At 38.0% G+C, this 57,671-nt stretch carries 48 protein-coding genes (2 of these 48 cut by a window edge); 22 read left to right on the top strand and 26 right to left on the bottom strand.

What is annotated here, in order from left to right; translation table 11 throughout:
* The 10 genes from FN756_RS07215 to FN756_RS07170 form a co-directional block, all read right to left on the bottom strand.
* On the bottom strand, positions 1-479 hold the 5' portion of the coding sequence (locus FN756_RS07215) for a TlpA family protein disulfide reductase (protein ID WP_142602812.1). Its footprint begins 904 nt before the window's first position; only the first 479 of its 1,383 coding nucleotides appear in the window; the start codon lies at positions 477-479; its stop codon lies beyond the left edge, outside the window.
* A 137-nt stretch (positions 480-616) separates the two neighbouring features.
* A complete protein-coding gene (locus tag FN756_RS07210) occupies positions 617-1,969 on the bottom strand; it encodes a TlpA family protein disulfide reductase (protein ID WP_142602811.1) in 1,353 nt (450 codons plus the stop codon).
* A complete protein-coding gene (locus FN756_RS07205) occupies positions 1,969-3,327 on the bottom strand; it encodes a TlpA family protein disulfide reductase (protein WP_142602809.1) in 1,359 nt (452 codons plus the stop codon). The genes FN756_RS07210 and FN756_RS07205 overlap by 1 nt, the downstream gene beginning before the upstream one ends.
* A gap of 67 nt (positions 3,328-3,394) precedes the next feature.
* Positions 3,395-4,915 carry a PKD-like family lipoprotein gene (locus FN756_RS07200; RefSeq protein ID WP_142602807.1) on the bottom strand — a complete coding sequence of 507 codons (1,521 nt, stop codon included), beginning with the start codon at positions 4,913-4,915 and terminating at the stop codon, positions 3,395-3,397.
* A gap of 29 nt (positions 4,916-4,944) precedes the next feature.
* Positions 4,945-5,694, bottom strand: coding sequence for a DUF4843 domain-containing protein (locus tag FN756_RS07195; RefSeq protein ID WP_142602806.1), 750 nt, complete (start codon positions 5,692-5,694; stop codon positions 4,945-4,947).
* 12 nt (positions 5,695-5,706) lie between these two features.
* Positions 5,707-7,161 carry a RagB/SusD family nutrient uptake outer membrane protein gene (locus tag FN756_RS07190; protein WP_142602804.1) on the bottom strand — a complete coding sequence of 485 codons (1,455 nt, stop codon included), beginning with the start codon at positions 7,159-7,161 and terminating at the stop codon, positions 5,707-5,709.
* Between the two features lie 12 nt (positions 7,162-7,173).
* Positions 7,174-10,512 carry a SusC/RagA family TonB-linked outer membrane protein gene (locus FN756_RS07185; protein ID WP_185955213.1) on the bottom strand — a complete coding sequence of 1,113 codons (3,339 nt, stop codon included), beginning with the start codon at positions 10,510-10,512 and terminating at the stop codon, positions 7,174-7,176.
* A 446-nt stretch (positions 10,513-10,958) separates the two neighbouring features.
* Positions 10,959-12,116 (bottom strand): FecR family protein, encoded by a 1,158-nt coding sequence (locus FN756_RS07180; RefSeq protein WP_142602801.1) that lies wholly within the window; start codon positions 12,114-12,116, stop codon positions 10,959-10,961.
* Positions 12,117-12,174: 58 nt separating this feature from the next.
* Positions 12,175-12,705, bottom strand: coding sequence for an RNA polymerase sigma-70 factor (locus FN756_RS07175; RefSeq protein ID WP_142602799.1), 531 nt, complete (start codon positions 12,703-12,705; stop codon positions 12,175-12,177).
* Positions 12,706-12,882: 177 nt separating this feature from the next.
* A complete protein-coding gene (locus FN756_RS07170; RefSeq protein WP_185955212.1) occupies positions 12,883-15,213 on the bottom strand; it encodes a carboxypeptidase-like regulatory domain-containing protein in 2,331 nt (776 codons plus the stop codon).
* Between the two features lie 594 nt (positions 15,214-15,807).
* Here FN756_RS07170 and FN756_RS07165 point away from each other — a divergent pair.
* Together FN756_RS07165 and FN756_RS07160 are read left to right on the top strand one after the other, a co-directional pair.
* Positions 15,808-18,942 carry a SusC/RagA family TonB-linked outer membrane protein gene (locus tag FN756_RS07165; protein WP_142602795.1) on the top strand — a complete coding sequence of 1,045 codons (3,135 nt, stop codon included), beginning with the start codon at positions 15,808-15,810 and terminating at the stop codon, positions 18,940-18,942.
* An 11-nt stretch (positions 18,943-18,953) separates the two neighbouring features.
* On the top strand, positions 18,954-20,330 hold the full coding sequence (locus tag FN756_RS07160) for a SusD/RagB family nutrient-binding outer membrane lipoprotein (RefSeq protein ID WP_142602793.1): 1,377 nt from the start codon (positions 18,954-18,956) through the stop codon (positions 20,328-20,330).
* 96 nt (positions 20,331-20,426) lie between these two features.
* Here the strand turns inward: FN756_RS07160 and FN756_RS07155 are convergent, their stop codons facing one another.
* The gene (locus tag FN756_RS07155; protein ID WP_142602791.1) at positions 20,427-21,335 is read right to left on the bottom strand and encodes a S66 peptidase family protein; all 909 of its coding nucleotides are present in this window, start codon (positions 21,333-21,335) and stop codon (positions 20,427-20,429) included.
* 106 nt (positions 21,336-21,441) lie between these two features.
* Here FN756_RS07155 and FN756_RS07150 point away from each other — a divergent pair, with 106 nt between their 5' ends.
* Complete coding sequence (locus tag FN756_RS07150; protein ID WP_142602790.1) at positions 21,442-22,452, top strand: c-type cytochrome; 1,011 nt, start codon at positions 21,442-21,444, stop codon at positions 22,450-22,452.
* A 100-nt stretch (positions 22,453-22,552) separates the two neighbouring features.
* Here FN756_RS07150 and FN756_RS07145 read toward each other — a convergent pair whose 3' ends face one another.
* On the bottom strand, positions 22,553-23,254 hold the full coding sequence (locus tag FN756_RS07145) for a hypothetical protein (RefSeq protein ID WP_142602788.1): 702 nt from the start codon (positions 23,252-23,254) through the stop codon (positions 22,553-22,555).
* Positions 23,255-23,484: 230 nt separating this feature from the next.
* Here FN756_RS07145 and metG point away from each other — a divergent pair, with 230 nt between their 5' ends.
* On the top strand, positions 23,485-25,602 hold the full coding sequence (gene metG, locus FN756_RS07140) for a methionine--tRNA ligase (protein WP_262709397.1): 2,118 nt from the start codon (positions 23,485-23,487) through the stop codon (positions 25,600-25,602).
* Positions 25,603-25,681: 79 nt separating this feature from the next.
* Here metG and FN756_RS07135 read toward each other — a convergent pair whose 3' ends face one another.
* Both FN756_RS07135 and FN756_RS07130 read right to left on the bottom strand, forming a co-directional pair.
* Complete coding sequence (locus FN756_RS07135; RefSeq protein ID WP_142602784.1) at positions 25,682-26,173, bottom strand: GNAT family N-acetyltransferase; 492 nt, start codon at positions 26,171-26,173, stop codon at positions 25,682-25,684.
* A 4-nt stretch (positions 26,174-26,177) separates the two neighbouring features.
* The gene (locus FN756_RS07130) at positions 26,178-26,759 is read right to left on the bottom strand and encodes a hypothetical protein (protein ID WP_142602782.1); all 582 of its coding nucleotides are present in this window, start codon (positions 26,757-26,759) and stop codon (positions 26,178-26,180) included.
* A gap of 145 nt (positions 26,760-26,904) precedes the next feature.
* Between FN756_RS07130 and FN756_RS07125 the strand changes: the two genes are divergently transcribed.
* Both FN756_RS07125 and FN756_RS07120 read left to right on the top strand, forming a co-directional pair.
* Positions 26,905-27,756, top strand: coding sequence for an alpha/beta hydrolase (locus FN756_RS07125; protein ID WP_185955211.1), 852 nt, complete (start codon positions 26,905-26,907; stop codon positions 27,754-27,756).
* A gap of 38 nt (positions 27,757-27,794) precedes the next feature.
* Entirely contained in the window at positions 27,795-28,643 is an 849-nt protein-coding gene (locus FN756_RS07120) for an alpha/beta hydrolase (RefSeq protein ID WP_142602778.1), read from the top strand.
* A gap of 37 nt (positions 28,644-28,680) precedes the next feature.
* Here FN756_RS07120 and thiE read toward each other — a convergent pair whose 3' ends face one another.
* The 8 genes from thiE to FN756_RS07080 all read right to left on the bottom strand — a co-directional run bounded on the left by thiE (position 28,681) and on the right by FN756_RS07080 (position 37,301).
* Positions 28,681-29,319: a thiamine phosphate synthase gene (gene thiE / locus FN756_RS07115; RefSeq protein WP_142602776.1), complete on the bottom strand. Its 639-nt coding sequence runs from the start codon at positions 29,317-29,319 to the stop codon at positions 28,681-28,683.
* Between the two features lie 64 nt (positions 29,320-29,383).
* On the bottom strand, positions 29,384-29,884 hold the full coding sequence (locus FN756_RS07110) for a DinB family protein (RefSeq protein ID WP_142602774.1): 501 nt from the start codon (positions 29,882-29,884) through the stop codon (positions 29,384-29,386).
* A gap of 157 nt (positions 29,885-30,041) precedes the next feature.
* Entirely contained in the window at positions 30,042-32,489 is a 2,448-nt protein-coding gene (locus FN756_RS07105) for a TonB-dependent receptor (RefSeq protein WP_142602772.1), read from the bottom strand.
* A 364-nt stretch (positions 32,490-32,853) separates the two neighbouring features.
* Complete coding sequence (locus FN756_RS07100) at positions 32,854-34,038, bottom strand: PorT family protein (RefSeq protein ID WP_142602770.1); 1,185 nt, start codon at positions 34,036-34,038, stop codon at positions 32,854-32,856.
* A 23-nt stretch (positions 34,039-34,061) separates the two neighbouring features.
* Entirely contained in the window at positions 34,062-34,655 is a 594-nt protein-coding gene (locus tag FN756_RS07095; protein ID WP_142602768.1) for an RNA polymerase sigma factor, read from the bottom strand.
* A 161-nt stretch (positions 34,656-34,816) separates the two neighbouring features.
* Positions 34,817-35,188 (bottom strand): hypothetical protein, encoded by a 372-nt coding sequence (locus FN756_RS07090; protein WP_142602766.1) that lies wholly within the window; start codon positions 35,186-35,188, stop codon positions 34,817-34,819.
* Between the two features lie 95 nt (positions 35,189-35,283).
* Positions 35,284-35,784, bottom strand: coding sequence for a CHRD domain-containing protein (locus tag FN756_RS07085; RefSeq protein WP_142602764.1), 501 nt, complete (start codon positions 35,782-35,784; stop codon positions 35,284-35,286).
* Positions 35,785-35,936: 152 nt separating this feature from the next.
* Entirely contained in the window at positions 35,937-37,301 is a 1,365-nt protein-coding gene (locus tag FN756_RS07080) for a M28 family peptidase (RefSeq protein ID WP_142602763.1), read from the bottom strand.
* Between the two features lie 783 nt (positions 37,302-38,084).
* On the opposite strand from FN756_RS07080, the gene FN756_RS07075 reads away from it, so the two are divergent.
* The 12 genes from FN756_RS07075 (at position 38,085) to FN756_RS14765 (ending at position 49,112) form a co-directional block, all read left to right on the top strand.
* A complete protein-coding gene (locus FN756_RS07075; RefSeq protein WP_142602867.1) occupies positions 38,085-38,756 on the top strand; it encodes a GNAT family N-acetyltransferase in 672 nt (223 codons plus the stop codon).
* Between the two features lie 127 nt (positions 38,757-38,883).
* Positions 38,884-40,071 carry an argininosuccinate synthase gene (locus tag FN756_RS07070; protein ID WP_221929036.1) on the top strand — a complete coding sequence of 396 codons (1,188 nt, stop codon included), beginning with the start codon at positions 38,884-38,886 and terminating at the stop codon, positions 40,069-40,071.
* Between the two features lie 86 nt (positions 40,072-40,157).
* Complete coding sequence (gene argC, locus FN756_RS07065) at positions 40,158-41,162, top strand: N-acetyl-gamma-glutamyl-phosphate reductase (protein WP_142602759.1); 1,005 nt, start codon at positions 40,158-40,160, stop codon at positions 41,160-41,162.
* A 10-nt stretch (positions 41,163-41,172) separates the two neighbouring features.
* Positions 41,173-42,315, top strand: a complete 1,143-nt coding sequence (locus tag FN756_RS07060; RefSeq protein ID WP_142602757.1) for an aspartate aminotransferase family protein — start codon at positions 41,173-41,175, stop codon at positions 42,313-42,315.
* Positions 42,316-42,400: 85 nt separating this feature from the next.
* Entirely contained in the window at positions 42,401-43,369 is a 969-nt protein-coding gene (locus FN756_RS07055) for a Rossmann-fold NAD(P)-binding domain-containing protein (RefSeq protein WP_142602755.1), read from the top strand.
* 56 nt (positions 43,370-43,425) lie between these two features.
* Complete coding sequence (gene argB / locus FN756_RS07050) at positions 43,426-44,247, top strand: acetylglutamate kinase (protein ID WP_142602753.1); 822 nt, start codon at positions 43,426-43,428, stop codon at positions 44,245-44,247.
* Positions 44,248-44,312: 65 nt separating this feature from the next.
* Complete coding sequence (gene proC, locus FN756_RS07045; RefSeq protein WP_142602751.1) at positions 44,313-45,134, top strand: pyrroline-5-carboxylate reductase; 822 nt, start codon at positions 44,313-44,315, stop codon at positions 45,132-45,134.
* Positions 45,135-45,220: 86 nt separating this feature from the next.
* Positions 45,221-46,282, top strand: a complete 1,062-nt coding sequence (locus tag FN756_RS07040) for a M20 family metallo-hydrolase (protein WP_142602749.1) — start codon at positions 45,221-45,223, stop codon at positions 46,280-46,282.
* Positions 46,283-46,410: 128 nt separating this feature from the next.
* Positions 46,411-47,229, top strand: a complete 819-nt coding sequence (locus tag FN756_RS07035; protein WP_142602747.1) for a class I SAM-dependent methyltransferase — start codon at positions 46,411-46,413, stop codon at positions 47,227-47,229.
* A gap of 102 nt (positions 47,230-47,331) precedes the next feature.
* Positions 47,332-48,663, top strand: coding sequence for an argininosuccinate lyase (argH, locus tag FN756_RS07030; RefSeq protein ID WP_142602745.1), 1,332 nt, complete (start codon positions 47,332-47,334; stop codon positions 48,661-48,663).
* Between the two features lie 163 nt (positions 48,664-48,826).
* A complete protein-coding gene (locus FN756_RS14455) occupies positions 48,827-48,979 on the top strand; it encodes a hypothetical protein (RefSeq protein ID WP_185955210.1) in 153 nt (50 codons plus the stop codon).
* Positions 48,945-49,112 carry a type II toxin-antitoxin system RelE family toxin gene (locus FN756_RS14765; protein WP_142602743.1) on the top strand — a complete coding sequence of 56 codons (168 nt, stop codon included), beginning with the start codon at positions 48,945-48,947 and terminating at the stop codon, positions 49,110-49,112. The genes FN756_RS14455 and FN756_RS14765 overlap by 35 nt, the downstream gene beginning before the upstream one ends.
* Positions 49,113-49,158: 46 nt before the next feature.
* Here FN756_RS14765 and FN756_RS07020 read toward each other — a convergent pair whose 3' ends face one another.
* The 4 genes from FN756_RS07020 to FN756_RS07005 form a co-directional block, all read right to left on the bottom strand.
* Positions 49,159-49,830 carry a phosphatase PAP2 family protein gene (locus tag FN756_RS07020; RefSeq protein WP_142602741.1) on the bottom strand — a complete coding sequence of 224 codons (672 nt, stop codon included), beginning with the start codon at positions 49,828-49,830 and terminating at the stop codon, positions 49,159-49,161.
* Positions 49,827-51,416 carry an ArnT family glycosyltransferase gene (locus tag FN756_RS07015; RefSeq protein ID WP_142602739.1) on the bottom strand — a complete coding sequence of 530 codons (1,590 nt, stop codon included), beginning with the start codon at positions 51,414-51,416 and terminating at the stop codon, positions 49,827-49,829. The genes FN756_RS07020 and FN756_RS07015 overlap by 4 nt, the downstream gene beginning before the upstream one ends.
* 295 nt (positions 51,417-51,711) lie before the next feature.
* A complete protein-coding gene (locus FN756_RS07010) occupies positions 51,712-52,593 on the bottom strand; it encodes a lysylphosphatidylglycerol synthase transmembrane domain-containing protein (RefSeq protein ID WP_142602737.1) in 882 nt (293 codons plus the stop codon).
* Complete coding sequence (locus FN756_RS07005) at positions 52,562-53,521, bottom strand: glycosyltransferase family 2 protein (RefSeq protein WP_142602735.1); 960 nt, start codon at positions 53,519-53,521, stop codon at positions 52,562-52,564. Before FN756_RS07005 ends, FN756_RS07010 begins: the two co-directional genes overlap by 32 nt.
* 288 nt (positions 53,522-53,809) lie before the next feature.
* Between FN756_RS07005 and FN756_RS07000 the strand changes: the two genes are divergently transcribed.
* The 4 genes from FN756_RS07000 to FN756_RS06990 form a co-directional block, all read left to right on the top strand.
* Positions 53,810-56,362 carry a DUF5686 and carboxypeptidase-like regulatory domain-containing protein gene (locus FN756_RS07000; protein WP_142602733.1) on the top strand — a complete coding sequence of 851 codons (2,553 nt, stop codon included), beginning with the start codon at positions 53,810-53,812 and terminating at the stop codon, positions 56,360-56,362.
* A gap of 153 nt (positions 56,363-56,515) precedes the next feature.
* Entirely contained in the window at positions 56,516-56,833 is a 318-nt protein-coding gene (locus tag FN756_RS06995) for a rhodanese-like domain-containing protein (RefSeq protein ID WP_142602731.1), read from the top strand.
* Positions 56,834-56,842: 9 nt separating this feature from the next.
* Entirely contained in the window at positions 56,843-57,055 is a 213-nt protein-coding gene (locus FN756_RS14760; RefSeq protein ID WP_221929035.1) for a DUF6358 family protein, read from the top strand.
* Positions 57,056-57,121: 66 nt separating this feature from the next.
* Positions 57,122-57,671, top strand: the 5' portion of a protein-coding gene (locus tag FN756_RS06990; RefSeq protein WP_142602729.1) for a prohibitin family protein. It continues 356 nt past the right edge of the window; 550 of the gene's 906 nt are visible here — the first part of the coding sequence; it begins with the start codon at positions 57,122-57,124; the stop codon falls past the right edge of the window.

The raw sequence follows: 57,671 nt of genomic DNA, 5'->3' as shown, positions 1-57,671 counted from the left end.
TTTCGAAAATCATCTGTTTTAGCGGCAACTTTTGTAAACTCCGGAAAGAAATCACGAAACGTACTGTTACTAGCGAAATAGAAGGATTTATTCTTCAGGCTTTCCGTCAGTTGAGTCCATGAAGAAAGAATGGTATTTTCAGGAGTTTGCTTGCCCACAAACTGCATGGTTCTATTATAAATCGAAACCTCAGCCTTATCCCCCTTTTTAAAATAGATTGGAAATTTACCTCTTACAAAATCAGCCCAGCCAATTGCATAAAAACCCTCGCGTGCGGGAGTAAACAAAAAGCCAAAAGAACCATCTTGCGCCAGCTTAGTTTTGGCTAATTCAACCGGCTCTCCATCCTCAATAGAATACAAGGCAATGTCTTGATCATGATAATAATCAGACCCTACTGTTCCCCGAATTTCATTCATTTGGGCAAACAATCTGCTGCCAAGCAACATGGCAAAGGCTAGCATCACTAATTTTTTCATTTGTTATTTTATGTAACCTGTGATTAGGTTGAGTTTAAATTGATCAGTAAAACAAAGCGGTCCGAAGACCGCTTTGAAACTTCGAAAGAAATATTTTGATCAAATAATCTTTATGAATTGACGCTGAGGCCGTTTTATTATGAACCCTGTTTAGAAAGTTCTTTAAGCAATAACTCCTTTAATTCCGGTTGTGAAGGGCGAGGAGAATTCACATTAACGATTTTACCTTCGCGATCGAACACCATAAAACGTGGAATGGTCGCGATTTGATAGAAATCCAGTAATTCATTTTGAGGACCACCAAACAATTGAATGCCACCTAATTGCATGTCACTAATCATTTTCAACCATTTGTCTTTATCTTTTGTCTGATCCATTGTAACACTTACAAAAGCAATGTTTTTATCGTGCAACTCCTCTTCCAGTTTCTTCAAGAAAGGAAGTTCTTGCTTACAAGGTGCACACCAGGTTGCCCAAACATCCACCAAAACTACTTTGCCTTTTAAATCGCTAAATGAAACCGTTTTGCCATCTTTATCAGGGAAGCTAAAATTCCTGGCTTGGCCGCCGGATGAGTGTAAATATAGTTTCAGCCCCAGGTCTTTTACTTGTTGCTGAAGCCCCGGAGATGTTTTAAGATAGCGGTCATATTTCTTGATAAAAATCTCGTATGTAGAGTAAGACCAATTCTTTGTAAATGGCATCGTCCTATTTAAAATATAAACGCCTTTTTGATGGTCAGATACAAGTAAATTCATTTTAGCATCTGCATCACCTTTTCCAATCTCATTCACATAATCGTTAATGAATCTTTCGCCATACATGTACGACAAAACATCATCACCAGGGTAGTTTTCCTTTTTAATGGTTTTGTAATAAGGAATTAATTCTTCCTCTTTTGGATGGACTTTACGAGGCGTATGTCTAAAGGTAAGCGCATAAAAGTCCAAATCGAAGTAGGTTTCAGAGGTCATTAAACGATTAAAATTGGCATTCTTAGTGTTAATCGTTTTTCTAAACGCATCAGCCTGTGATGCAACTTTGGTAAATTCAGGGAAAAAGTCTACGTAGGTAACCATTGGAGGTTCGGCAAAACAAATTGCTTTTACCTTTATTTCCTGAGTCAGGTCAGTCCAGGATGAAAGAATGGTATTTTCCTGAGTCTGCTTGCCAATAAACTTCATTCTTTTGCCATCAATCGCAATTTCGCTTTTATCACCTTTTTTAAGGTACACCGGAAACTGGCCATCCATCAGTTTATTATAACCTACAACAAAGAAACCCTCAGTTTCTGGCTCAATCAAGAAACCAAAAGCCCCATCTTTAGATAACTTTGTACTGGCGATTAATTTAGTATCACCATCTTCAACACTATAGAGGTTGATTGCATTATTATCATGGGTATTTTTTGCCACCCCGCGAATTTCACTCAACTGAGCAAATGAAACTTTTGAAAGCAACAGTGCGGCAATTATTAAAACTTTTTTCATTATGATTTTTTACTTAATAGTTCTTTCAAATAAATCTTTAGGAGTGGATTTGACGGGCGTTGGCAGCATTTAGCATTCACCATTTTTCCTTCTTTGTCTATGATCAGAAAGCGAGGAATACCAGTTAAACCAACCTGATTGAAGAACGGATTTTTTCTCATTCCCTCTTTCATGAGTATTTGCTCTCCACTGAGATTACGTTTCGTCAAGAAGTTCTTCCACAAACCGGCATCATTATCACCTGAAAGAGAAACGAATACAATGTTTTCGCCTTGCATTTCATGCTCCAGTTTTTTAAGGAAAGGTATTTCAGCAATACATGGGTGACAGGATGTAGACCAGAGATCCATGAAAATATATTTACCCTTATAATCACTAATAGCAGCCGTACTGCCATCGGGGCGAACGAAAGTAAATGCGCTCATATCAGTTCCGGGCAACGCATTGTTAAAGGTGGTATTTTTTTCAGCTTTTGCAAGGGCTGCATTTATCTTCGAAACACTTGCAGGATCTTTTACTAAAGGCATCGCTTCTTTAGCTTCTTGTTTGATCGTAAAAACATCCCCTTCCAAGGCAGCATGGTCTAATAAAGCGACGATATAATCTTCTCTTAATTTTTGGTTTTCAACTTCTTTAGCAAAGTCGGCAACCCAGGTATTGATGCTCCTAACGTTCAATTTACCGGCTTCCATTTTGGCAAACATCAGTTCGGAAATGGTTCTGTTCCAGTTGTTATAGTAAACGATTCCAGGAAATAACTGAAGGTTCAAATCATCGAATTTAACCTTATTGATCGCATCCGTTTCGCCACCTATTTTGGAATCCATGTATGAACCAAACACTTTATCAAGATATTCACCCTGGGTATAACCTAATAAAGCTACCCGGTTACGCACAACCTCTGCATTAGTTGAAGCATTGATTTCATTTACACGGTTAGTATAAACCTGTTTTAAAGTATACTGTGAATTAGTATAGTCGTATTTGTGTGTCAGGTCAAAATAAAACTGATTTACCTGGCCTCCATTGCCGCTAAAAACCAATTTATTCTCCTTTACTGAAAGGCTAAGATTATCGCCCGGATTTAAGAATACATCAAATCCTCCTTTGAAACGTGGATCAGAGATCATCACGTCAAAAAAACCAGGCTTTGTTAAATCGGCTTCCATTACAAAATGCCCATTTGAAACGGCAGCCTTTGCCAAAAGGGTAGGCATGCCTCCCTTAATCCAAACGTTAACCTGGCTCGCTTCTAAAGCATCTCCTTTAATTATCGTTTTCACTCCTTGATCTGCTAATGCAGGCAGAGCACTACCTATACCGCAAAATAATGCGGCATAAACCAAAAATTTCTTCATAATGTATTTTAAATTATTGATTGGTGTAAAAAAGAGCCGGAAGTAGAATAACTTCCGGCATAATTTTTTAGCGTTCTCTGTAGTGTAAGCTTACTACCTTACCGAAACCAGAAAAGTTTTTATACGGCACTAAATCCCCGTGAGAAGCTGGAACGGTAAACATTTCCATTTTACCATTTTTGTCAGCCGGTAATGCTGGATCATAACTACATACGATTAACTTATTTGAGTCTTTATATTTTGAAGTTTTATGAAATGCCTGGAACTTCAAAACAGATACTTTTTGCGCACCCATATCTAACATAAGTTTAGTGGTTTTTGAAGCCATATCGTATTCATACACCTTTCCACCAACGTTATAAAATATATATTGTGTATCAGGGCTGATGGCAATTTTTTCTGCCTTATCAAAATCGGTACCGATCATCTGATCGTAATAATTTTGGACTCCAGTTGATGTAAACTCAGCCATCCAGTACTTATTAGACCCATCTTTCAAAATCGCAAAATATTGTTTTACTCCTGTATTAAAATCCATGTAGACGAGATCCATTCCAATAGTAAAACTAAATCTTTTAGTAGCTGGAGCCGGATCCGTAAATGTTGAAACAGTAGCAGCAGTGCCGCCTGCATGTTTTAGAAAACGCTTATTTTCCACGTCAAATACAACAACTGGATAAAGGCCGACAGCTTCCTCAACGGCCATCATTGGAGCTATTTTAAATATCTTTCCATTTAAATAATTCAGCGGTGTGCTGTATCTAACCCCATATGTTTTATCAAAATTAAAAAGATCCCCATTAGCAATCATGTATGAATGCTGAAGCCCGCATTTTTTTAGGACATCATAATGGAAATTTTGCGGAAAAGTATAGCCAAACACCTCATGTTCAACATTGTAATTACTTGACCAGCTGAAATCCTCCGGCTGAAGACGATTCGTTTCCTGATCTGTTCCAACGTAAAAACCATAAGGCAAGTTAATCCCCGGGGGAAGAAAAGGTGTATTCATATCATAGGTATATACCAGTGAGGGTTTACCTTTTAATTTTAAATCGGAACCTGTTTTAGCCAATAAGTCATTAATAGTAGTAAACGTAGTATTATCCAGATTTAGAGAAATCATATCTAACTGCGCATTTCCATTCACATCAGTCATTAACAACCAACCTTCATTAATTTCATTTCTAACCCTTAATTTAAATTCTTTATCAAACTGAACTCCGGTTTCTTTATCTGTAATTCGATAATAAAACTTATAAGGATCATTTGCCACCTTTAATGGAAGACCTGCAAGCTCCAGATTTTGGGTAGTAGCTAATACAGTAATTTTACTACCAGGCACAGGTGCAATGTACGACCATTCATAACTATAACGGGAAGGATCGCCCTTGGTATCCATCGTATAAGAAACCTCTGGTTTAATGGTCAATGGTTTACCAAAAACGGCAGTAATTTCGCCTGTTTCGCTAATGTTCGAAAATTTAACCTTATTAATATCATGATATTCATAATTACCAAGATCTTTTTTGCAAGAGCTTGCAACTACTATTGAAGCGGCTAATAAATAAGAATATATTTTTTTCATGTTTTTCCTTTTATTTAAAAATTAACCCACTATTGAGCGTTGGATCCCATCACCATATTTTTACCATCTTCATCTTTAATAATATTACCCTTGGCTGCTTGCTCATTCAGGTAGCGTTGTGTAGTTCTGGCATAAAACAAGCCTTCCGCGGTTGACATTGTATCCATATATAATGGAGTTACACCGCAAAGTTCACAGACCAAAAACATTTTCGTTTTGGTGAAATTACCAAAGTAATTGATACTCCAGTTCCTTGGCTTCAGCAAACCATCAGTAACCATCAGCTTTTTAGTAATACAGCTTACTGGCTTATTTTGAGAATTCAAGCGCTGTTTAAATAAGGTATTAAAGTTCTCGTTAGGTACTAAATTGAAAATGATGTTCAACTCTTTATCTAACATATCAGGAGTGCGAATCAATCTTACGCGAACAGTGTCATGAATAGCATTCTTCTTTATGACGAATTTCTGATCTGCCGGAAATTCAAAATGGGTGCCTAACACAGCCGTTGAACTTGGGTCGATTTCCATTTTATACTCCCGGTCGTAATTAACCGGAGTGCCTACCGTTGATATTACCACCTTTACAACAGAATCTTTATTTATTATCGGGGCAAAAGAAAATCCCGTCGAATCCTTTGCAAGTCTGACATCCATTGCACCACCTGCTTCTTCAAAATAAACATTAGACTCTCCTTCATAAGTCATTAAATCCTTTTCACAAGAGATCAATGATCCAACGAACAATAAAGCACTAAGTTGATATAATAATTTCTTCATGATTTAATACGATTAATGGAATTGAGTTTCATTTGGTGGAAGTGGAGCTACATATTTGCTTGCATCCATTGTAAATGCAGGAGCACCATCTACACCTGATGCGATAGATGCTGTATTTGTTCTTTTATAGTAAAAGAACAACTGACCCTCTCCAAAAAATTCCCTTTTATATTCTTTCAATAGTTCATTCTGTAAATTAGGAACTGAGGTAAGGGCATCTATATTTCTATTAATTCGTACTTTATTTAAATAAGCCAGGGCCTGAATTTGATCAGGTTCACACTCAGCAGCGATATAGTACATTTCAGAGAGCTTTAACAATGGAATAGTATTTCTAAAATCCATGGTCTTTTTCACTACATCAGCATATTTATTAAATGTACGAATGGATCTAGTGGAGGTTCCAGAAGGCTCCGCCCAATTCAACCTGTATCTATAATCATTTCCACCTACACCTGCACCTGTTTCAGTTATCTCAAACACACTCTTCAGATTTTTATCAGTCGGTACAAGGATTGCATTATCCTCCAATGCTTCTACAAACATTACGTTATTTGCGCTATAGAGGTTAGTAGAATACGCACCCAAAATCATCTCCGTACTGAAAATTCGGTCGGGATTTGATTTTTCATTACTGTTAGCCAGTGTTGTCCAGGGAAATTTTGAAGCATTATCAATGACAACCTTAGCTGCTGCCAAAGCAACCGCTTTATCTCCTCTGTATAAATTAACCCTGGCTTGTAAGGCTTTAACCGCAAAATAATTTAAGCGATAATTTCTATTCACCATGAAATCAGTAGAAGTAGTCGTCGACATTACCCCTTTGGTTATTATAGGATCTTTCTCTAATAATTTCTCCGCCTGATTCAGATCTGCTACAATGTTTTTCATTACCTCATTAGCAGGCAGTAAAGGTCTCGCCACATTTTCTACTTTATCATAATATGGGATTGAAATTTGTGTCGAATCAACGGTGCTGTACCTCGGGCCAAATAAGCGCAGCACGTCAAAGTGCAGCATAGCACGCATGGCTATAACCTCTCCTCTATAAATCGAATCCGTTTTCGCATCTAATAGGCCGGGTCTGGCATCCAGATTTTGTAAAAACATATTAATGTTCATAATGCTAGAGTAGGAGTCGGACCATATACTATTCGTTCTACTCGACGTTGGACCTTCCGCCCAACTATATTGTGAGATTGAATACCAAGCTCCATTTGTACTGTTTAGGTTAAATCGCTGAGCCAACACCTCCATAGTACTTAATGTAAGGTTCTCCCCATATAAGTTAGGCCCTGCTATTTTGAGATACAAGCCATTTAAAGCCAGGTTTACACTTTGTTTATTCGAATAAACCGTTCCTTCCAACATCTGATCTTCAGGCTTTACATCCAAAAAGTTTTTACAAGAGGCCAGGCCCAGTAATGTTGCAACAGTTAATATTAAGTTTATATAATTTCTTTTCATTATTCCTAGATTTTAGAATGAGGCCTTTAAACTGAATGAAACTGAACGGGCAAATGGATAACCGATACCTCTTTCACGCTTAACGGTAGAAATTCTAAGGATATCATTGGTATATGCACTGAAACTCAAAGCATTCATACCCATGCTCTTAATCCATTTTGCATTTTCGAAGTTATAACCCACACTCATCGATTCGAATGAAAAAACATCTTCTTGCTGTACAAATCGCGACGACATTTGAGTTTCGTCTGTTAATGAAATGCCCTTAAACTGTGCTATATCACCCGGCTTTTTCCAACGATCATAAAGGGCTCTTCTATCCTGGTTTAAAGAAAGTTGCTTATAAGAAATGTTTTCAACTTTATTAAATAAGGCTGAATTAATGATACTAGCCCCTTGACTATATCTCATAGACATGTTGATATTGAAGCCTTTGAGTCTAATAGAGTTAGTAATTATCCCCTGAATAAGTGGATCAGTATTGCCAATGACCACGGTAGCTGCATACGGATATTCGAAAGTATAATTCCCGGTTGATGTCAGGAACATTTCGCGGCCTGTTGCAGGATCAATACCCAAAGACTGTGCAGCCCAGATAGCCGAAGGACTGTTCCCATCCTGGAAACGGAGATAAGTTCTATTGGCCTCTTGAGAAGCATTTAATCTAGACAATTTGTTTCCAAACCCGCCGTAAGAGCTTTGTGTATGGCCTCCTGTTGCACTTATGGTCCAATTAATTCGTTTTTTAAGGTTCTGAATCACATTATAGGCAATCCTCGTCTCAAAACCCTTCGTTGTAAGATTTCCAAAATTTTCCTGGTGATTAGCAAAACCTGTTGAAGCAGCATTGTCAATACTAACAACCATATTGTTTGTGAACTTATTATAAAACTGAAAATAACCACTCAACTTTTTATTTAAAAAACTGAAATTAATACTGTTACTTAGTTGAAGGGTCTTTTGTGCTTTAATATCAGGGTTTGCTACTGAAGTTAAAGTTAATGCCTGCCCAAATTTGTTATAGGAAGGGTCATAAGAATAAACAGACGATGCAGCTACGCTTCCAAAGTTTTGATTACCCGTAACTCCAATATTTGAACTAATCCTTAAATTATCTATCCAGGAAATACCTTTTATGAACTTTTCCTCTGAAAGATTCCATCCAATACCAGTTGCATAATAAGGCGACAACCTTTGATTTGTGCCATAAGAGGTTGAACCATCTAAACGATACGATCCATCAAAAAGAAATCGTCTGTCATAAGAATAGTTAGCAGATACCAATGCATTAGCAGTACGATATACAGTTTGTGCAGCTGATGGTTTACCTAACTGATCATACCCAAAAGCAAATCGCGGGTTTCCGTTAGATCCGACAGGGAAACCCACCAATGTGGTACCCATAGAGCTGTTAAAACGGTGAGAAATTTCAGAACGCGCATTTGCAGTAAAAGAATGCTTACCGAATGTTTTTCCAAAACTTAATAATGCATTCCCTGTATATGAAAGGCTTTCTCCTTTACTATTTGTATACTTTCCTTTGAGGGTAAAATCAGTAGCATCATACATTGTATGGTCAGGTGACGTAAATACTGCAGTAGAATTCTGGCCTTTAGCTATTTGAAAACCTCCGTCTAAGCGTAATTCCGGCAATAATTCAACCTTAACACTCGTATTGTTTGTAAGATTTAAACCTTTGCCTCCATTAAATGAAGCGAGCGAAGCATTATATAATGGATTTGCAACCGGCGTATTAATAGCAAAAGTTGAACCTTCAGCAGGGGCATAGGCCACCTCAAGCAATTTGGCGTTCCCCTTTTTATAATAAGGATTTTGGTTTGCCCAGGTCGAGAAAGAACCGTAAGGTGAATCAGCATGTTCCGTACCGCCTACCGAAAAGTTATTGGTAATAGATAGCTTATTTTTGCGATAACTAAAATTCACATTTCCGCTCCAGCCATTACGATTCGATCCTTTCATTACACCGTCTTGCAGTTTGTAATTAAAACCAACACCATATTGAAGATTTTGATCACCACCACTCACTGAAACTGAATTATTTTTAGTATATCCAATACGAACAGGTTCGTTTAACCAATAAGTATTTACACCTTGTTGAACTGCAGTAAGGTGGGTATTGTACACTTGATCCAAACTAATCTGATCTTCAGCAGGGCCTATAGCACTAGCAGTGTACCTTCCCGAAAGCTTTTCGAACTGAAGCTTTTCAGTTGAATTCATTAAATTATAGACAGTCAAGTCAGGTGCTTCTACCCTAATGTCATTGTTATAGGAAAATCGGAGCTTACCTTCTTTAGGTTTTATTGTTTCAACCACCACAACACCATTGGCCGCTTTTGATCCATATAAAGCCGTTGAAGCCGCATCTTTAAGGATTACGACTGATTGTATACGGTTAATATCCAAATCAATAATTCTTTGAAGGGTCGTTTCAAAACCATCTAAAATGAATAATGGCTGATTGGGATCAGTGCTAAATTCATCTTGTAAAGTCAAGCCTGCTGCCCCTGTTTTACCGCGAATTTCAATTACCGGAGTGCTGTTCGGATCTGATCCTTTTAAATTATTTTCAACAACGATAAAAGCAGGATCTAATGCTTTTAAGCTTTGAATTATATTGCTGTTCCCGATGGCTTTTAATTGTTCACCGGTATAAGTAGCTGTAGCACCCGTAAAGGTTTTTGCATCACGATTGATACCGGTACCTGTTACGATTACTTCATTAATCTTAAGCTCATTAGGCTCAAGCTTAACATTCATTTTAGCTTTCGCAGGTTGCTGTATGCTGCGATAACCAATAAATGAAAAAGAAAGCACCGAATTTTCCGGTACATTCTTCAAGATAAACTGACCTTTTGCGTCGGTTTGAGTGGCAAGGTTAGAACCCTTAACTACAACGTTAACTCCTGGCATTGGCGCTCCGGTTTCGTCAATTACCTTACCGGTAATATCGCTATTGACTACTTGTACTGATGATGGTGTAGTCCCTGTAGCCGAGGGCGCATTGGCTGCTTTTATGAGGATGTATTTATCGTTTACTTCAAATTGAAGGCTCTTGCCCTTTAAAACTGATTTCATTACTTCTTCAACATCAGCTTGACGAAAATCGACTGCAACCTTCTCTTGATCATTCAACACTTTGTTGTTGTAAAAAGCGATTAAACCGGTTTGCTTTTTAATTTCTGCGAGTACTCTCCCAATGCTGATGTTATTTGCTTTCAGTGTAACCAACGCCTTAGATTGTAAAGCGAAGGATGGCAAAGAATTACAAATAAAAAGCAACAAAGTTAGCAACGCAATGAGTCGCCGACCTCGCGATAATCTTTTCATTAATTGTAAATTTTTTCCATTCATAATTGATTAATTAGGTTAAATTTTGTTCAATTCCCTATTAAGACAATAAAATTTGGCAAACGGGTGACAACAATTTTTTATTTGTCAAAAAAAAACCAGTGAGCAAAAGAAATGAAAGTGATGTTTATGAATGTTAGAGAAACAATACTAAACTTTAGTAATGATAATATTGATTTATTAAAATCAAACTGGACTAAACGTTTAAAAAACAGGATTTTACTTTTAATCTACTAGACAAAAAATAGGCCCCTGCGGGAGAGAGCAGGGGCCTTGGCAAAACATTAAATTCCTAAACATTAGGCAGTTAGTTATAATTCAACCCTAGAAAATTTCTAAAAAACGGGAGCACAAATGGGAAGGGAAGTTAACAAGAGGTTCATAATAGCCACTTAAAAACAAATTATTATAGAGAAAGTCTATCTCTATTTTTTAAGCAGTACAATGTTATTCTCCTTTACTATATAATGCAATTGAGAAGTGGCAGTTAAATTTTGCAAAAATTGTTCAAGAGGTTTATTCTTTTCAATAGCCCCTGAAATGCTAACATCCTGAAGACTGGGATCTGCCTCAATCTTTACATCATACCAGCGCTGAACTATTTCATTAATCTCATTGAGATCCGAATTATTAAATAAGTAAATTCCTTGCATCCACGAAAGTACTTGTTGCTCATCAAAGGTACTTTGAGAAAATCCACTTCCTGGGGAGTAAGTCGCCATAAATCCTGGCTTCAATAATGATTCGGTACCATTCGAATTTAATTTCACTGAACCTTCCACCAGAGCAACCTTTAAAGCACTACTTGAATAACTATTTACGTTGAAGGAAGTCCCAAGCACTTGAACATCCAACTTCTCATTCACTTTTACGATAAAAGGTTTCTTAGGATTCTTCGCTACTTTAAAAAAGGCCTCACCTTTTAAGTAAACTACGCGCTTGTCGGTTTCAAACTCCAAAGGAAATTTCAATTCTGAATCAGAGTTAAGCCAAACCTCAGTGCCATCCGATAATTTGATTTTATAATCTTTAGTACGTGGAACTACCAAGGTATTATAATTCAACGCATGTTTCTGATCCTTCAGCTCATATTTCAGTGCCCCTTGCTCATTGTGCAATACGGCAACATTTGTGCTTACCGTTTTATTCTTAGCACTTTGGTCCAAGGTAATTGATTCTCCTGTTGCTAGAAGGAGTTTTACTTTTTCATTTTTTTGAGCCAGCTGTGGCTGCTCATTAGAAGAATAATTTCTTAATATAAGAATAGAAGCAATAGCTATAGGTAATAAAATGGATGCAGCAACCAACCATTTTTTTAAATGAATGGTTTTTGTGGTTTTCCTTTCTACTAACGGAGTAATATTTCCACTTATTTTCTCCCAAGCTGCATCCTGATCAACCTGCTTTAAAAATAAAGCTGCTTTTGCTCCTAAAAACAATTCCTTGTGTTCCTCATAAAGCTCTTTTACCTCTTCATCCTCACTTATCAATCGTTCCAAAAGCTCACAATCATCAGCAGTGATCTCACCGCTTAATTGATCTATGATTAATTGTTCAATATTTTCTCTTTGAATTTTCTTCATCCTACTTACTTAGTAGACAATTTTTTTTTTAGATCGGGTGACAAAAAATAGATATTTTTTATTTAAACCTGATCATTTGTTCACGCATTTTAGAAAAGGCTCTCTTCAACTGTGTTTTAACGGTATTAATGCTGACCCCCAATTCATCCGCCGCCTCTTGGTATTTTTTATTTTCCAAGGCAACCATTGTAAATATTTTCCTGCAATGATCTGGTAGCGAACTAAGAGCTTTTTCTATCTGGTTTTGTAGTTCTTTATTTTCCAGCACGTTATCAGAGTTTTCATCTGCTAACAAACTGGCATCTTCAATTGAGCCTTCTGTAAAAGACTTTCTTTGTTTGATACGATTTAAACAGGCATTTCTAACGGCAGATTTTAAATAAGCCTTTAGGGATGTTTCAATTTGATGGTATTGTTTCTCCTGCCATAATTTTAGGAAAAAAGTCTGGACAACATCCTCCGCTTCCTCGCTATTATCCAGTAAAATAAAAGCTTGTAAACAGAGCTGCTTATAATATTTGTCAAATAAATTCTTGAACCCCAAAGCTTCATCAGCTTTTAACTGTTCAAGTATTAAAACATCATCCATGCAATTTTCTGGCAAAAAAAACCTCACATTTGGGGGAGCGGAAAGATAAATAACTTTTTACTTTCCAAAGTACAAAATAGAATAATTCTTAGTTTGATTGGATTAAAATTCGATCTGGTATCAGAAGGTAGGAAATATACCCAGCGTATTCGGTTTTGATTTATAAAAGTAATCACTTTAAAACTCAATTTGATAACCAATAGTAGGGAATATGCCTAACAAATATTCATTTTTAATAGAGTTGGTGTCTTGATCTATGCTTTGGGAAAAAACATTGTGGGTATTAAAAACATTCTGAATATCAACAAGCCAGTCTTGAGCTACTTTTTTCCCGTTTCTGTGAAGTGAAAATCTTAAATCTGTTTTAAAAAAGCTTTTAAACTTTTTAGAATACAATTGATCATCAATGGTCGGTTCATTTTTTAACTGCTGCGGATTTTCTAAAGTTAAAGGAGTATACCGTTTGCCACCCGCATAAGACACTTTAAAATCAAACTTAATTTTTTTAGCATGAGTCTTACCCACTGACTGCTCATACCCTCCTAATGCATTAACAATGTAATTGCCATTAAAAGCGGTATTTCGTTCTTTCCCATCGTAAGGAATGTAGCGTGAGTTATATATTGATGTTGTGAATAAAAAATAATAGTTTCTGCTAAAGAATTTTTCAAGTGTTAGTTCAATCCCATAATTCTTCCCCGTACCCTTATTAATCATATTATCTTCAAAGTAAAAAGAATCGCTATCACCTTGATTAAGCAATGAAAAACCCGGCGACTTTGCACTGATCGGAATTTTATAAAGATGCTGATAATAGGCTTCGGCCTTCAACTTCCAGTTATCATTCAATAATCGATCATATCCCACTACCAGATGAATACTTTTGCTGAAATCAATATTCTTATTACTTATGGTATCGGTGTTTAAGATTTTACGGAAATAAACAAAGAGCGGCTGCATCTGACTATGCATACCTGCACTCAAACTAAGTGCATTATATTCAGAAACATTCCACACCACCGATGCGCGAGGCTCAACTGTAAAACGGTTATTGATTAAAAGCTGCATATAATGCACTCCATAGTTCACCGTTAAACGATCGTTGGGCTTTTGCTTAAACTCAGAAAATGCTTGAATAAAATAGGTATTCCCCACAGAATTATAAGTACTGCCTAAACTATAACCAATGTCGTTATATCGACTATTGTGTATATCAAAATCTATCCTTGTAAATGTCAATCCAGATTGTGAGCTCCATTGACCATCCCATTTCTTGTACCAACTTGCTTGTACGTTTGTTCTAAGATCATGCATTGCAAAGTCTTCATTGTTCAAAAGATTTAGCTGTTTATTAACGGAGTCAATACTATAATTCGGCCTGCGTAACGTTGAGAAAAGACTAAATTTAAACGCATTATTTTTATAGTTTTTAAGATAGGTAATTGCGCTGGCGGCCATATCTGTGCCATAGTAAACATTTCTACCGGAAGAAACAAAATTTCCGTTAGATGACTTTTGAAGCAATGAAATATTACTTAGTCCCCCGATGCCCAACCATGAAATACTCGAACTTTGGTTGATCGGAAAATTTAATTTAAAGGATAAATCCTGATATCTTGGAACTGCCACATATCCAAAATAAACCCCCAATTTTTCAATCACTTCGATGGTTGAATGTCTATAATCAATCAAAAACGAGCTTCCTTTACGTCGATTAATAGGACCCTCTGCAGCAAACTCCAAACCCGTCAAGAGTACTTTGCCGATAAACTCATACTTCTTATCATTACCGCTTTTCATTTTTAGATCAAACACACCGGAAATGGAATTACCATATGCTGCAGAAAAAGCTCCTGAAATGAAATTCGAATTGGCAAGGATATTTGTATTTAAGAGGCTAATCGCTCCTCCGCTTGACATTCCTCCAAAATGATACGGATTAGGAATTTCAATTCCATCCAAGCGCCACAATAAGCCTGTTGAGGAGTTACCTCGTATTACAATATCACTACGATCGCCAAGGGAAACAACTCCGGCATAATTGGCAATCATACGCGCAGGATCACCCAAACTTCCCGCATAACGTTTTGCATCATCGATCGAAAACACTCTGGATCCAGTTGAGGAAATTTCATTTAAGTAAAATGCTCGTCCCTTATTTTCTGAAACTGCAATTTCGTTTAATTGAATTACATTTTTTTCCATCTCGATTAAAAGAACCACCTCTTTTGCTGAGCTTGTCAATTCCACAGAAAGCTGTATCGGTTTGTAACCTAAAATAAATGCATTTAAAACATAGCGGCCCATAGGCAAATGAGAGAACTTAAACTTGCCGTCTTTGGCCGTGATCATTGAGAATTGAGTATCCAATAATTGCACTATTACATTTGTTAAGGGCTCTTGCAGCTCTTTACTAACAATTCGCCCCCTTAGCGTTTGAGTGAGCGTTTGGCCAAACAATCCTGAACTTAAGTTTAGCAGTAAAATGGTAAGTAACAGCTTTTTCATATCGATGTAGATGTAATGATTCATTCAATAAACTATCACAACAAAAATTTCAACAACAGTATAAAAAGGAGCATAGTATAGCTAAGCACTTCAAAAAGCACATGAGAAGTGGACATCCCAACCAGTCATGCCGTTGAAAATGATTCCCTGCGAAAAAAATCAGATGAAAAAAAACGTATAGTTATTTATTCTTCTTTTCCGACCGGCAAAGAAGACTTTTGTGGAATAGACCGCTCACTTTCCAAGTTAAGAATTACAAAAAAAATGCCGTGAAACCACAATCAAAAGGATTAAAACCTATAAGAAGATGTTTTCATTAAAAGGAAAAAACAGATAAAACTGGTTGAAAAACAACAAGTTTTATCTGAATTCATTCAAAAAATGGTCATTATTAACCTGTACATTATTCTTTAGCGTATGCATTTTTACCAGGAGCGTTTGTTTTTAAATACAACATTCTAAAAAAGCCCCCTTTTCAGAATCTATTATTTACAAGCCTCAATTAAATTGTACCATAGCTGTAATTAAATTACAACTATTTGAAAATTAATGGCTTATATTTTGTAGATTTAAGTATGTTAAAAATAATACATCATGAAAAAAACTCTACTAAGTATTGCATTAATGCTAGTGGTAAGTATTGCTGCAATTGCACAAAAACGTACTATTACAGGTACGGTGACAGCAAAGGAGGATAAACAACCTTTGCCAGGAGTGAGCATACTGGTAAAGGGGACTAGCGTTGGCACTCAAACCGATCTTAATGGTAAGTACACGCTATCTGTTCCAGAGGAAGCTCATACTCTTATTTATACTTATATTGGGTATACTACCAAAGAGGTTCCATTAGGAAAAGGAAATGTTATAAATGTTGAACTTATCAGTGATGCTCAGCAATTAGGTGAGGTTGTCGTAACCGCTTTAGGTATATCGCGTCAAAAAAAATCACTTGGTTATGCTGTAACTGATATCAAAGGCGATGATCTAAAGCGATCGGGTGAAGTAAACATTATTGAATCACTATCGGCAAAATCAGCTGGCGTTCAAGTTACAGGCTCAGGAGGTACACCTGGCGCTTCCAGTAAAATTGTTTTACGAGCCCCTGCAACTATAACAGGAGACGTGCAACCATTAATCGTTGTGGATGGTGTACCAATTGATAATACTACGACACAAACTACCGCAGGAGATTATCCATTTAATCAAAATCTTTCTGGTGTAAATAACTCTAATAGGGCTATTGATTTAAATCCTGACGATATAGAATCGGTTACTATATTAAAAGGCCCTGCTGCAGCGGCTTTATATGGCGCAAAGGCAGGTAACGGCGCGATCGTTTACACTACTAAAAGAGGAAAAAGTCGTAAGGGTTTAGGAATTAATTTAGGACAGACATTTGAAATAGCAAATGTAACTCAATTACCTCCTCGCCAAAGCACTTATGCCCAAGGAACAATTCAAAATGGAGTACCTACTTATTTTACAGCTGATCCCGGCCCTGATCATATTTATAATACAGATGATGATATTAGCGGAGGAACATCAGCTAGTTGGGGACCATTGATTTCGAGCGTTCCCGGTTTAAGTTCTCATGACAATGCGGATGTTTTTTTCAAAACATCAACAGCTAATACTACTAATTTGTCTTTTGATGGCGGTAGTGATAAAGTTACTTACCGTTTTGCAATAGGCAATACCTATCAAAACGGGGTCGTTCCCGGAACTAATTTCAAGAGAACTTCATTTCGTCTTACTGCCGATGGATATCTAAAAGATTGGCTAAAAGTTGGCGGCACAGCAAACTATATAAAATCTGGAGGACAAAGGGTGCAAAATGGTAGCACGCTAGGTGGAGTTATGCTAGGCTTAATGCGTATGCCAGCTTCATTTGACATTAATCCGTATACCTTTGACAATGGATTTCAACGCACCTATTTTTCAGCAGGATATGACAATCCATTTTATACAGCATATGAAAATCCTTTTAATGATAATGTAAATCGTATTTTAGGTAATATTTATATTTCTTACCTAGGTAAACCTTGGTTTAATGTAACCTATAAGCTCGGGGTGGATACTTATTCCGACGACCGTCGACAAGTTTTTGCTATATCTTCTTGGGGGAACGATGCAGCTGATCAGACAGGTCAAGTAAATTATGGCTCCATAACTAATAGGGATATTAATAGTGATTTGATTTTTACTGGTAGTGGTGAAATAACAAAAGACATTACTTTGAATTACACGGCCGGGCACAATGTTAATAGTTCAAATTTTGGCAGCTTGTATTCGCGCGGCACAGTACTTTCAATACCTAATTTTTATGACCTCTCAAATGCAGCTAATCTATATTCTTCTACTTCTAAAACCAGAAAATATACTTGGGCGCTTTTTGGGCAGTTAGATTTTGGATTCCGTGATATGTTATTTTTAACCGTATCCGGCAGAAACGAATGGTCATCGACATTTGGAGCTTCTAAGAATAATTTCTTTTATCCTTCAGCATCAGTTTCATGGTTGTTTAATCAAACATTCAAATTACCAGATTGGTTCACTTTTGGTAAATTCAGGTATGCTTATTCTCAAGCAGGTATTTCTCCTGTTCCTTATCAAGCCGCAACCTTTTTTAAAGTACCAATTTTTACAGATGGGTTTACCAATGGTATATCTTTCCCTTATGGAGGTGTTAGCGGTTTTGGTTATGATGTTTTATCAAACCTCGGTTCTGAAAACCTTAAGCCAGAACGGGTAACCGGGAATGAATTAGGATTAAATCTTAAGTTTATTAAGAACAGAATTAATCTCGACTTAACCTGGTATAATCAAGAAACTAAGGATGTGCTTTTGTTTCGTCCATTAGCGTCTTCAACCGGTTTTGCAAGTGTATACGGGAACTCCGGAAAATTACGGAATAGAGGGTTTGAGGTAGAAGCAAACGCTGATATTTATAAAGGGACTGATTTTAACTGGAATTTAGGGATAACCTGGGCTAGAAATCGAAGTGAAGTATTGAAGTTAGCAGACGGAGTTGATCAGTTTGAGGTTGAAACCGGTTTTGGTGACCCTGGTGCTTATGCAATCGTTGGTCAACCATTAGGTGTATTATATGGAAGCAAATGGGCCCGTGATGATAAGGGTAATTTGCTCATTGATGATAGTGGATTACCATTCCAAGCAGATCAATTTGGACCGCTCGGAAATCCATGGCCAGACTGGACAGGAGGCATAAGAAATACATTTAGTTACAAAGGCGTTTCGCTTAATGTGTTGTTTGATATTCGGCATGGAGGTTCCATCTGGAACGGAACGCAGGCTCGATTGAACCGTCTTGGCAGATCGGAAGCATCGGCTGATCGCGAACGTACCTATATCGTTCCGGGAGTAAAATCTGACGGCACACCTAATGATATTCCTATTAGCGCCTTTGCCTATTATAATTTTTATTTAGGCGATAATGGTTCCGCTGTAGAACAAAATATAGTAGATGTGAATTGGTTCAGGGTTCGAGAAATTACCCTTGGCTACACGTTCCATCCTAAAGCCTGGGAGAAATATGTTCAATCAATTGGCTTTAATGTAACCGGTCGAAATCTATTTCTAAGTACCAATTATAATGGGGTTGATCCGGAAACCAGCCTCACCGGTGCAGGATCAAACATCCAGGGTTTTGATTATTTCAATAACCCCGGAGCGCGTTCGTTTATTTTTGGTATTAACCTTGGTTTTTAATCTTACAAGTTATGAAACGTTTAACAATAATACTCACTATAGTGTTTATTGCAATTACGTCATGTCAGGATAAACTTGACGAATATGCGATGAACCCCAATGCTCCTGCAGTTGCATCCGCTCCATTATTGCTGAGCGCTACAGAGGTGTCTACTTTTGCCGCCCAAACAGGTGACATAGCACGGGTGACTAGTCTGTTTGACCAACATGTTGCAGGCACAAATTTTCAATATGCTACCTATGCAAGATATATCTATAATGAAGGTGATGTGCTGAACAATTGGCAAACGATTTATGCAGGAGCATTGATTAACGCAAAAACATTACTTGACACCTATGGAGCAGGAAGCCCTTATTATGATGGCATTGGTAAAATACTTTATGCTATTAATTTGGGCACTGCGACCGATCTTTGGGGAGATGTTCCCGATACTGATGGATTTAATGGGAAAGAAGGTAGTTATTCAGTGAAATATGATACCCAAGAACAAATCATTGCAAGAATTCAAACAATGTTGGACGAAGCCATTGCAGATTTTGCTAAAACACCTTCCGACAATCTTTTTGTACCAGCAAACGATGATATTATTTTCGGGGGGAATATTTTGTTTTGGAAACGTGCTGCCTACATTGTAAAAGCGCGTTACGCAAACCGCTTAAGCCAGATTGATCCTGCCGGCAGCGCCAACCAGGCCTTGACCTTCCTTGCAGCAGCCGATTTAACCGCTAAAGAAACTGGAGATATGAAAGCTCTTTTCTTTAATGTAAATACTAACTTTAATCAGTGGGCCGCATTTCAAAGCAATCGTGGTGGATATATTCAAATGGGTGAAGTCTTTATTAATTTAATGAAGGCTGGCAATGATCCTCGTTTACCTTTCTTTGCAACAAAAGATGCTGCAGGAGGTTACTCTGGAACACCGGTTAATGATCAGGTTACTGTAAGTACTTCCAAATTTGGTCCCGGCATAGCTTCCAATACCTCTCCTTTGCCAATGGTAACCTATTCTGAAGCTAAATTCATTGAAGCGGAGGCTAATCTTAGGTTAGGCAATGCTGGTGCTGCCGCGGCCGCATATAATGAAGCCATTAAGGCATCGTTAAGAAGCGTTACAGGTGCTGAAGACCCTACCTTCGTAGCTAATTTCGCTTCTGCAACATCCGTAACACTTCAGCAAATCATCACTCAAAAGTACATTGCATTATTTACACAGATTGAGCCTTATAATGATTGGCGCAGAACCGGGTTCCCGGTTTTAGTACCTAATTCAAATGGACAACCGCCACAAATTCCATTAAGATTTCCAACCTCTATAGATGAAAGGTTGTATAATCCTCAAGCTGTGGTTACTAATGATCTTTCTGTTCCGGTTTGGTGGGATAAATAGAGAAGAAAGAATAAGATACCGGATTTATCATAAAACAGGCGACCCAAAATTGACCGCCTGTTTTATGATAAATAGCCTTAGTTAATAAGAGCACACTTATTGTGTTGTAAATCGTAGAGAAACGTCTTCCCCAACCTCAAGTTTTACTTTTGATCCAAGAATAAGGGCCCGATTATCATCAATATGCCCCGACGGGAAATTAAAACAAACCGGATAATCATAATCTTTTACTTTTTCCCAAATGATTTCTTCATAAGTCATTCCGAAGGGAATATCATTGTCGAGTAATTGGCTAAAACCTCCAATGATCAGCCCTTTTAAATTGTCTAGCTTACCCGATCGTTTCAGATTCCAAAGCATCCTATCTACGTTATAAAGCCATTCTTCTACTTCTTCTAAAAATAGAATTTTGCCATCCGTATCCAATTCAGATACAGACCCTTGCACCGCATAAATCAGCGCTAGGTTACCTCCCACCAATTCCCCTTCGGCTGTTCCATGGCGTGTAAAATCAAAATCATTTTGATAACTGAACGAAAGGGCTTCTCCAAACAACGCTTTTCTTAACGTTTCGTGAGCCTCTGCACTTTTGTTTTCAATATTAAGCGCCATTTGTCCATGAATGGAGGGCATATTCAAACAAGTATTGATATGCGCATGCAATGCTGTTACATCACTAAAACCAATTAACCATTTTGGGTTTCTATCTAAAGCTGAAAAATCAACTTTATCAATCATTCGAAGCGTTCCATAACCTCCTCTGGCACAAACAATGGCCTTAATTTCAGCATCTACAAAAAAATCAGATAGGTTTTTGGCCCTTAATTCATCGTCTCCTCCAAAAATATTCCACTCTGCACCAATGCTGTCGCCTAATTTCACCCTTAGCCCCCAGCTTTCAAATAACTTAATAGCAGGCTGTATTTGCTCCATATTAACATAGCGTGCGGTGCATAATATTCCGATGGTATCTCCGGTTTTTAGGAAAGGAGGTCGTTTACTCATATGGCAAAAGAACAAAGAACAATGAAGAATGACAAGAAGATGATTTGGATTGGTTACCAAATGCTTTTTAGTTATTTTAGATACGAAATTTCCTCATTGAAGAAAGATGACACCTTATGGATCTACATGGCTAAAAATCACATTATTCGCACTTATTTCTGCGATTGGTTTTGAATTGGTTAACTGTCAATCTTCTCCCCAAAAAAATGCTTCACAAGATCAAAAAACAACACTAAACAGCGATTCTTTTACTGTATGGCATGCTCCCGATTCCTTATTAATTCCTGCAACGAGTGAAGGCGAATTGATTCTATATGGAAAAGATTTATTGAACCATACCTCCGTTTATCTGGGACCAAAAGGTACAATTGCCCAAATAAGCAATGGTATGAATTGCCAAAACTGCCACATTAATGCAGGAACTCGGCTGTTCGGGAATAATTATTCATTAGTGGCGTCAACCTATCCAAAGCACCGAAACCGAAGCGACCAAGTAGAGTCAATTGAATTTAGGATAAACGACTGTATGAAGCGCAGTTTGAATGGAAAACCACTCGACAGCCTAAGCAAAGAGATGAGGGCGATGGTAGCCTATTTTAAGTGGATTGGCAAGGACGTACCTAAAGGGGCAAAGCTAATTGGATCGGGAATCGAGGAATTACCTTTTATGGAAAGAGCGGCTGATACGCTAAAAGGGAGAAAAGTGTATCTGGCAAAATGCCAAACTTGTCATGGACATAACGGAGAGGGACTTTTAAATCCATCAAAAACAGAATACATCTATCCTCCATTATGGGGGCCCAACTCCTACAATATTGGCGCAGGGTTGTTTAGACTATCCCAATTTGCGGGCTTTGCTAAAAACAACATGCCATTCAACCAAGCCTCCCATCAGAAACCGGTTTTAACAACTGAAGAAGCATGGGATGTCGCAGCTTTCGTAAATTCCCAACCTAGACCGGTAAAGCAGTATAAAGAAGACTGGCCTAAAATTGCAAAAAAGCCGGTTGATCATCCTTTTGGACCTTATGCTGATCATTTTTCAGAAACACAGCACAAATACGGACCATTTGGTCCCATTAAAGAAGAAAAAGATAAAGCGAAGAGTTTGAAATAACAAATCAATCTATGATAACTTCTTTCTCTGCGGCTCCGCGCCTCTGCGTGCAATTATTTTTTCATGCAGAGACGCAAAGTTCAGAGAGACCGTTATTAATTTAACCTGTATAACAAAAAGAGCATCCATGTTCTTGTGCTCGGTTTAATGCCCAAACGCCAGCAGGAACAGGTTGAATTCCTGGCAATAGCCCGGCAACCCATTCTTTCTTTACTTCAGCTGCATCCATTTTCATGTTTTCTGCCATAATCGCACTGTATACGGTCATAGCTGCATCACAAACACAAAACATTACTCCGCTAGCTTGCAACTCATTGATGCCTATTGAAACAGGACCAAAACCTGGCACTTTAAAATCACCTGGCTTAGGTTGCCAAAATGGATTACGAACTGCTGCAGATTTAGTCATGGGATCTTCTGCTTTAAAAAATTCACCAAACTTATATTTGGCCCATAAACTATCATTAAAAGCATAAGGCATACCTTCATGACGGAGAACTACTACAGCTGAACAATCTTTCTCAGGCGTTCCCGTTTTAGCGTTAGTCATTAAAAATATTCTTGGCCATGCAAATGGAAATACTTCATTTGGGCGAACTACATCGAAAACCATTTTGTGTTTGCCCTTAATTTGGTTAAACCAAGCTTCCGCATCCGATAAGTCTTCTGCAGTCATGTCGGGTTCGGCATAAAGCTGAAGTGGATTGATAAAAGAGGCTACCCCTAAAGTAGCGGCTCCCTTTGCGAGTAATCCCAAAAAGCCACGTCTGGGCGTTTTTTGTTGGAAATTAAAATTTGTCATAGTAAGAGCGTTTTAGGTGAGAACTAAATAAGGTTTTGGTAGCTTAAAATTATATAAAATTATCCTTTTTTTGATTTAAAATTATAATTATTATACTGATAATCAGAACATAAAGAACAGCAAGCAAGCTGCTTTGATGAACAGTTTTCTAAAAACTGAATTCTCGTATCTTTGCAGCCTTATTGCGAGCGAATAATTCATATTCTCACTACGCATATCTCAATACTCAAATCAAGATGAAAGAAATTAAACGATATACAGTCACTTCTGCATTGCCTTATACCAATGGGCCGGTTCACATTGGCCATTTAGCAGGTGCGTATTTACCCGCCGATATCTATGTGCGTTACTTACGCGCCAAAGGCAAAGATGTTGTGTTTGTATGCGGTTCTGATGAGCACGGAGTTCCGATTACCATCAAAGCTAAAGCCGAGGGTGTAACACCTCAACAAGTGGTCGATAAGTATCATAAAATCATTGGTGATTCGTTCCGTGATTTTGGTATCTCGTTCGACATCTATCACAGAACATCCTCAAAAACTCAACACGAAACGGCTTCTGAAATTTTCAAAACCATTTACGATAAGGGTAAATTTATTGAAGAAACGTCTGAGCAGTATTTCGATGAGAAAGCGCAGCAGTTTTTAGCTGATCGTTACATTACCGGCACCTGCCCTAAATGTGGTTACGATAAGGCTTATGGTGATCAATGTGAAAACTGTGGGTCAACGCTAAATGCTACCGATCTTATTAATCCGAAATCGACATTGAGTGGTGAACAGCCGATTATGAAATCGACGAAACATTGGTATTTACCCCTTGATCAATACCAAACTCAACTCGAAAAATACATTCTTGAAGATCATAAAGATTGGAAGACTAACGTATTCGGCCAGTGCAAATCGTGGTTGCACCAAGGCTTACAACCGCGTGCAGTAACCCGTGATTTGGAATGGGGAATTCCAGTTCCTATTCCGGGTACCGATGGCAAAGTGCTGTATGTTTGGTTCGACGCCCCTATCGGATATATTTCAGCGACTAAGGAACTATTCGGCTTGAAAGATGCAGCTTGGAGTGACAAACACGATGAGTATTATCTAAAAGCTGATCGCAAGCCACAAACATCTGCAGCGAGTTGGGAAGAACACTGGAAATCAAAAGATACTCAGTTAGTCCACTTTATCGGAAAAGATAATATTGTATTCCACTGTATTATATTCCCTGCTATGTTAATGGCTGAAGGTTCGTATATCTGGGCGGATGAGGTTCCAGCTAACGAATTTTTGAATCTGGAAAGCAATAAAATTTCAACCTCCCGCAACTGGGCAGTTTGGCTTAATGATTACCTGGTTGATTTTAAAGATAAACAGGATGTTTTGCGTTATGTATTGTGCGCAACCGCTCCTGAAACTAAAGACAATGACTTCACCTGGAAAGATTTCCAATCGCGTAACAACAGCGAGCTAGTAGCCATTTTCGGCAACTTCATTAACCGCGTTGTAGTACTTTCTCACAAGTATTTTGAGGGAAAAGTAATGCCAATGGGAGCAATGACTGACTTCGATAAAGAAGTCATCGCTGAACTGCAAAGCTATCCGGCTAAAATTGGCGCATCCATTGAAAACTATCGTTTCCGTGAAGCCTTGCAGGAGTTTATGAGTCTGGCTCGATTAGGCAATAAATACTTAGCTGATACCGAACCTTGGAAATTAATTAAAACCGACGAGGAGCGCGTTAAAACCATCTTAAACATCGGCTTGCAAATCGCTGCTAATCTTGCTGTATTGGCGGAACCATTTATTCCGTTTAGCGCTAAAAAACTAGCCAGTATGCTAAATCTGGATAATGTAAGTTGGGATGAAACAGGATCTATTGACTTATTGAAAGCAGGTCATCAGTTAAACGAAGGAGTTTTATTGTTTGATAAAATTGAAGACGATGTGATAGAGCTGCAAATTAAAAAACTAATGGACACAAAAGAAGCTAACGAAGTAGCCAATAAAGTGACTGTACCCGCTAAAGAGAATATCACATTTGATGAGTTTTCAAAAATGGATATTCGCGTAGGAACCATTATTTCTGCCGAGAAAGTTGCTAAAACCAAGAAATTACTCAAGCTGACCGTTGATACCGGAATTGATCAGCGTACGGTAGTTTCGGGTATTGCCGAGTACTTTGATCCAGAAAGCATCATTGGACAGCAAGTAAGTATTTTGGTAAACCTTGCCCCACGTGAAATTAAGGGAATTGAATCACAGGGAATGATCCTGATGGCAGAAGATGCTGATGGAAAATTACGCTTTACGGCCCCAACCGCGAAGGTTAAAAACGGAAGTGAAATCAGATAGTACTCCTATTTGTCAAAAAATGATAAGAGGCTGTTACAAAAAAGGACAGCCTCTATTTTATAATTTGGTTGCCAAATCATCATAATTTTTTTCTCAAAATATAATCATTGAGAAAAAAGTCGCCCAGCGGAATATCTACCTCTTTATAGACTTCAAATCCAATACGATCATAGAAGGCTTTTGCTTTAGCATTATACCGGTTTACATTTAACTCAAGAATTGATGCACCTAACCGTTTTACCTCTCTGATTACCGCCTCTACGAGATAACGGCCGATGCCTTTCCCTTGAGTTTCCGGCACTACATAGAGCTTGTGAAGTTTAAATGTCGTTTTTCCAATTAAACTAAAAGATGCAAATCCCACTGGATTTTCTTCCTCATAAGCAATTAAAAAAGTATGTCCCTGCTCGGCCATCTGATTTTTAAGCGGATCATACGAATAACTATTATTAAACATGTATTCAATCTGTTCCGCTGAGATAATATCTTTATAAGTGACTTTCCAGGAACGCTCAGCCAAATCCATAATTATTGGAATATCATTCAAAGAGGCTTTTTTATACGTAAGCATAACCTTATAAGTTTTCACCGACAAAAATAGGCTTATTGCCGGCTTCAATTGTTACTATCCCTTCGCAAAGGGTAACGAAACGGTTGTTTCCTACTGATGCACTATTGCTTAATTTAATACTTGAACCTTCTCCCGAAAAAACAACCAAATCTTCTCCTTTTCTATACCACTTTTCCAATACATTATTTACTGGAAACCATTTAGTAGCTGCAGTAAACAGAACCAAGTCGATTATGCGAGTAAAAGGAAGAAGTAAGGACAACGTTTCTACTGAACCAATAATATTAATCGCCGGGAAGCCCTCATTTATCAAAAACTGTATAGTATTGGGGACATTTAGATGGGATAGCTTAACCAATTCTGTGTGCTCCTGAAAAGAATTTAAGGGTGAAACATCATCCTTCTCTACAAAAACAGAATCGATTTTAATACCCATTACATGCAGCTTTTCAGCTTCAGCTAATACGCTAAATACCAAAGGGCTCCATTCAAGCAACTGACCAAGATATTCTTCATTAAATCCTTCCAGCGATAGCACTAATAGTGCAGGCTCCTGACGGTCGCGAACTATATGATGTGATGACATTGGTATGCGGTTTGGGCTAGTTAAATACCTGCTATTAATAGTTATAATATTAACCAATAGCCTTGTTCTCCTTAAAATATATTTACTGATTTCCTACGAAATCAGGCGTTTTTTTCGTAAATTCTATATACTAAATTCTCTCTGTATGAAAGCATATTTACGTCTTCCGTTCTTAACATTTCTGGTCATTTCACTCGCCTCCTGTAGCAGGATTGGCCGCCAGGACGTTAAGCCTGAACTACCTATTCAACAACTTGACAACATTGCTTATGGCGCTGACCCGGAGCAAAAATTTGACCTTATGCTACCCCAAGAACGGAACACAAATACAAAGGTGCTTATTTTTTTGCATGGTGGTTCATGGCGTAAAGGCGATAAGTCAGATTATCGTCCGATTTTACGTTATTTCGTTGAACGCGGCTTTGCTGTCGTAAACATGAATTATCGTCTTGCTGAAAAAAACAAAAATAAGTTTCCTGCACAAATTGATGACATCAGTGCCGTTATAAATTATATAACCAGCAGATCACATGAACTGGGCATTTCAACCAACAATATTGGCTTAGCCGGCCACAGTGCCGGAGCCCATCTTGCACTTCTGTATAGTTATGAGTATAACACCTTGAAAAAAATAAAAGCCGTAGCTGCATTAGCTCCTCCTTCAGATTTTGTTCTGGCAGGTCATTCCAAAATTAAAAGTTACCAGGAACCTATATATAATTTCCTGGGAAAAGCATTTTTACAAGATTCAACCTTATGGATTAAGGCAAGCCCATACTGGCAAGTAAGCACTACTTCTGTTCCCACCATTTTATTTCATGGATCTGAAGACAAAGTGGTTCCTTTTTTACAATCACAACGCCTAGAAGAGCGCTTAACTCAAATGAAAGTGCCAAGTAAATTCATTACGTACGATGCCGGCCATGTTTGGCTAGGCTCTGATCTTACTGATACTAGAGAAAATGTAGTAACATGGTTCAATACTTACCTAAAGTAATATTTGAAAAAAATATACTCTTCAAACTACATTTTTGAATGAATAAGTTTGTACTCCTTTTTGTACTTTCATTTTCTTGCAGTTTATTATCGTGTAAAAAAGACGAAGTAGCAACAGGAGAAGGAACGTTTACAGCCCAAACTCTATTAAATGTATCATACGGTACAGACAAACAACAAATAATAGATATTTACCTTCCTAAAGACCGTAGTATTAAAAACACCAAGGTTATCATATTTTTACATGGCGGAGCATGGAGTGATGGCGACAAGTTGGAATACACCCTATTTTTAAACTATTTCTCAGATCATGGTTTTGCCGTAGTAAATATGAATTATCGCTTAGCTAAAGATGCAACCGATAAATTCCCAACACAAATGGAAGACATCCGAAATGTAATTTCATTCATCCTCTCAAAAACCTCCGAATACAACATCTCGTCAAAAATTGGCTTGTCAGGCCATAGTGCAGGGGCTCATCTGGCTCTATTATATAGTTATGCCTATAACCAAGATAAACGAGTTAAAGCCGTTGCCGCATTAGCTGCACCAACGGATCTTACTGATGTGGGAATTGTAAAAACTACTGGCACATTCACTGTAGAATACTTTCTGGGGAAAACCTATCAAAGTGCACCTGATCTATGGAAAGATGCAAGTCCTTTTTGGAGAGTTGATGCCGGCTCTATACCAACAATTTTATTTCACGGAGAAGCAGATTCCAGCGTTCCAATTGTGCAGAGCGAAAAACTCAACACAAAACTGGAGTCATTCGGCGTTCCTCACCAACTGGTGAACTATCCTAACGCAAATCACATTTGGCTAGGCGCTGATTTATCAGACACTCAGGTAAAAGAAGCAAATTGGTTCAATCTTTATTTAAATTAAAACAAGAAAGGCTCGCCGTAGACGAGCCTTTCTTGTTTTAATAAAGTTTGCGATATATTTCCTTATAAACCGCCGAAGGGTTTTCAGCCCGATTGATAGCTGAACAAACTGCAACACCATGTACCCCGGTTGCCATCAAAGCCTCAACATCTTCAGGACCAATACCTCCGGCTGCAATCACCGGAATATCAATTCCTTCTTCTTTCATTCTAGCTATTATTGATTCATAATCACGCAAAGACAAATGATCGTGAGAGTATTTAATAGTAGTTGTAGGCTTGTATGGACCAAGGCCAACATAATCAGCACCCGAATGATATACAGCTTTAATTTGTTCAAAAGTATGAGACGACCCTCCTATAATTTTACTTTCTCCCAAAAACTCACGTGCTTGCTCCACTGACATGTCGGCCATTTCGATATGTACCCCTTGTGCTTCATTAACCTTAGCGGCGATGTCAACATTTGAGCATATAATTAAAGCAGCTCCCCATTCATCACAAATATTTTCAACTTGCATAGCCTCGACTAACCACTCTTCTTGTGATCTTTTGTTTTTTGTACGGTATTGAATCCATTTTGCTCCAGCTTCGCAGGCCATTCGAGCTTGTTCAACATGACTAAAATTGTCCATATCAAGCGTCAGATAATGGAATTTCTCTATATGTTTTTTCATGAATTAATTTGGGTATTGAAAAATTTTGGATTTAAGATAAAACGTTTTAAAGGAGGTATTATTTCTATTTCATCGGTAACATTCCCATTGATGACCACTCTTCTTTTGCTGGGCCATAAATGCCTGTTACTTTCAGCCCCGCCTGACGCATTAACACGGTCATTTGTCCCCGATGATGAACTTGATGCAATATTAACACTGATAAAAGCTTTCCTCTTTTCCAGCTTTCACCATATATGGTTATTTCTGTATCAAGCTCGGAGTCCAACCACTTTTTACTTATCATTCTTAAAGCAGAGGAAGAAGCTGCGGCATAAGCAATTCTTATTTCATCAGCAGTCTCAGGAGCCTCAGCGTCCAGAGCAGGACCCTCTACATTTAAACCTGCCTGCGTTAACATATCTACAATTGCAATTGCAAGATGCCAAGCCAAATAACCCAACGTACGACCTTTTCTGTAAACTTTCCGAGAAAGTGATTTGTCGGTAAGCTCACGCAGCAAAGTTTCTGTAGCGTCGATTTCATATTTCCAGTCGGCGACAAAATCTTCAACGGATCTATACATAGTTGGATGCTGAGTTATATTGGTGTTACTAATTTAATTGGACGTATTGTCTAATTTAATCTAAATTCCTGAACCTTAAAACATCATACAATAATAATACCTATCAAAAAAGGCCTCTTCAAAAAAAAGAAGAGGCCTGAGTTTTAAGGTAGATGGATTAAAATTTTAAGTTAATTCCTGCTAACATGTTAATTCCTGCCTGAGGAAAGTAAAAGTTTTCATCAATTCGCTCACCTCCATAAATATATCCGTAGGTATAACCGTTTGCTTCATAGCGAGTATTGAATAAATTGTTTACTAATACTGTAAAACCAAGATTTTTTATTCCTTTCAGATGAAGATCGTACACAAGCCTGAAATCGTTCACAAAGAAAGCATTGAGCTTACGTGTGTCGCTTGAAGTATTATCAAGATATTGCTTACTCACATACTTACTAATTAAAGCAAGCTGAAGGTTTTTAACCAGGTCAAAAGTGAATGTGCTCCCTGCAATAAATGATGGAGAGTAAGAAATATCCGTTTTCTTATAAATATGCACCTGCTGAGATCCGTCATCATAATTATCAAGATATTCATCAAAGCCCACAATTTTATTGGCACTCAATGAAGCATTTGCAGTCCATTTAATTACCTTAGTTAACTGGATGCTTCCATCAACTTCAATACCCGTACGGTAGCTTTTAGGCGTATTCGTACGCACATATTCTCCCACATCGTTTACTTTCCCAGTCAACACCAATTGATCACGATAGTGCATCCAGAACAAGTTCAGCCCTACCGATTGTTTATCCCCTTGATTACGAAAACCTAACTCTATATTTTTGAGATTTTCAGGTTTAGGTCTGCTCTCTGGCGTTGAATTAACATACTCTTCACGCCCAGGCTCTTTACTCGTTGCCGCGTATGAAAGGTAAGTGCTGTTCTTCTCATCGAACTTATAATTAAGGCCGAATTTAGGATTGAAGAAGTTTAATGCAACAGTCTGTTGAGTGTTTATCATTTCCTGATTATACCCTAAAAATGAGTAATTAACATGACGATATTGAAGATCAACAAAAGCATTTAATTCTGATGATATACCATAATTGGCTTTCCAATAGATATTAAAATCTTTCTTGGTGGCATCGTCATCATAATATCGGCGATCAATGCTTCCTGTTGATGCATACTGAGCCCAAATAACCTTTCCATAATGGCCTCCTTTATATTCATTATAAGCCCCACCAAGTGTTAAACCCAATTGTTTTGTTGGTGAATATTGTAACGAATAAACCGTTCCGTAGAAGTTATTATCCAGCCATTTTTGGCGAATCAGGTTCGAGTTCTTTATGGTGTCTCCTCCTATAACAACATCAGGCAAGCCGTATTTCGAAAGGGCATCATCGGCCTTATACTCTTCATAATAGCCCTCTCCATGAGTAAAATGTAGCCCAACATTGAGGTTTAACACCGGACTAAGCGCTTGGGAGAAGAAAGCCTGGTAATGAGATTGCTTATAATTATCAGTCTGGTTTTTATAGGTAAAGTAATTATAAGTGCGGCTACCGGAATTTAGTAGATTCTGAGCCTCTTCATCACTTAAATAATTACGATTGATGTAAGCCTGCATCCCAGTTACATCGCCATTCAAACGCGCTTCAGGAATTCCATTCCAAGCTTGGTAGGTTTTTTCATTACCTGAGAAAACGTTCAACTTAATTAAGGTTTTCTTTCCATAAAAACCACCTGACAGGAAATAAGAACTTAAATTGGAAGAAGCACGATCAACAAATCCATCAGAAGTATTTTTTGACAAACGACCATCAAAGGCAAAATTGCCTATCAAACCTGATCCCATCATTAAGGTATTCTTGAATGTACCGAATGAACCTCCTGAACTGGCGACTTCTGCATAAGGCATCTCGTTCAATTTATTGGTTTGAACATTTATGCTGGCTCCAAATGCACCAACCCCATTTGTTGAAGTCCCAACTCCTCTTTGAATTTGAATGTTATCAATTGATGAAGCCAAATCTGGCAGGTTAACCAAATAACTTCCTTGTGATTCAGCATCATTAAGCGGAATACCGTTAACCGTAAGGTTTGTTCTGCTGGCATCGCTACCACGTATACGAACACCTGTATAACCAACTCCATTTCCTGCATCAGAATTTACTACAACAGATGGCGTTTGATTGAGCAGGAAAGGTAAATCCTGGCCTAAGTTCTGTTTATTGAGGTCTTCTTTAGTGATGTTTTTAAAGGTGGTAGCTGAATTATTTGCAGCCCGCGTTGAACGAACAACCACTTCATCAGCTACAAATGAACTTTTTGTTAAAGCAATCTCTATGTTTTTATCGGCATCAAGGGCTATTTCCTTCTCTTCTGTTTTATATCCGACAAAAGAAATGCTTAAGGTATACTTACCTGGTTTTAATTTTTTAAGCTCAAAATAACCTTGTGAATTTGTTTGGACACCCCAATTGGTGTTTTTAATCGCCACATTAGCGACAACGAGTGTTTGTTTGCTTTGAGCGTCAATCACTTTCCCACTTATTGTAAACTGGGCAAAAGCCATAAATGGCAATAAAATAGCCATTACGACTATTAGTAAAAATCTTTTCATTTTATTGTTAATAGTTAAACCTACGGCAACAAGAGGTATGTAACCGCTTACAATTTAACTTCCCTCCCTACGCCGGCATTATCCGGATCAGGTGTTCGATCATGATCTTTTAGAGGAAAATCGATAATCGATGGGTATAATCTCAGCCTGTATTTTAGAGTTATAAGTTTTGGTTCTTTAAGCTCTAAGTTCTTTTTTGATCCAGGCCTGGGTTATCTAAAAAACTTAGTACTTATTACTTTATCACTTTTAACTCCTAAGGCACCCCTTAAGAATTTGATGCAAAGGTAGCAGTTTTTTGGAAATGAAATGGAAATTTTGGATTAAATCAAAAGAAGACATAACTATCTGATTAACAGAAAACTTATTTCTTTTTTGACTTAGAAGGCCCTAAATTAAAATTGAGATTTACCGCCACGCCCACTGTTTTTAGTTTTACTTGAGAATAACCAATATTCTCAATAGGAATTTTTACAAAAGGCTGAATACCAATTCCAACATTAGAATTTATTTTGCGTTCGTAGGAAGCCTGCAAATTAACAACCCCCAACCAATGTTGATTTTTATTTCTTATTTCATATGACTGAGGATAGGATGGATTTGGATAATCGTAAACAAAATTATAATTCTCTTTTAACATCAAATAAGACGACAAACCAGCTGTCAGCCCAATTTTATTGTTTTTCTTATTGAAAACTGTATAATTTATATTTAAGGGAATATCCAAAGCACGACAATCAGCATTTACATTGCTAGGTGCGTACTTAAACCGATATTGTGAATTCGGATTATAATTTTCGAATCCTGTAGAGTAAAGCATTTTAGCGTAAATGGCACCACTTGTAAGGCTCCATTTTTCTGACATTTTGTAGGTCAACAGCATTCCAATATCGCCTCCTAAATCCGGATTTTTGAAGTTATTTACCCCATTTAAAGCCGGAGCTACAGAAAAACTTAAGACCAGCCGATCAGTTACAGGCCTTTTGTTTTTATGTTCAAACGCGTACCTATCGTCCTTATTCTTCACAATGCTTGACAACCTTCCTGAATCCACTATTAACGAAGGGCTTCTTTGATCAGCAAAAAGTTCTTTTTTGCTTTCATTGGGCACCATAATCGCCACATTGGCATTTGTTGAATCGAATGAAAAAGATGGATTTTCGTTAAAAGTTAATAATCCCTCTTTTGGGGGCTTTTGAACTGGTTCAGTGACTGCTTTAGTCTTTGTATCCAACGATTTGACAAGCTGATCTCCGCTCTGATTATGCTCTTTTATTACTTTTTTATTTTGTGTGATGTCTTTGTTTGAACCAGGAATTGATTCAGCTGATTGCTTGCCTAAAGGCAGTTGCCATAAAACAAACCCTAAAACTAAAATAGCCGCTATCCCGCTTGCAGTTTTTAACCAAAAAAAGATTCGCTTATTATTTTCAGCTTTATCAAGGCGTTTTTCAAGCAAATCCCATTCATTTTCATTGAATACGGTATTATTTTCCGACTCTCTCAGCCCCTCCCTAAATATCTTATCAATGTTTTTATTAACGCCCATATTGCTTGATTTTTTGGAAGCCTTTATTTCAGTGTTTGGTTTATGTTAATTGCTAAAAATCCAACTTCATTTACTTCATTTTTTTTTGATAGTTCCATCAGCATTTTTTGTAGTTTCTGCCTGGCCTTAAACAGGTTTGATTTTGAAGTACCTGAAGAAATATTTAACATATTAGCTATTTCATCATGTGAGTAGCCGTCAATTGCAAATAAGTTAAAGACGGTTCTATAGGCAGGAGGCAATTGTTGAATCAGTGCAAGCAAATCTTCGTAAGCCAATTTTGATTCTATCGAGGCCTCATTCGTTACAAACTCGGCTCGTTCTAAATCATCCATTATTGAGGTCTTAAAGTTTGACCTGTAATAATCAATTGAAACATTGTGCATGATCTTACTGAGCCAGGCTTTAAAAGGTCTTTCCGGATCATACTTATTCATGTTCGTAAAAAGTTTAAAGAAGCCTTCATTGATTATCTCTGAAGCCTCGTACTGATTACTTGCATAACGCAGACAAATACTCATAGCAAAGCCATAGAAAACCTTATAGAGCATTTTTTGACTTTGTCTATCCTGTTTTATACAACCATTTATTAATTGAAGCAGGTCTTCTTCAGTCATGAAGCATCTGATCTTTTACGCTTAAAGCAATTACACCAATGATCCTTATATTAAAATGCTTGGTCGATTTAACCAACCTTAAATTTACAGATTTCACTTTTAGCTTTCTAAATATAATTAATGGCCGTTTGTTCAATTTTATTTCCAAATTTTCTTTTTCATCAATTTTCAGGACTACAATTCTTTATCCATATATCTAATGAATCACGTACTGATTTGGGCAAAGGCGCATTCCCTTGTGGCATATCTGCTCTATCTTGCACAACCCTGAAATAAAATATATCAGGCGTATATTGCCTTATTCCAGCATAAGTGGTAAAATTTCCAGTCCCCTGACTATCGCCCCCCCGATGACAGGTGATGGTGCAATTATTAGCAACAATTCTTTTTACATAATTATTATACGTTACCTGTTGATTCGGGAACCGCGGCGTACAATTCGTCTGATTATCAGGAGGTTGCTCTGCTGCCATATAGGAACATCCCATATATAAAATCTCCGCTCCAATTAATAAAAAAACCAGCTTCTTCATAAATCAAAAAAATGTATGCTCTTGTTTAACACAGCTATCGAATACATTACAAGAGCATACTATATTGGAGGCCTGCTTAATTGTTGAATCATTAATTAATACCCCGGTGTGCCTGGCGCTGGAGTTCCACCAGTTGTTGTTAGTGCAGCCAAAATCTCTCCCGAAGGATAGTTTGGGGTGTGGATATTAAAATATATCTTACCTGCCCCTAAGTCAACAACCTGCTCAGCTGTAAACGTGGCAGTGCCGGAATAACTACCAGAAATAGCGCTTGTAAAGCCAGTAACTGGAATAATGATAGGTCCGGCATCATGAAAATGCATTTCAATTGGATTACCCGTTAAATTACTCCAAGTAACTGTATAAGTTAACACTCTAGTAGAAGGATCTAGAGTTGAAGTAAAAGTGCCGGTTGCAGAAGTAATTACATTCGCATCGGTTTTCACAAATGTTGCTGAATAGAGAATCGGTGTAACCGTTGGAGTAGGCATATCATTATTATTGCTCGAACATGCCAATAGACTCGATAAAGCAACAATGGCAATAAAAGCAATCAAACGTGCATTGCTTTCAAAAAAATTGATTGTTTTTTTCATGACTATACTGTTTAAACACCTGAAAAAAAGAACTAATGAGTATTTAAGAGTACGCGACAGGCCGATTAAAGGTTGCCTTACGTTTGAGCGTTTTTAACATAAAAAAAGCCAAACAAATTAATGTTCAGCCTTTCTTGTCAATTTCAGATTTCTTATTGATTTCTTTTATTCGGATCGTCGCGTAATTTCGTTACCCGGTCAGGAGTGAATTTTCCATCCACGAGATCCTTTGAGGCAAAAGCAATTGCTTTGATAATTTCAGTCATATTATTCAATTCAATGGTATTCATATCATCCCGCTGCTTATTGCCTCCCAAATACCTGTCGACATCAATTTGTACCGTTGAAAACGTATGCGAAGGAACCCCCAGCAAGGCTAGTGGAGTATTTGCAGCCTGGTAGAACAACCCTTGGTCTTTGTAAGGATCAGGTTTAAATTTAAAATTGATTTTAGCCCCTTCTGCTTTCATTTTTTCACCCAGATTACTTTTATCATAACCCGTAATAAATGCTGATCGAGGCCCAAATTTTGATTCTTTCCCGATAGCATCAATATTATAAACTGCAATAACCTTTGCCGGATCAATATTTTTTGAAAAGTATTTCGAGCCCACACCTCCAATTGTTTCACCATTATAGTTAACAAATAATAAAGTTCGCTCGTTGCCTCCTTGTTCTTTGAAGTATTTCGCCAATTCGATTACTGCGGTTACTCCTGAAGCATTTTCATCAGCACCATTAGCAATTGAATCGCCTTTACTTACCGAAACATAGCCGAAATTATCGTAATGGGCTGAGAAGATCACATATTCATCCTTTTTAGCTTTACCAGGAATCATACCTACCACATTATACATGCTAATGTATTTGACTTCATTTTTAACTAAAATATCATATTTCGACAAGGATGTTTGATTATCCATAATAAACACATAAGAGTTCTTGGCAAGCGCTGATGAATCGCTTTCAAATCGATCGCGTTTAAAACGTGAACGAAATACTCCGAAAACAGCAGCATGTTTATAATCAACTAAAACGATGGCATCTTTTTTAGTTCCCTCTATTTGCTTCAACCGTTTTAAGAAATCATCTTTTGGACCAATAACTTCAACAGGAGTGGCTACAGAGTCTGTATTCTTCCATTTAATTTCGGCTTTATCTGTTATCAGAATTACTTTTTGCGGATCAATGTTAACACCATTAATCTTAACATAACCTTCTTGCGGAATCATTCGAATTGCTTTAAATGGCTGCTGATAGTTAGTGTAATTGTTGTATTGCTCCAAACCAATCTTACTGTATTCGTTTTCAATAAAAGCAGCAGCTATTTCAGCTCCATAATTTGTCAAACCCCTTCCACGCATGGAATCAGAAGCCAGCGAGGAAATGATACGATGAACCTCCGGCTCAGCTATATTTATTTTATTAGTGATTTTTTTATAGGCAGTGTCAACTTTCTGTGCCTCAGCACTAAAACTCGCTGCCAATACGATAAGGATAAAAAAAAGTCGATTCATTTATGTTTAGTCTGTGAGTGCTGTGTCCGCTATCTCCTTATTCTTCCAATATACAACTGCTTCATTTCTATAGAGTTTTGGGTTTCATAAGAGTAGTATGTTATTCAAGTGCAGTTATTATGCCATGTTTTCAATCTGATCTCTGGTCATCAGCAGCCTTAGGAATTGCTTCGCAAAGCGATGTATCCTTCTTGTGGCTTTGACCTAAGAATTTAACAAAAACTGACAATATTCAAATATTATAAAAAGTATTGAGAATAATACCACGGTTTATTATAGCAAAAACCCAGTTTTTACACAACGAATAGAATACCCATTCTATTGCAACATGGATTTGACCCGATAAATAATTGCCATATTTATAATTCTCATGACCCATAATTAACAATTTGACAATAAATTATCTTTTCAATGTCAACTATTCGAATTAATGATTTTTTATTTTTCCTTTTTCAAATTAAAATTTGAATATTTGTCATTAGCATAATTTATTTTTTTCAAAACGTCATTTATAAATTAATGAAAAAACAATTTTTATCATACATCAGTGCTATGATAAACATCTCGAAAGAGATGGTTTTTTCTACGTTTCCGAACGTAGTTTTTGTCGCACCCGCTCCCGTAATTTATTTCCCGCGACGCTGATGCGTCCATAGCCACTTCGACCACTTACGTAGCGGTCATCCTCTGAGCCTATACTATTATTCAAGAACCTTACTGAATAAGCTTTTTAAATTGTTCAGTAATGTTTCATTTTTTTGCACTTATTTGTCATTCAACACAGTGGAAATTACTGATTTTAATATAATTGTTGCAGGAGAGCAACACATCGATTTTTCTGAACAGATTGTTAATGAAATGGAAGAGTCGGCTAAAGCACGTGGCACCGGTATCGCTAAGCGTTCACCTGAATATGTTGCTACCAAAATGCGGGAGGGCAAATCAGTCATCGCGCTACACAAAGATGGATCCTGGGCAGGCTTCTGCTACATTGAAACCTGGAGCCATGGTAAGTTTGTGGCGAATTCCGGACTTATTGTTAGCCCTAAGTACAGAAAAGCAGGACTTGCAAAAGCCATCAAAGAAAAAATATTCGAACTCTCGCGAGCCAAATATCCGGATGCTAAAATCTTTGGTCTTACTACAGGTTTAGCGGTAATGAAAATCAATTCCGATCTTGGTTACGAGCCGGTTACTTATTCTGAACTAACTGACGACGAAGAATTTTGGAAAGGATGCCAAAGCTGTGTGAATCATGATATTTTAATGGCTAAAGGCCGTAAAAACTGTCTGTGCACCGCTATGCTTTACGATCCTACCGATAAAGTAAAGCCAAAAGAAAGTGAGCCTGAAATTTCTCATGAAGAAAAAATTCAAAAGGTTACTCACAAAGCTAATTTGTTTAAACGCATTGAAGAGAAATTAAAGTCATTCAAATCAGTTAGCATATTTTAAATATTGATTGAGCATTTTTTATTCGTTAAAATGAATTTAACTCATCCTATACAACGCAAACAATCTCACGGAAAAAGTCTTCCTGATCACTAAAGCGTTATATATATTTTACTCCCTAAACTCCATAATGAAAAAAGTAGTATTGGCATTTAGCGGCGGATTAGATACATCCTATTGCGCCGTTTACCTTTCGAAGGTAAAAAACCTTGAAACTCACGCTGTAACTGTTGACACAGGTGGTTTCAGTAAAGAAGAATTGCTTCAAATTGAAGAGCGAGCGCTTTCGCTTGGTGCTAAAACCTATAAATGCATCAACGAAATTGACAATTACTATAATAGTTGCATCAAATACCTCATCTACGGCAACGTTCTAAAAAACAACACCTATCCCCTTTCCGTAAGCGCTGAACGCATTGCTCAGGCATTGGCCATTGCTAAATATGCAAAAGAAATTGGCGCTGATGCTATTGCACACGGATCAACCGGAGCCGGCAATGATCAGGTACGTTTTGACATGGTATTTCAAATCATATGTCCAGAAATGGAAATTATCACTCCAATTCGTGACATGAAACTTTCACGTGAGGCTGAAATCGAATTTCTGGCAACACATGGCGTAATTTACACTGCAGAAAAGGCCAAATACTCAATTAACAAAGGCATCTGGGGCACTTCAATTGGAGGTGTTGAAACCCTAACCTCAAGCGGATTTTTACCGGAAGAAGCATGGCCGACTCAAGTAAGCAAAGCCGAGCCGGAAAACATTATTCTTCACTTCGAAAACGGTGAACTGAATGGCATTAATGATGAGAAATTCGAAAGACCTTCTGAAGCAATTTTAAAACTTACCGCCATTGCTGCTCCATTCGGCATTGGTCGCGATATCCACGTTGGGGATACCATCATCGGCATTAAAGGCCGCGTAGGCTTTGAAGCATCGGCCCCTTTGATCATCATCAAAGCTCATCATACGCTGGAAAAACACGTGCTCACCAAATGGCAATTATATTGGAAAGATCAATTGGCGATGTTCTATGGAAACTGGTTGCACGAGGGCCAATTGCTTGATCCAACTATGCGTGACATTGAAGCATTCTTAACCAGCACACAACAATTTGTAACCGGCAAAGTGTTCGTTTCGCTAAAACCTTATCAATTTATGGTAACCGGCATTGAAAGCGACCATGATTTAATGAGTGCCAAATTTGGCAGCTACGGTGAAATGAATAACGCATGGACCGGTGACGACGTAAAAGGATTCACCAAAATATTCGGCAATCAGGTGAGTATTTATCATAAAGTAAACAATTTATAGAATTGAGATTTTAGTATTGCGTACTGAGAATTAGCGATAAACCCATTCTCTCACTCAATACTTCTCTCATTGAATTATTATAAACAATGAGCAAAAAAATACAAGTAGGCATAGTAGGTGGCGCGGGTTATACAGGAGGCGAACTGCTTCGTATCCTGATTAATCACCCTGATACTGAAATTGCCTTTGTACATAGTAACAGTAACGCTGGAAATTATATTTCAGATGTTCATACTGATTTATTAGGCGATACTGATCTAAAATTTGCAGACAAACTATCTGATAACATTGATGTGCTTTTCCTTTGTGTTGGACATGGTGATGCAAAGAAGTTTATGGTAGCTAATGACATAAAAGAACATATTCGCATTATCGATCTAAGCCAGGACTTTCGACTGAAGAGCCATTCAGATCAAGCTCAAGACTCCGGACTTAAGACACGAGATTTTATTTACGGCTTACCGGAACTTCAGCGTGAAGAAATCAAATCGGCACAAAATATTGCCAACCCGGGTTGCTTTGCCACCTGCATTCAGTTGGCTTTATTGCCTTTAGCCGCTAAAGGTTTATTGAATGAGGAAGTACATATTTCAGCTACTACAGGTTCAACCGGAGCAGGGCAATCGTTAAGTTCGACTTCACACTTTAGCTGGAGAAATAATAACCTTTCGGTGTACAAAGCTTTTGGGCATCAGCATTTAAAAGAGATCACCCAGAGTGTAAAACAATTACAAAACAGTTTTAAGAAAGACATTAACTTCATTCCGTACCGTGGTGATTTTGCCCGAGGAATAATGGTTTCGGCTTATACTGAGTTTGAAGGATCACAAGAAGACGCAGAAAAACTTTACAGCGACTATTATGCATTACACCCTTTTACGCATGTTTCCGATAAAAACATCGACTTAAAGCAGGTGGTAAATACCAATAAGTGTTTAGTCCATGTTGAAAAACATGGAAATAAACTAATGGTGTTGAGCATCATTGACAACCTGTTAAAAGGAGCGTCGGGACAAGCAGTTCAAAACATGAATTTGATGTTTGGATTGGATGAAAAAACAGGACTAAAATTAAAACCGGTAGGATTTTAAACTTAAAAAAATGAACTTATTCGATGTATACCCCTTATTCCCACAAGAACTTGTAAAAGCTGAAGGCTCTTACGTTTGGGATGAGAAAGGAAATAAATATTTAGATCTCTACGGAGGTCATGCCGTGATTTCGATTGGTCACACGCACCCGCATTATGTTAAACTGATCAATGATCAATTAGGCAAAATTGGCTTTTACTCTAACTCGGTACAAATTCCGATTCAAAAGGAATATGCAACCAAATTAGGTGAACTTACCGGCGGATACGATGATTATCAGTTATTCCTATGCAACTCAGGTGCAGAAGCAAATGAGAATGCCTTGAAACTGGCTTCATTCCATACCGGACGCAAAAAAGTAATTGCTTTTAGCAAAGCCTTCCATGGCCGTACTTCTGCAGTGGTAGCAGCTACTGATGATAAATCGATCATTGCTCCTATCAATGAAACCGACAACATCATCTTCCTGCCATTCAATGATGAAGCTGCACTAGAAGCTGCCATGAATAATGAAATCGCAGGGGTAATTGTTGAGGGGATTCAAGGAGTTGGAGGAATTCAAATCCCAACCGATTCTTTCCTTCAAAAGATAAGATCACTTTGTGACAAATTCGGAGCATTGATGATTTTGGATGAAATTCAATCAGGTTGCGGGCGTTCGGGCAAATTCTTTGCTCATCAACATTCAGGCGTTAAAGCAGATGTTATTTCGATGGCAAAAGGAATGGGCAATGGATTCCCGATCGGGGGAATTATCATCGCTCCTCATATACAAGCCAAACACGGAATGTTAGGCACCACTTTTGGCGGCAATCACCTTGCTTGTGCGGCGGCTATTGCCGTTTGCGATGTAATCAAACAAGATAATTTAATTGAGAATGCTGCTGAAATTGGCAACTACTTAATGAACGAGTTGAAAAAATTTGATGCGATTAAAGAAGTGCGTGGTTACGGATTAATGATCGGTATTGAAATGGAGAATTATGCTGACGTTCGCAAGGCATTGATGAATGAGCAGTACATATTAACAGGTGTTTCAGGCAAACAAAACACCATTCGCTTGCTGCCGGCATTAAACATCACAAAAGCAGAAGCGGATCATTTCTTAAAAGCATTTGACAAAATAATAACTAAACTAGCTGTAACAAATTAAAATATAGATTGATTGAATGAGTGAAGGATAGAATGTTCGGACTTCTTATCTCATATCTCATACCTCACTTCTCATATCTCATTATATGAAACAATTCACATCTGTACATGATGTCGACAGCCTAACTAGATGGGTAAACGACGCAATTGCCATTAAACAGAATGCTCAAGGATTTGAAGATTATGGCGACCATAAAACGTTAGGTTTAGTCTTTTTGAATCCAAGTTTGCGAACTCGCATGAGCACTCAAAAGGCCGCGTACAACCTGGGAATGAACACGATGGTGATCAACATGGACAAAGAAGGCTGGGCGCTGGAGATGAATGACAATGTGATCATGAATGGCCGCTCGGTTGAGCATATTAAAGAAGCAGCTGCAGTTTTAGGTGAATATTGCGATATTTTAGGCATTCGCTGCTTTCCAGGGCTTCAAAACAAAGAGGAAGATTATAGCGAAGAGGTTTTGGAAAAGTTCATTAAGCATTGCGGTGTTCCGGTAATTTCATTAGAAAGTGCAACTCGCCACCCCTTACAAAGCTTTGCCGATTTACTTACCATCAGAGAACAGGCAACAAAACCTAAACCTAAAGTAGTGTTAAGTTGGGCGCCACATATTAAAGCCTTGCCTCAGGCCGTTCCTAACTCGTTTTCAGAATGGATGTGCCGGGCGCAAGAAGAGGGTCTTGTTGAATTTGTGATTACGCACCCTGAAGACTATGATCTTGCAGAAGACTTTACCAAAGGTGCAACTATTACGTATAATCAAAATGAAGCCTTAAAAGGCGCTGATTTTGTGTACGTAAAAAACTGGTCGAGCTACACTGATTATGGTAAAGTACTTACCATTGGTGAAGACTGGATGATAACCAATAACAAATTAAAACTTACCGATAACGCTAAAGTGATGCATTGCTTACCTGTTCGTCGTGGCTTAGAGCTAGCCGATGAAATACTCGACGGCCCCAATTCATTGGTAATTAAGCAAGCGGGCAATCGTGTTTTTGCTGCTCAAACAGTATTAAAGAAGATTTTAGAAACGAATTTTACAAGATAAGCCTCTCTCCTACCCTCCCCGGAGGAGAGGAAGATACAGGCTGCAAACATATTTGTATGAATAATACAACTGAAACCAGCCCTTCCCTCGAGGGCGGGGAGGCTCTTAACATCATAAAAGTAGGCGGAAACATCATTGATAACGAAGAAAAACTGACATCTTTCCTTGATGATTTTTCAAAATTAAAGGGACTTAAAGTACTGATTCACGGTGGCGGAAAAGTCGCAACTGAAATAAGCAAAGGCCTTGGAATTGAAGCACAAATGGTTGATGGCCGACGAATTACCGATGCAGAAACCCTCAAAATCGTCACAATGGTTTACGGCGGTTTAATCAACAAGCGGTTAGTTGCTCAACTTCAGGCTCGTAATAATAACGCGATAGGCTTAACCGGTGCTGATGCCAACATTATTCCTGCTCATAAACGTCCTGCAAACCCAATTGATTTTGGTTTTGTTGGAGATGTGGAAAAAGAAAAAATGGATGGTAAAACCCTTGCTTTACTTTTAGAAAATGGAATGGTTCCTATTTTGGCTCCGCTCACCCATGACCAGCAAGGCAACATGTTAAATACAAATGCTGATACCATCGCCTCAACAGTAGCTGTATCGTTATCGAAAAAATTTAATGTGAACCTTATTTATTGCTTCGAAAAAGAAGGCGTATTAAATGCCGAGGATAACGTGATTGGGGAGATCACAAAATCTTATTTCGCGAAGCTAAAAGAAGAAGGTGTGGTAGTTGCAGGCATGATCCCTAAACTGGATAATGCTTTTGAGGCCATTAATCAGGGTGTAAAAGCGGTTTACATTATGCATGCTGATGGATTATTGAATTTAATAAATGAAGGCATCAGTACGGGCACGTTAATAAAATAATCGTGCAGAGAGTAGTTATCAACCACCTTGTAAAGAAGAGATAAGAAACTACAAAAACAAAAAATATGTCAACCGAAAACCTCAAAATCGCCATTCTTGGCGGTGGCAACATTGGGCTAGCCTTAGCCAAAGGCTTAGTGCAATCTGGTCAGTACACAACTGGACAAATTACCATTACACGCAGAAACCTTGGAGCTTTGCAGCCCTTTGCTATGCAGGGCTATGTTGTTTCAAGCAATAATGCTGAAGCGGTAAAAAACGCTGATATTATTGTGTTAGGGGTACTTCCTCAACAACTTAACGGTTTGTTGGCCGAAATCAAAGATTCAGTAATCGAGCAAAAACAACTGGTTATTTCATTAGTTACCGGTGTTTCTATTCAGGATATTAAAGATAATCTGGGAAAAGCTCCAGCCGTTGTTCGTGCTATGCCCAATACGGCCATTTCTGTGGGTCAATCGATGACATGTATTTCGTATGATGGTGCTACAGGAGATCAAAAAGCATTAGTGAACTCCATTTTTGAAACCGTTGGAATAACGCAAGAGATCAAAGAAGAACTTATGACTTCAGCAACTGCTCTTTGTGCTTGTGGTATTGCTTTCTTTCTGCGCTCTATTCGAGCCGCAATGCAAGGGGGCGTTGAAATTGGCTTCCATTCGGAAGAAGCATTAAATATGGCGGTACAAACTGCGAAAGGCGCTGCGGCATTATTGGCACGAGAAGGCGCTCATCCTGAACACGAAATTGATAAAGTAACTTCACCTAGAGGCTGTACCATTGCCGGCCTAAACGAAATGGAGCATCAGGGCTTTAGTTCGGCGTTAATTAAAGGGATAAGAACATCTGCGATAAAGGCCGGCGGATTATATTCGAAAGATTCGTAAATAAAGTTATCTGTTCTCAGCTAATGGTTAATAGTTAATACTAAAACCTAAATCAGATAACCAATAACGAATAACACTAATAAAAAATGACTGACCATTATAAAACCGATGCGATAGAACTGCTAAAAAAGCTTATCTCTATTCAATCGTTCAGTAAAGAAGAAAACAGTACGGGAGATAAGCTGGAGGCGTTTATGAAAGAGCGGGGCGTTCACACGTTTCGAAAAATGAACAATATTTGGGCCTTTAATAAAAACTACAACCCGAATAAGCCAACGGTGTTATTAAACTCACATCATGACACCGTAAAGCCCAACAAAGGTTATACTAAAGACCCTTACTGCCCAATCGTTGAAGATGGCAAACTGTTTGGCTTGGGCAGCAATGATGCCGGAGGTTGTCTTGTTTCACTCCTTGCCACTTTTTTATATTTCTACGAGAAAGAAAATCTCAAGTATAACGTAGCTTTTGCAGCGTCAGCAGAGGAAGAAATATCGGGACATAATGGCATCGAATTGATTGTTCCGGAGCTAGGCCCCATTGAATTCGCTATTGTTGGGGAACCTACTCAAATGCACCTGGCTATCGCCGAAAAAGGTTTGATGGTTTGCGATTGTGTATCACATGGAAGGTCAGGGCATGCGGCACGTGAAGAAGGCGAAAATGCCATTTACAAAGCGCTTAAGGACATAGAATGGTTCCGCACCTATCAATTTGAAAGAGTTTCACCTTTCTTAGGTCCGATCAAAATGAGTGTTACCGTTATCCACGCGGGCTCACAGCATAACGTGGTGCCCGATCGTTGTGAATTTGTGGTTGATATTCGTGTAACAGATCAATATACGCATGAAGAATTATTGGAAACGATTAAAGCCAATGTTAGCTGTGATGTTGTTCCACGGTCGATGCGTATGCGCTCCTCCTCTATTTCTGATGAACATCCAATAGTAAAATCAGGTTTGGAGCTAGGTCGCACTACATACGGGTCCCCAACCACTTCTGATCAGGCTTTAATTCCCGTTCCTTCCTTAAAATTAGGACCAGGAGATTCAGCCCGTTCGCATACGGCCGACGAATACGTTTATTTAGCTGAAATTGAAGAAGGAATTGATCTTTACATTCAGATTTTGGAGAAAGTAATTCTTTAGAAGGTTGAACGAGCGGTGGTACGACTTTAAGTTCATGCCACCGCTGTGCAAAAGGATCCTTCGTACCTCAGGATGACACGCTTCTCTTTGATATTTGTTAACTTGGTATAGAACTCAAATCTAATTCAATGCTGAAAGAAAAATACTTGCATGGCTTTTCTGCTACAGAGCAAGACCGACTTCGCAGGCAAGCCCGATTTCTTGAAAATTATGTGTATTCAGATATTGATTTGTCAGAAGTAGAAAACCTGCTCGAAGTGGGTAGCGGGGTGGGTGCTCAAACGGATATTTTATTACGCAGATTTCCGAATGCTCAACTCACTTGTATCGACTTCTCCGAAACGCAAATTGAAACAGCAAAACAATCTCTGGCTGACAATCCGATTGCAAAAGATCGCTATGAAATTATGCAAATGGATGCCACAGATATGGATTTTGACTCAAAAAACAAGTTCGACGGCGCGTTTTTATGCTGGGTTTTGGAACATATTCCCAACCCCTTAAAAGTTTTGTCGGAAATACGAAGAGTGTTGAAACCGGGTAGTGTGGTTTACTTAACAGAAGTACTTAATTCAAGTTTTTTCCTTGATCCGTACTCGCCGAACACCTGGCAGTATTGGATGCGTTTTAACGACCTTCAGTACGATATGGGTGGCGATCCGTTTATTGGTGCAAAACTTGGCAACATGTTACAAAGCGTGGGTTACACCAATATTCAAACTACTGTTAAAACCATTCATCTTGACAATCGTAATCCTGCAAAAAGAGCAGAAATGATTAATTTTTGGGCAGATTTATTAATGAGCGGAATGCCGAATCTGATCGATTCAAACTACGTTGATCAGGGAACTGCCGATAGAGTTAAAGAAGAAATGAAAGCCGTTGCCAAAAACCCGGATGCGGTGTTTTTCTACTCATTCATTCAGGCAAAGGCATATACGTCCTAGACCATTGTTAATGGTCAATAGACTAAAATTGATACAATAAGTAAACTATGGCCATCGACTATGGACCAATAAAATCACAATACTCATTACACAATACCAATTATGAAGCTTTGGGCTAAAAATACAGACGTACAAAAAGAAGTTGAACAGTTTACCGTTGGAAATGATCGTGAATTAGACATGTACTTGGCACCTTTCGATGTGTTGGGATCGCTGGCACATATCACCATGCTGCAGAGCATTGATTTGTTAAGCAAAGAAGAGCTTGAACTACTGAAGAAAGAGCTGGTAAAAATTTATGGAGAAATTGAACGCTCTGAATTTAAAATTGAAGAAGGCGTTGAAGATGTACACTCGCAAGTAGAATACCTGTTAACACAACGTATCGGCGAAGCCGGCAAAAAAATTCACAGCGGCCGTTCACGTAACGATCAGGTTTTGGTTGACATCAAGCAGTTTTTGCGTTATGAGCTAAAGCAAATCGTAGGTTCAACCAAACAGCTTTTTGATACCCTGCAAAGCCTAAGCGAAGAGCATAAAGACAAATTATTACCCGGTTATACGCATTTGCAAATTGCCATGCCTTCTTCCTTCGGATTATGGTTTGGCGCTTATGCCGAAAGCCTTATGGATGACATGGAGTTTTTACTGGCTGCTTATAAAGTGGCGAACAAAAATCCTTTAGGCTCAGCCGCTGGATATGGTTCATCCTTCCCCTTGAACCGCACAATGACCACCGAATTATTAGGCTTCGGAGCTTTGAATCACAATGTAGTTTATGCCCAAATGACGCGAGGGAAAACCGAAAAATTGGTTGCCATGGCATTAGCTTCGGTTGCTGCAACATTGAGCAAGTTCGCTTATGATGTGTGTTTATATATCAACCAGAACTTTGGTTTCATCAGTTTCCCGGATCATTTAACAACCGGATCCAGCATTATGCCACACAAAAAGAATCCTGATGTTTTTGAACTAATTCGTGCCAAATGCAACAAGCTACAAGCCTTACCAAATGACCTAACCTTGCTTACCAATAACCTTCCTTCAGGCTATTTCCGTGATATGCAGGTAACCAAAGCGGTAATTGTTCCGGCTTTCCAGGAACTGGAAGATTGCTTGCAGATTTGTAATTACATGCTTCAACACATTACCTGCAAGGATGGTATTTTAAAAGACGAAAAATACAAATACCTTTTCAGTGTTGAAGTAGTAAATAACCAGGTGCTTGAAGGCGTTCCTTTCCGCGAAGCGTATAAAAATGTGGGCCTTGCTATTGAAGCAGAAAACTTCAAAATCCCTGAAAGCATACACCACACTCATGAAGGTAGTATCGGCAATCTTTGCACCGCTCAAATAAAAGCCGAAATGGAAAAGGTGATTAAGGAATTTGATTTTGAGAAAGTGGAGAAAGCAATTGAGAACTTGTTGAAGTAGGCAAATCGAGACAAAAAGAATCAAGAAACAAGCATCAAGAACAATATTGAAACGCTCACTCATTCAAACTTAAAATCCAAATGAGCTGTTGCTCAGGATTTGAAATCCCGAACAACAGCGTCGTATTAAGATTGCAAATCATAGATTTTAAGTTAATTGCATTATGAAGGGTATAAATTATATAACTGATGATGCTGGGAATAAAACTGCCGTTGTAATCGACTTGAATTTATACAGTGAAGAATTAGAAGAATTCATTGAGGAGTTAGAGGCGCAATCTCGTGTATCAGAACCGAAAGTTACCACAAGGTTGTAAAAAACTAAAAGGATTTAAAGATTTATATAGAATCCGAGTTAATGATTATCGAATTATCTATCGTATCGAAAATCAAATCGTAACTATAGAGATTTTGAAAATCAGACATGGAAAAGATATTTATAAATTCTAGGAATATCAAACCACACTCATTCGAATTTAAAATTCCGAAAAGCATTTTATCTGGCAGTAATGTCTTTTCCTTCTCTATCACTCATGCGTTTGAAAACAGGTTTCTGAATTTTAATCCTGATTTTAGAAACGAAAAGTATGCAGCCAAACGTTGCAATTACACCTATTAAACTCCCCATGATTACATCCAATAAAAAATGCTGAGCTAAATAAATGCGGGAGTAACCTACTAGTGCGGCCATAAGCGCGTAAACAGCTCCGAGGTGTTTATCCTTTGAAAAATAAGTACAAAGCATGGCTATGCTAAAGGCAGAAATCGAATGCCCGGAAGGGAAACTTCCGTAACTGTGAACCACTACTCCGTTAACAAAATGCAATAGACGATCGTCGTTAAAGTAGGTTTTAGGACGCAAGGTATGCGGAAAAAGCTGGTGTTTTATTAAATTGGCCAGAATAGTGGTTATCACCAAAGTTAAAAAAGTTAGCCATGACCTTTTTCGGTCAGTGAACAAATAGGCAATAATCAGTATTCCGAAAAAAGTGCCATCGCCTACATAAGTAAAGTATTTGAAAAATTGGTCGGTCCAACCCGTATGTGCTCCGTTAATTAATAAAAATGACCCTGCGTGCCCTTCAGCCAGGTAAAGAATAATGGCGGCTATTAAAAACAGGAGATAAGCCACCAGGAAGAATCGTAGCTGTATGATAATTGCTTTCATAATTTATGTTGCATAATTATGGTTACCGGCGTTTCAAAAATATCTTTCCCCTTAAAGACTGTTTTGGCGCCAATTGATTGCAATTCAGGATTCAGACTTTCCCTGCTAATGAGTATATAATCAGGATGTATTTTAGTGAAGGCTTTCAACTGAGCTGTATCATCAAACAGTTTAACGGGTTTGTTTAAATAGAAATTATATCCGGGGTTATAAATCTTATAGGCCACCAAAGGCTTGTTTTCGTTCAGTAGTGCTAAACTTTTATTTACCGGATTTTGATCATATACCACAGGGTAAATCCATCCAAAAAAAACAAAAGCCATCAACATAAACGAACCACTAACTGCATATACTGATTCTCGTAAATTACCTTTCTGATAGAAGTAAAAACCTAAAAAAGCTCCTATCGGGAAAATGATAAAGTAAACGGAAAGGTTAGCTAACAGACTGATTGGAGGCTCATTCTTGAGTACAAAATAGATGGCCACAGGTATCGCCAACATTAAAATGAATAAAATAATAAATGGCATTTTCATTGACCCAGAGTATTCTCTACTTGTCCAGCTGTGTAAAAAACTGCCAAACAATACAGCATAAAAAGGGTATGCAGGCATTGGGTAATTAGGAAGTTTAGTGTTTGATACTGTAAAAAAAAGCAAGAAAACCACGGAAACAAGGGCACTGAATTTTATAAATGGGTTTTGCCAAAAAGCCTTTACATGCTTAACGGTTTGTACTATGAATACGGAGAATGGAAGAAAGCCTGCAAAAATAAAGATGGCAGTTAGTAAGAAAAATCCACCATGACCTTCTTTTGCGCTCATAAAACGGTTAATGTTATGTTCGAATAAAAACCCCTTCACCCAGGCTCCATCTGTAGCCTTATAGACTGCATAATACCAGGGCAAAGCCAATAACAGCACAATGGCCAAACCAATAAACGGCTGAAGTTGCAGGAGCTTTTTTAGACTGAGTTCTTTTTCCAAAATCAGATAAAACAGAACGATCAAACCAGGAACAACAATAGCAACGGGGCCCTTGCATAAGATTCCAAAACCGATGCATGAATAAAAAAGCCACACGTATTTTTTCTCCGCGGTTTGCAAAAAAGTAAACACCGAAAATAACCCGGTGCTTATCAAGAAAATCAGGTATGGATCAGGAACCGACAAATGCATTTCTAAAGTAAAATGAAGAGAAGAAAGCAATACCAAAACAATAAAGAATGCTTTCATTTCTCCCAGAAACTTCCTTGAAAAAAAATAAGTAACCAGCAATGTACCAATACCAAAAATGGCCGAAAAGAAACGTGCGGCAAACTCATTTACTCCAAAAATCTTATAAGCAAGTATCATGAAAAAGTAATGAAAGGGAGGCTTATCTGTTCGGAGTTCCTGATTAAAGGTGGGCACAATCCAATCGCCCCGTTGCATCATCTCACGGGCGCATTGAGCATTCTTCGCTTCGTCCAATATATAAATGGGCGTTTTACCCAAATGTGGAAAATACAGCAGTACAGCCAACAAAAGAATAATGGTAATATTTATACCATTTCTGTTATCTGCAATGATTTTTTCTGCGACCATTATAGTAAGATGAATGATAAAAAAGTCAAGAATAAAGATTAATCCATTGCAAAGCTGTCAGTTAAGAATTAGGAAATTGCTAACCGATAATGAACAAATTATGAATAGCATAATCTCAAATGGAGGCGTTGAATTAACGATAGATATGCCTCCAATACCAAATATCACCTCCTGGAAATGAGCGTATTACACAAAAGTAAAGGAAGATTTTTGAAATCAAGATTTTCTTTACAAAGGATTAATAAGCGATCCATTACCTACAGCCTCGACGAGGATTATTGTTTCTTGTGTTATCTTAACCTACAGGGCCTTCCGACAATTCTAATTTCTTTTCATTGAACACATAATAGGCTCCAAATAAGGACACTGTAGCAGTAATAAGGTAAAACCACAAACTTATGGTTACGGCGTAATGCATATCTAATTGTAAATATTGAGAACCGAAAAGAAAAACCAGTTCACGAGCGCCCAATCCACCAATAGTAAAAGGAAGTACCGCTACCACCGATGACACCAGGAACAGCATAAGATATTCTTTGTAATGATTTTCAATTCCCAGTGAATTCAAAATAAAAATTACTGCAGCGAGCTGCGCCAGTTGCACCAGTAATCCCTGGATGTTCGTACTCCAAAAACAGGCTTTAAATTCCTTGAAAAAGAAATGATAGATTAAGTAAAATATAACTAATCCTAAAATGGCGGTTAGTGATATGAGCCAATCCCAATGATTAAGTACAGGCAAGAATAAGGCAATTAAACAAATGAGTATACCTAAAGCAGCCAGTCCGCTTATTCGATCGAGCAGTACCGCCCACAAAAGTTTTTTAGCAGGTGTTTCAAACTTAGCATTCAGCCACCACACTTTATAACCATCACCACCAATACCGCCTGGCAAAAACAAGTTATAAAACATGCCAAGCCAATACAAGCGCAGATTAATTAGTTCAGAAAGTTGTAATTGAATAGCCCTAAAAAACAGATTCAACCTGAACGAAGCAATTACCTTTGAAAGGATAAAAAACAATGCGGCAACAAACAGGAACCAACCATTGGTAGATTTAAATGCCTCAATCAGTTCCCTGATGTCAATTTTTCGAAAAACCCACCAGAGGGAAAACCCGGTGATAAAGATTTTCAACGCCACTTTAATAAAGCTCCACAGTTTCTTTTTGGTCATTCATGTAGATCTTTCTAACCTGGTAAGTTTTTTTATGCTGCGACTCAAAATAAGTGCGCATGTTTATTTCGGCTAAAATACCAATTGTAATTAACTGCACGCCGCCCAAGAGCATTATTACCCCCAATATTAATATGGGCTTGCCCCATATATCGTGGCCGCCAATTTTTAAGCCCAACAAATACAGGTTAATAAATAACCCTATTAAGATGGCAACAAAACCGATACCGCCGAACAGATGCATTGGTTTTTGCAGGTATCTACGTAGAAATACCATCAATACTAAATCAGCAATTACCTTAAACGTGCGGTTAATTCCGTATTTGGATTTTCCGAATATTCGCTGATGGTGTTTTACCGGAACCTGTGTAATTTTTGCGCCTTGCAACGCCGCCAAAACAGGAATAAAGCGATGCAATTCACCGTAAAGTCCCAACTCATGCGCAATTTCACTTTTGAAAACTTTCAACGTGCAGCCATAATCACGGATGTGAACGCCCGTTGAACTGCGTATAATCGCATTAGCAATACTGCTTGGTATCTTACGCAATAACATACCATCTTCCCGATTAACGCGTTCTCCTGCCACCACATCCCAGTCCTCATCTTTTAGTTTTTGAAGCATGAATGGAATATCAGATGGATCATTTTGCAAATCGCCATCCAATAAAGCAATGTAACGACCACTGGCATGATCAATTCCGGCCATCATAGCGGTACTTTGCCCATAGTTTTTACGCAATTCCACTAATTTAGTGCGATGATCAACCTGGCGGATGATTTCTTTTTGAGTTCCATCGGTAGATCCGTCATCCACAAAAATTACTTCATAATCAATTGCAGCCAAAGCGTGCCGGATTGAGCCAATTAAGGGCTCAATATTGTCTTTCTCATTTAAAACGGTAATAACTACGGACAAGTCTCTCATTGAAGAAAATTTGGCCAAATGTGTAATTACAAATTTAAGATAATGAGCTGTTTATGTTAAATTTATTTAAAATTCAGGGGTGAATAGTAAAAGCGCTTAAAAATAAGAACCCGCTGAAAATTGTTCGCTCAATTTTAGAGGTTCTTAAATAGTCAACTTATCTACCGGAACATTTCCCAAGAATCTTTCTGATCTTTTTCACAAAGTTTGTTTAAAAAACTGTCGGCCCGGGTAAACTTAATGCCCTTTAATCGTGTTATTTTAAAATTATCCTACAATCATAGATGAATGTTTACTTATAAGCCTTACTTATACCTGGCTATTTTGTGTGCACTATTAAGCATGGCTTACACTTCGGTTGCACAAACAACAGTAGTTTCGGGAAAAGTTATTGATGCCGTAAGCCGAGAAGCATTATCAACGGTAAGTATTAAATTCATCAATTCTAACAAAGGTACTGTTACTGATAGCAACGGCCGCTATTTCTTAAGTACTACAGATAAGGTTACACTTATTCAATTTAGCTATTTAAGTTATCAAACTGTTACCAAAAGGATTACTCCCGGAGCTCAACAAGTGTTGAATGTACAACTGGTTACCAACAACCAAACGCTTCCGGAGGCGGAGATAAGGGCTACCCGGCGTGTCAAGTACAAAAATAAAGACAATCCGGCGGTGGCTTTAATTAAAAAAGTAATCGATAATAAGTCAATCAACCAACCCAAAAATTATTCAAGTTTGGAGTATGAGAAATATGAAAAACTGGTTTTCTCATTGAGTGATCTTCCACAAAAAACTTTGGATAAAAAACTGTTGGCTTCTTATAAGTTTTTGTGGGAGAATAAAGACACGACTAAAATCCCAGGTAAAACACTTTACCCAATTTACATGGAGGAAATGGTTTCGGATCATTATTATAACAAAGAACTGAATAAGTCTAAAACCATTATTAAAGCAAAACAACAAGTTGATATTAGCAATTATGTAGATCAAAACGGCGTAAGTATTTACTTGAACCGGGTCTATGCAGATATTGATATTTATGCCAACAATATCTTTATCGTAACCAATCAGTTTTTAAGTCCGATTGCCGATAATGCTCAAGACTATTACAAGTTCTTTATAACAGATACTGTTGTAAACGATACTTCGAAATTGGTAGAGATCAGTTTTACCCCCAGGGTAAAAGGCGACTTGCTATTTGAAGGAAAGCTATACATTACGCTTGATGGCAAATTTGCCGTAAAAAGGCTTGACATGGGCTTGGATAAAAATGTGAATTTGAACTGGATTCGTAGTTTACACGTTATTCAAACCTTTGACCAGGATAGCCTTGGCCATTATTATTTAAATTCTAGTGATGCTTTAACAGACTTAGGATTCCTAAGAAATAAAGGTGTTGGAGTTGTTGGAGAGCGAAGCATGTCGTTCAAAAACTATGTAATCAACCATCCAAAAGAAGCTTCATTCTATTCGGACGATACCGTAAACACCAATACGGAAGAGTTAAAACAAAACGAAGCTTATTGGAAGCAAAACAGAGCAATAGCCCTAAGCCATTCCGAATCAAACGTTTACAAAAACATGGACACCTTACAGAGTATCCCAAAGTTTAAAAGAACGGCCAATTTTGTGAATTTTCTGGTAACAGGTTACCATGGATTTGGAGGATTTGAGATGGGACCCTCCAGCACTTTTTTTAGCTTCAACGAATTAGAAGGGAGCCGCTTTAAATTTGGCGGAAGAACACTGCCTAAGTTTTACAACCCCTGGTATTTTGAAGGCTATGCCGCTTATGGTACCAAGGACGAAAAATGGAAATATAAACTGGCAACGACCTACTCTTTAAACCATAAAACCATTTATAAGTTCCCTAACAATTATTTAAAGGTAAGTTATGAGCGCACCACCATGATTCCCGGGCAGGAGTTGGAGTTAGCTCAAAGCGATGGCTTCTTACTGTCGTTTAAAAGAGGGGAAGATAATAAGTGGCTTTATACTGAAAATTATAAGTTTAATTACCTAAGAGAATTTAAAGATCATTTCTCTTATGATTGGGGATTCAACAGATTTACCCAATCACCTGCGTTGGATCTGCGATACATCAGCACTATAAATGGCGCCGACACTACCATATCCTCACTCACCACATCTGAACTATCATTACGATTACGTTGGGCTCCACATGAGCAAATGATTCAGGGCAAATCATACCGAACGCAAATACCCAATAAATTCCCGATCATAACAGCAAAATACACCATGGGCATTAAGGGTTTATTTGGAGGAGCCTACAATTACCAGGCAGTTGAAGCTGGCATAAGTAAACGAACTTATTTATCGCAACTCGGATATACTGATATTGCAATTGAAGGACGAATTGTATTGGGGCAGGTGCCTTTTCCATTATTAAATCTAATACCCGCCAATCAAAGCTATATCTATTCACGAAGCTCATTTAACCTTATGAACTTTATGGAATTTGTAAGTGACCATTCGGTTAATGTATTTATCGATCATTCATTCGGAGGCTTTATTTTAAACAAAGTACCTTTGATAAAGAAATTGAAATGGAGAGAGTTTGTGGCGATGAAAATGGCATTTGGCGGATTAAGAAGCGAAAATGACCCTGCTGTTCATTCCAATTTATATCAATTCCCTGCAAATGACAATGGAACTCCTACCACTTACGCGCTCGAAAAACCTTATATGGAAGTAAGTCTGGGTATCGGTAATATTTTCAAATTATTCAGAGTAGATGCAATCAGACGTTTAACTTATCTTAACAATCCGGGTGTCGCTCAAAATGGCATTCGCATAGCTTATATATTAGACTTTTAGAAAGCTAAGGGCTGTTTTAATATCATTCTTGTCTTCTGGGCGTAATTTTTTCATGATTTAAGAGTCAACTTGATTTCGGAACTAAATAATAATTTATCTTTACCGCAGTTTAACAAAAGACAACACCCTCACTATCATTAAATTTTCAAGACAATGAGAGAGATTACCGTTCAGGAACTTAAAAAAAAGATCGATAATAACGAAGATTTTCAACTGATTGATGTTCGCGAAGAATTTGAATATCAGGATGCTAACATTGGAGGAGAATTAATTCCTTTAGGAAACATTCTGCTCGAAACTGATAAGATTTCAAAAGATAAAGATGTAGTTATTCATTGCCGCAGTGGCAAACGTAGCGCCGCAGCTATTATGCAACTCGAACAACAATTTGGTTTTACCAACCTGTATAATTTAGCTGGCGGAATTCAAGCTTGGGCTACAGAGATTGATTCAAGCATCAAAGTAAGCTAGTTATCTTTTATGCTTTGGAAAAAACTCCTGTTAAATACAGGCTTAAATATTTTACTTTTTGTATCCCTAATTTCGATACTTTACGCCATTCAAGAAAAAAATTTACTGAAGATTACTATGGTATCGGCAGCATTTTTTCTTTTTCTAGCGATAAAATTAGCGTACGTCAAAAAAGTAAAAGAAGCAATGAAAATTGAAAAAAAGACTAAAAAAGGAAAGTAATTAACTACTTTCCTTTTTTTTTACCTCATGATAAAAACATTCACCCTAAACCTAATTTAAATCATCATGTTTCTAATCGTTCTAGGCACTGCTATTTTGTTAGTTGCGCTATTTATCCTTCCAAACAACGCTCAATTTGCTGGTTTTACAAACATTGGCCGTATTGTTGGCCTTGCATTTCTGTTGATTGGAGCTGCTACCTCGATGTTCGTTGTGGTTCCGGCCGGTACTGTTGCCGTAAAATCCATTTTCGGAAAAGTAGAGGGCACCCCTCTTTACAGCGGATTAAACATCGTCAATCCTTTAGTGAAGGTAACCGAGTTCGATGTGAAAACGCAGAACTATACCATGTCATCCACTCATGACGAAGGCAATCAACAAGGAGATGATGCCATTCGCGTATTATCGGCCGACGGACTGGAAGTAGTTATTGATCTTACGGTTTTGTATAGGGTGTTACCAACAGAAGCACCACGTATACTCAAAGAAATAGGGGCCGATTACCAAAGTACAATTGTGCGCCCAATTTCAAGAACCAAGATTCGTGACAATGCCGTTTATTACGATGCAGTGGCCCTTTACTCTACTCGCCGTGATGAGTTTCAAACCCGCATTT

Origin of the sequence: Solitalea koreensis, assembly GCF_900182575.1 — a bacterium.
GTDB classification, from domain to species: Bacteria; Bacteroidota; Bacteroidia; order Sphingobacteriales; family Sphingobacteriaceae; genus Solitalea; species Solitalea koreensis.
This window is presented reverse-complemented; position numbering and strand designations above follow the sequence as displayed.

Bases quoted from the DNA above. Each gene is read 5' to 3' on its own strand.
- FN756_RS07150 (WP_142602790.1), top strand. From the start codon at position 21,442: ATGACACCTTATGGATCTACATGGCTAAAAATCACATTATTCGCACTT.
- FN756_RS07175 (WP_142602799.1), bottom strand. From the start codon at position 12,705: ATGGATGATGTTTTAATACTTGAACAGTTAAAAGCTGATGAAGCTTTG.
- FN756_RS07020 (WP_142602741.1), bottom strand. From the start codon at position 49,830: ATGAAAGCAATTATCATACAGCTACGATTCTTCCTGGTGGCTTATCTC.
- FN756_RS14760 (WP_221929035.1), top strand. From the start codon at position 56,843: ATGCTTTGGAAAAAACTCCTGTTAAATACAGGCTTAAATATTTTACTT.
- FN756_RS07110 (WP_142602774.1), bottom strand. From the start codon at position 29,884: ATGTATAGATCCGTTGAAGATTTTGTCGCCGACTGGAAATATGAAATC.
- FN756_RS07120 (WP_142602778.1), top strand. From the start codon at position 27,795: ATGAATAAGTTTGTACTCCTTTTTGTACTTTCATTTTCTTGCAGTTTA.
- FN756_RS07090 (WP_142602766.1), bottom strand. From the start codon at position 35,188: ATGAAGAAGCTGGTTTTTTTATTAATTGGAGCGGAGATTTTATATATG.
- FN756_RS14455 (WP_185955210.1), top strand. From the start codon at position 48,827: ATGAAGGGTATAAATTATATAACTGATGATGCTGGGAATAAAACTGCC.
- FN756_RS07080 (WP_142602763.1), bottom strand. From the start codon at position 37,301: ATGAATCGACTTTTTTTTATCCTTATCGTATTGGCAGCGAGTTTTAGT.
- FN756_RS07195 (WP_142602806.1), bottom strand. From the start codon at position 5,694: ATGAAGAAATTATTATATCAACTTAGTGCTTTATTGTTCGTTGGATCA.
- FN756_RS07035 (WP_142602747.1), top strand. From the start codon at position 46,411: ATGCTGAAAGAAAAATACTTGCATGGCTTTTCTGCTACAGAGCAAGAC.
- FN756_RS06995 (WP_142602731.1), top strand. From the start codon at position 56,516: ATGAGAGAGATTACCGTTCAGGAACTTAAAAAAAAGATCGATAATAAC.
- FN756_RS07040 (WP_142602749.1), top strand. From the start codon at position 45,221: ATGACTGACCATTATAAAACCGATGCGATAGAACTGCTAAAAAAGCTT.
- FN756_RS07125 (WP_185955211.1), top strand. From the start codon at position 26,905: ATGAAAGCATATTTACGTCTTCCGTTCTTAACATTTCTGGTCATTTCA.
- FN756_RS07000 (WP_142602733.1), top strand. From the start codon at position 53,810: ATGTTTACTTATAAGCCTTACTTATACCTGGCTATTTTGTGTGCACTA.
- FN756_RS07015 (WP_142602739.1), bottom strand. From the start codon at position 51,416: ATGGTCGCAGAAAAAATCATTGCAGATAACAGAAATGGTATAAATATT.
- FN756_RS07155 (WP_142602791.1), bottom strand. From the start codon at position 21,335: ATGAGTAAACGACCTCCTTTCCTAAAAACCGGAGATACCATCGGAATA.
- FN756_RS07165 (WP_142602795.1), top strand. From the start codon at position 15,808: ATGAAAAAAACTCTACTAAGTATTGCATTAATGCTAGTGGTAAGTATT.
- FN756_RS07055 (WP_142602755.1), top strand. From the start codon at position 42,401: ATGAAACAATTCACATCTGTACATGATGTCGACAGCCTAACTAGATGG.
- FN756_RS07135 (WP_142602784.1), bottom strand. From the start codon at position 26,173: ATGCTTACGTATAAAAAAGCCTCTTTGAATGATATTCCAATAATTATG.
- FN756_RS07100 (WP_142602770.1), bottom strand. From the start codon at position 34,038: ATGGGCGTTAATAAAAACATTGATAAGATATTTAGGGAGGGGCTGAGA.
- FN756_RS07095 (WP_142602768.1), bottom strand. From the start codon at position 34,655: ATGACTGAAGAAGACCTGCTTCAATTAATAAATGGTTGTATAAAACAG.
- FN756_RS07185 (WP_185955213.1), bottom strand. From the start codon at position 10,512: ATGAAAAGATTATCGCGAGGTCGGCGACTCATTGCGTTGCTAACTTTG.
- FN756_RS07130 (WP_142602782.1), bottom strand. From the start codon at position 26,759: ATGTCATCACATCATATAGTTCGCGACCGTCAGGAGCCTGCACTATTA.
- argC (WP_142602759.1), top strand. From the start codon at position 40,158: ATGAGCAAAAAAATACAAGTAGGCATAGTAGGTGGCGCGGGTTATACA.
- FN756_RS07105 (WP_142602772.1), bottom strand. From the start codon at position 32,489: ATGAAAAGATTTTTACTAATAGTCGTAATGGCTATTTTATTGCCATTT.
- FN756_RS07085 (WP_142602764.1), bottom strand. From the start codon at position 35,784: ATGAAAAAAACAATCAATTTTTTTGAAAGCAATGCACGTTTGATTGCT.
- argB (WP_142602753.1), top strand. From the start codon at position 43,426: ATGAATAATACAACTGAAACCAGCCCTTCCCTCGAGGGCGGGGAGGCT.
- FN756_RS07010 (WP_142602737.1), bottom strand. From the start codon at position 52,593: ATGACCAAAAAGAAACTGTGGAGCTTTATTAAAGTGGCGTTGAAAATC.
- FN756_RS07205 (WP_142602809.1), bottom strand. From the start codon at position 3,327: ATGAAGAAATTTTTGGTTTATGCCGCATTATTTTGCGGTATAGGTAGT.
- FN756_RS07160 (WP_142602793.1), top strand. From the start codon at position 18,954: ATGAAACGTTTAACAATAATACTCACTATAGTGTTTATTGCAATTACG.
- FN756_RS07060 (WP_142602757.1), top strand. From the start codon at position 41,173: ATGAACTTATTCGATGTATACCCCTTATTCCCACAAGAACTTGTAAAA.
- FN756_RS07005 (WP_142602735.1), bottom strand. From the start codon at position 53,521: ATGAGAGACTTGTCCGTAGTTATTACCGTTTTAAATGAGAAAGACAAT.
- FN756_RS07180 (WP_142602801.1), bottom strand. From the start codon at position 12,116: ATGAAGAAAATTCAAAGAGAAAATATTGAACAATTAATCATAGATCAA.
- FN756_RS07210 (WP_142602811.1), bottom strand. From the start codon at position 1,969: ATGAAAAAAGTTTTAATAATTGCCGCACTGTTGCTTTCAAAAGTTTCA.
- FN756_RS07190 (WP_142602804.1), bottom strand. From the start codon at position 7,161: ATGAAAAGAAATTATATAAACTTAATATTAACTGTTGCAACATTACTG.
- FN756_RS07170 (WP_185955212.1), bottom strand. From the start codon at position 15,213: ATGAAAAAGCTGTTACTTACCATTTTACTGCTAAACTTAAGTTCAGGA.
- proC (WP_142602751.1), top strand. From the start codon at position 44,313: ATGTCAACCGAAAACCTCAAAATCGCCATTCTTGGCGGTGGCAACATT.
- FN756_RS07200 (WP_142602807.1), bottom strand. From the start codon at position 4,915: ATGAAAAAAATATATTCTTATTTATTAGCCGCTTCAATAGTAGTTGCA.
- argH (WP_142602745.1), top strand. From the start codon at position 47,332: ATGAAGCTTTGGGCTAAAAATACAGACGTACAAAAAGAAGTTGAACAG.
- FN756_RS07145 (WP_142602788.1), bottom strand. From the start codon at position 23,254: ATGACAAATTTTAATTTCCAACAAAAAACGCCCAGACGTGGCTTTTTG.
- thiE (WP_142602776.1), bottom strand. From the start codon at position 29,319: ATGAAAAAACATATAGAGAAATTCCATTATCTGACGCTTGATATGGAC.
- FN756_RS07070 (WP_221929036.1), top strand. From the start codon at position 38,884: ATGAAAAAAGTAGTATTGGCATTTAGCGGCGGATTAGATACATCCTAT.